The organism is Streptomyces gelaticus (assembly GCF_014649535.1).
In the GTDB taxonomy this organism is placed as follows: domain Bacteria; phylum Actinomycetota; class Actinomycetes; order Streptomycetales; family Streptomycetaceae; genus Streptomyces; species Streptomyces gelaticus.
Genome location: NZ_BMTF01000015.1, coordinates 1 through 56,157 on the forward strand (window position 1 = coordinate 1; position 56,157 = coordinate 56,157).

The window sequence follows — 56,157 nt, forward strand, 5'->3', positions numbered from 1 at the left end:
AATGGTGCTGATGGTGCGACGGGACCCACGGGCCCGACAGGTGCCACTGGTGCGACTGGTGCCAATGGTGCTGATGGCGCGACCGGTGCTACCGGTCCGACGGGTCCGACGGGTGCCACTGGTCTGCAGGGTGCCACGGGTGCGACCGGTGCCAATGGTGCTGATGGTGCGACGGGACCCACGGGCCCGACAGGTGCCACTGGTGCGACTGGTGCCAATGGTGCTGATGGTGCGACGGGACCCACGGGCCCGACAGGTGCCACTGGCGCGACCGGCGCGACCGGCGCGACCGGTGCGACCGGTGCGACCGGTGCCACCGGTCCGACCGGGCCTGTCGGCCCGGCCCAGACTGCTACCAGCACCGCCATGCTCGTGCCCGCCGGGGGCAGCATCCAGGACATCACGGCCACCTGCCCTGCCGGCACCGTGCTGACCGGGGGAGGGGTCGTGAACCAGCTGCAGAACGACGACATCCACTGGACCGCGAGCGCTCCGGACACCTCGACCAACAGCTGGCACGTCTCGGCGTACAACAGTGGCGCCACCCCGCAGACCGTTCAGTCGTACGCGGTCTGCATTCCCGCCACCACTGCGTGATCTGACCGGTTCCGAGGGGGACGGACAGGAACCCGCCCAGGGTTCGGGACATCCCCCGGTCGCTGCCACAGCAGAGAAGGTCTTCTGCTGTGGCAGCTTCATGTTGTCCTTGTCGCGACGGGTGATCGAGTGGCTGACGGGTCTACTGGAGCGGCCGAACTTCCGGCAATCTTGGGTCCGTTCGGCCTGAGGCCGTCCCGTACACCCCTACCTCGCTCGGACTCGACTCGGAGGATGACCGCGCATGCGCTCGATACGTTTCGCCCTGCTGGGGCTGCTGGCCCTGATCGCGGGGCTGCTGACCGCGACTCCCGCCGCCGCGGCCCCGAACTTCAAGGCACCGTTCCCCTGCGGCCAGACCTGGACCTACAGCCACCACTCGGCGGAGGTCAGATCGGCCCTGGACTTCATACGCACCGACGGCGGCGCCACCGCGGGCACCCCCGTCCTCGCCTCGTCCGGCGGAACCGCCCACCGGTACTCCCAGCCCAGCGGAGCGGGCAACTACATCGTCATCGACCACGGCGGCGGCTGGCAGACCTACTACTTCCACCTCTCCTCGTACTCGGTCGCCGACGGCGCCTCCGTGTCGCAGGGGCAGCAGATCGGCGTCACCGGCTCCACCGGCAACAGCAGCGGCGCCCACATCCACTACGAGCAGTTGTACAACGGCGTGGGCCAGACCATCTCCATCAACGGCCAGTCGCTCGCCCCGTACCCCGGCTCGTACTACAGCAAGTATCTGACCAGCGACAACGGCTGCGGTAGCGGCGGGGGCGGCAAGTACTGGGTCGACACCTTCGCCGACGCCACGGGCTACGCGGCGCCGAACACGGGCGATGCGCAGGGCGTGCTGAAGGCCGGTACGAACTACGTCTACTGCAAGGTGTGGGGAGCCCAGGTCGGTTCGGGCTCCAGCTACAACCACTGGTGGCTCAGGACGGACCTGGACACGGTGTACGCGGGCAAGAACGGGCGGGGCGCGTACGTCTCGGCCTACTACCTGTCCCGCTGGGGCAATGACGAGGCCCGGGACAACAACGGGGCGGTCGTCCCGGACTGCTGACCGGCGCCCATGACCCGGTACGAGGGCGTGGCCGCGCCCTCGTACCGGCCGTCGTTACGCTTCCCGCATGGGTGAAGCGGCGGACGGCGGTCCCGGCTGGGCGGCGACGCGGGCCTGGGCCGGGGAGAACCTGGCGCCGGGGGAGCGGATCGAGGGAGTGCGGCGGCTGCTCGGCGGCTGGAGCTCGCAGATGCGACGGCTGGACATCTCCGGTCCACAGGGCGGGCGTTCGCTGGTCCTGCGGTCCTTCGTCAAGCCCTTCTTCGTGCGCCATGCGCCGGGGCTGCTCACCCGCGAGGCGGACGTACTGCGGCTGCTGGCCGGCACGGACGTCCCGGCGGCGCGGTGCGTGGCCGTCGACGCCCGGGGCGAACACTGCGACCACCCTTCGTTGTTGATGACCCTGCTGCCCGGGGAGGTGCGGGTCGACGACGCGGGGGCGGAGCGGCGCATCGGGCTGCTGGCCGGGCAGTTGGCGGGCATCCACCGGGTCGAGGTCGCCGCCCCGGCCCGCCCGCGTGACTACGAGCCGTGGACCGCGCCGGACCGGGTGCGGGTGCCCGACGCCACCGGCCGGCCGCTGCTGTGGCGGCGGGCGGTGGAGCTGATCCGCCGCGAACCTCCCGCGTACGTACCGAAGTTCCTGCACCGGGACTTCCACCCGGGCAATGTGCTCTTCGACGGTGCGGCGGCCGAGCCGCGGGTCAGCGGGGTCGTCGACTGGGTCGAGACCTCCTGGGGCCCGGCCGATCTGGACGTCGCCCACTGCTCGACGGCGCTGGCGCTGCTGCACGGCGTCCCGGCGGGGATGAGCTTCGCCGGGCGGTACGAGGCGGCGGGCGGGCGCTTGGCCGCGAGCGGGGCGGACCACCTGTACTGGCGGCTGCTGGACGCGCTCGCCTACGCCCCGGACGCGGAGAAGCCGGCGGTCCCGTGGCGGGAGCTGGGGCGGACCGATCTGACGCCCGTGGTGCTCACGGAGCGCCTGGAAAATTATGTGGAGAATCTTCTCGAACAGTTCGATTGTTAGGCGCGCCGCCGGTGGCTGTCGGTGGGATGGAACGTTACTGCCGAGGTGTTCCGGCGGAGCGTCGGACGGCACCGCTCGGACCGCCGCTCCGACCCTGGGGCAAAGCGTCAACACAGCGCAAACGCAAGGCAGTCGGAGATTTCCCGAGTTGCTGTTTCGGATGATCCGAACGGAAATGCTCGGCTGATTCTTCGCGCCTTCAACAGGCCCCGGCGTACGCCCGGAACGCCTCGCACGCAAGGTAAAAAACGGCGTGTCCCGAATTAAAGACACAGTCATGTCTGTATAGCTATACGCGTCTTCGCGAGAGGGCAGATCTACGTCCCGTGCGGCGGGAACGCCGCCGTCTTTCTCGCAGGCGAGTGCTGCGCGTGGTGTTCCCGCACCCGTGCCATCAGCGGCTCCGGGGGCCCGGTGCCGACGGAGCCCGCAGCACCCGGGACGACATCGCTCGACACCCGTACATCCACTGGTCAAGGAGAGACGCTGTGCGCTACGGAACTGCGCTGAGGGAAGAAATCCGGTCTCCGGGAACGACTCCTCTCATCGGCATCTACGATATGTACTCGGCCTCCGTCGTGGCCCGGCACTACGACGGATTCTTCGTGTCCGGCTTCGGCTTCGCCGCCTCCCACTACGGGCTCCCCGACATCGGCTTCATCGCCTGGCCGGACATGGTGGCCTTCGTGGAGCGGCTGCGACCGGCCTTCCCCGCCCACCACCTGCTGGTCGACATCGACGACGGCTATGTCGATCCCGAGGTGGCCTGCCACGTGGTGCAGCGACTGGAGCGGATCGGTGCCTCCGGCGTCATCCTGGAGGACCAGAAGCGCCCCCGCAGGTGCGGTCACGCGGACGGCAAGCAGGTGCTGCCGCTGGAGGAGTACCTGGAGAAGCTCGATCTGGTGCTGGAGAGCAGGCGGGACCTGGTGGTCGTCGCCCGCACCGACGCCACGGAGGAGGCCGACATCCTGCGCCGGGCCGAGGCGCTGGCCGAGACGGAGGCCGATGTCGTCCTGGTCGACGGGGTGCGCAGCGTGGAGTGGATCAAGCGCATCCGGAAGGTGGTCGGTGACAAGCCGCTGCTCTTCAACCAGATCGCGGGCGGCAAGTCGCCCAGGCTCTCGCTCTCCGAACTGACCGACCTGGAGTGCCAGGTGGCCATCTACAGCACCCCCTGCCTCTTCGCGGCGCACGCGGCCATCGACAGCGCGCTGACGGATCTCAAGGTGTCCGACGGGCGGCTGCCCGAGTTCGTGCCGTCCGAGGGGATCGGGGTGCAGCGTTCGACGGAGCTGCTGGAGAAGAACATCAGCAGGCACCACCCGGCGCCCGAGCCGGTGGCCGTGACCGTCTGACACGGACCGAGGCCGGGAGCGGGGGAGCGTCCGGCCGTATCCCCACCGACCGAACGCCGGGGCCTCCGTGGAGGAACCCCCACGCTCCATGGCGCCCCGGCGACAGGTGAACCACAGCGAAAGAAGGACACGGACACATGGGACTCACCTCGTCCAGGGCGCGTGCGGCCCTGGCTTCGGCCGTCCTCGGCGCGCTCTGCCAGGGCCAGTGGGCCGCGGGTACCGCCTGGGCCGACGCCCCGGACGGCGGCATGGAGACGCATCACGGCCCCTCCCTGATCACCATCGACAACTCCAACGCCGACTCCTGGCTGGAGGTGGACCGCACGCTCAATGTGCTGGGCCCCCTCAGCAAGGGCACGGCGGGCAGCGACCACGACGGCGGCGGGGGCGCGATCGACCAGAACGTGGTGGGTTCGCAGGACGTTGGCGTTCAGGCCGCCCCGGACGAGAGCGAGGACGAGGAAGAGGAGGTGACGGCCCCCGCCCCGGCCCCCGGTACCGCCACCGCCCCCCGTGCCGCCGAGGCGCCCGAGAGCGCGGCGACCGGCGGGGACGACCACGAGGGTGACGCCGACGCCGAGGCCCCCGACCCGCCCCTGAGCTGACCTCACCTCCGACGTCGGCGCCGAAACGCCGACGCCGACGCCGACGCGTCGCAGGAGCCGTGCGAGGCTTCCTCCCCACCCCTTGTCTGATGAAGCGTCAGACGTGACGATGGCCCCCGCGCCCGTCAAATGACGATGCGTCAGATTCGTTCGCTCGGGGAGGAGGCCGTCCGGTGCCGATATCGCCCACCGGGCCGCTGTCGTACGGGATGCAGCTGCCGATCCAGTCGCAGAGCACCATCTATGCCGAGGGGTGGGAGGCGGCGGCCGGCCCGGCCGACCTCGCCGCGATCGCCCGCACCGCCGACCGTGCCGGCTTCGCCTATCTGGCGAGCTGCGACCATGTCGCGATCCCGCGGCGGCTGGCCGGGGTCATGGGCACCGTCTGGTACGACCCGGTCGCCACCCTCGCCCTGCTCGCCGGGATCACCGAGCGGGTCCTGCTGATGAGCCATGTCGCCGTCGTCGGGCTGCGGCATCCGCTGGCCACCGCCAAGCAGTACGCCACCCTCGACCACCTCAGCGGCGGCCGGCTGATCCTCGGGGTCGGGGCCGGGCACGTGCCGGAGGAGTTCGAGGCGCTCGGGGCGGACTTCGAGGGGCGGGGCAAGGTGCTCGACGAGACCGTCGACGCGCTGAAGGCGGCGCTGGGTCCCGAGGAGTACCCGGAGTTCGCGGGGGAGCGGTTCTCCTTCAGCGGCCTCGGCCAGCTGCCCCGGCCCGCCCAGGGGCGGGTGCCGATCTGGGTGGGCGGCTCCTCGCCGGCCGCTGTGCGCCGGGCGGCCGAGCGGGGCGACGGCTGGCTGCCGCAGGGGGACCCCCGGGAGAAGCTCCCCGCACAGATCGCCCGGCTGAAGCGGCTGCGGGAGGCGGCCGGGGTCGAGGCGCCGATCGTCATCGGTGCGATCACCGAGCCGCTGTACGTCGGTGAGCCGACGTGGTCCGTCGGGCGGCGCACCCTCACCGGGAAGCCGGAGGCCGTCGCCGAGTCGCTGCGCGCGTACCGGGCCATGGGCGTCCACCAGATCCAGGTGCGGTTCCGCAGCCGGAGCCGCAGCGAACTGACCGACCAGATGGCGGTGTTCGCCGCCGAGGTCGCACCCCATCTCGACAGGTAGGAGTCAGGCCATGGGCAAGCTGGACGGGCGGGTCGTACTCATCAGCGGTGCGGCGCGCGGACAGGGTGAGCAGGAGGCGCGGCTCTTCGCCGCGGAGGGCGCGCGGGTGGTGATCGCCGATGTGCTCGACGAGCAGGGCGAGGCGCTGGCCGAGGAGATACGGGAGGAGCTGGGGGCGGACGTCGCCCGGTTCGTTCGCCTCGATGTGAGCCGGGAGGAGGACTGGCGGGCCGCGGTCGCCGCCGCCAAGGACGCCTTCGGGCGGATCGACGGGCTGGTCAACAATGCGGGGATCCTCCGGTTCAACGAGCTGGTGGCCACGCCGCTGGAGGAGTTCCAGCAGGTGGTGCAGGTCAATCAGGTGGGCGCGTTCCTGGGGATCAAGAACGTCGCGCCGGAGATCGAGGCCGCGGGCGGTGGGACCATCGTCAACACCGCCTCGTACACGGGGCTCACGGGCATGGCGTTCGTGGGCGCGTACGCCGCCACCAAGCACGCGGTGCTCGGGCTGACCCGGGTGGCCGCCGTGGAGCTGGCCGCGAAGGGGATACGGGTCAACGCCCTGTGCCCCGGGGCCGTGGACACCGCGATGACCAACCCGGCGGCGCTGGACCCGGCGGCGGACCCGGAGGAGTCGAGGGAGGCGGTGGCCGAGCTGTACCGCAAGCTCGTGCCGCTGGGCCGGATCGGGCAGCCGGAGGAGGTGGCGGCACTGGCGCTCTTCCTGACCTCGCAGGACTCCTCGTACATCACCGGGCAGCCGTTCGTCATCGACGGGGGATGGCTGGCGGGCGTCAGCCTGTTCTGACCCGAGCTGACGACGCGTCAGGTATTGACGGGTGCGGGTGCCGGTGGAACAGTCGGACGCATCACGATCTGACGGAGTGTCAGAAATGATTGAGGACGGTGAACCCCCTTGGAATTCGGGCTCTTTGTACAGGGGTATGTGCCCGCCGCGCGGGCCAAGGTCGACCCCGGGGCAGAGCACAAGGCGCTGATCGAGGAGACCGAGTACGTCATCCAGGCGGACAAGTCCGGCTTCAAGTACGCCTGGGCCTCCGAGCACCACTTCCTGGAGGAGTACTCGCACCTCTCGGCCAACGATGTGTACCTGGGCTACCTCGCCCACGCGACCGACCGCATCCACCTCGGATCCGGCATCTTCAACCCGCTCGCCCCGGTCAACCACCCGGTGAAGGTGGCCGAGAAGGTCGCCATGCTCGACCACCTCTCGGAGGGCCGCTTCGAGTTCGGCTCGGGGCGCGGGGCGGGCAGCCACGAGATCCTCGGGTTCATGCCGGGCATCACCGACATGAACCACACCAAGGAACTCTGGGAAGAGACCATCGCCGAGTTCCCCAAGATGTGGCTCCAGGACGAGTACGCCGGCTTCCAGGGCAAGCACTGGTCGCTGCCGCCGCGCAAGGTCCTGCCCAAGCCGTACGGGAAGTCGCACCCGGCGATGTGGTACGCGGCCGGCTCGCCGTCCTCGTACGCGATGGCGGGCAAGAAGGGGCTCGGCGTACTGGGCTTCAGCGTGCAGAAGGTCTCCGACATGGAGTGGGTCGTCGAGTCCTACAAGACGGCCGTCAAGGAGGCCGAGCCCGTGGGGGACTTCGTCAACGACAACGTCATGGTCACCTCCACGGCCATCTGTGCCGAGACGCACGCCAAGGCCGTCGAGATCGCGGTGGGCGGGGGGCTGAACTACCTTCAGTCGCTGCTCTTCCGCTACCACGACACGTTCCCCCGCCCGGAGGGGATACCGGAGTGGCCCGAGCTGCTCCCGGAGTACACCGAGGAGATCATCGAGCTCCTGATCGCCGAGGAGCTGATGATCTGCGGTGACCCGGACGAGGTGCTGGCGCAGTGCAGGCGGTGGGAACAGGCGGGGGCGGACCAGCTGAGCTTCGGGCTGCCGATCGGGGTGAGCCGTCAGGACACGCTGAACTCGATCAGGCTGATCGGTGAACACGTGATCCCGAAGATCGACACGGACCCGGTCCACCGGACCTCGCGCTTCCGCGACGCGGCGTAGGGCCGGTCCGGCCGACCAGCGGCGTCTTCCCGGACCGCCGCTCCGTGGAGCCGGGGTGCGTACCGCGGCCGTGCGCACCCCGGCTGCACACCCGCCCACCGCAGCAGCATCCACCCACCACAGAAGGGAACCCCGTCATGCTCGACCACCTCATCCGCGGAGCGACCGTCGTGGACGGCACCGGCGGGCCCTCGTACCCCGCCGACATCGGCATCCGTGACGGCCGCATCGCCGTCGTCGCCGAACCGGGCACGCTCACCGAGGAGGCCGTCACCACCGAGGACGCCACCGGCCTGGTCCTCGCGCCCGGGTTCGTCGACCCGCACACGCACTACGACGCCCAGCTCTTCTGGGACCCGTACGCCACCCCGTCCATGAACCACGGCGTCACCACCGTCGCCGGAGGCAACTGCGGGTTCACCCTCGCCCCGCTGCACCCCGGGCGCCCCGAGGACGCCGACTACACCCGCCGCATGATGTCGCGGGTGGAGGGCATGGCCCTCAAGGCGCTGGAGGAGGGCGTCGACTGGACCTGGTCCAGCTTCCGCGAATACCTCGACGCCCTCGAAGGGCGGATCGCCGTCAACGCCGGGTTCATGGTCGGGCACTGCGCCCTGCGCAGGCACGTCATGGGCGCCGACGCGATCGGCGGACAGCCCACCCCCGCGCAGCTCGACGCCATGCTCGCGCTGTTCCACGACGCGATGGACGCCGGGGCCTGGGGGCTGTCCACCACCCAGTCCGCCAGCCACTCCGACGGCGACGGGCAGCCCGTCGCCTCCCGGCACGCGCTCCCGGAGGAGCTCCTCGCCCTCTCCCGGGCCGTCGGCGAACACGAGGGCACCCAGCTCGAAGCGATCGTCGCGGGCTGCCTCGACCAGTTCTCCGACGAGGAGATCGAGCTGCTCGTCGACATGACCGCCGCCGCCGGACGCCCGCTGAACTGGAACGTCCTCACCATCGACGCCGCCGTCCCCGAACGCGTACCGCGTCAGCTCGTGCCCAGCGAACGGGCCCGCCGGGCCGGTGGCCGGATCGTCGCGCTCACCATGCCGATCCTCACCCCGATGAACATGTCGCTCGGCACCTTCTGCGCGCTCAACCTCATACCCGGCTGGGGCGACGTCCTCGCCCTCCCCGTGCCCGAGCGCATCGAACGGCTCCGCGACGCCGGCACCCGCGCCGAGATGCTCCGCCGCGCCGACAGCAAGGAGGCCGGCGTCTTCCGCCGCCTCGCCGACTTCGGCCGGTACGTCATCGGCGACACCTACAGCGAGGCCAACGAAGGGCTGACCGGCCGCGTCGTGCGCGACATCGCCGCCGAGCGCGGCCTGGACCCCTTCCACTGCCTCGTCGAGATCTGCGCCGCCGACGAGCTGCGCACGGTGCTCTGGCCCATGCCCACCGACAACGACCCCGCCTCCTGGGCGCTGCGCCGCGAGACCTGGGAGCACGAGGACGTCATGCTCGGCGGCTCCGACGCGGGTGCCCACCTGGACCGGATGTGCGGCGCCCCCTACACCACCCGGTTCCTCGGCGACTGCCTGCGCGGACGGAAGCTCGTCCCCCTCGAACAGGCGGTGAAGATGCTGACCGACGACCCCGCCCGGCTCTTCGGGCTCCGCGACCGGGGCCGGATCGAGGAGGGCTTCCACGCCGACCTCGTCCTCTTCGACCCGGAGCGCATCGACGCCGGGCCCGCCACCCTCGTCCACGATCTGCCCGGCGACAGCCCCCGGCTCGACTCCCGGGCGATCGGCATCGTGTCGGTCCGGGTCAACGGCGTGGAGACGCTGCGCGACGACAAGGTGACCGGCGCGGTACCCGGCACGGTGCTGCGCTCCGGACGCGACACCCGGACGGTGAGCACCGTATGAGCGAGCAGAAGCGGAGTCTGTTCATCGGCGGGCGGTGGACCGAGCCCGAACACGGCCACTACGAGGTGATCGACCCGGCCACCGAGGAGGTCGTCGGCCTCGCGCCCGAGGCGAGCCGCGGGCAGGTCCACGCGGCGGCGGCCGCGGCCCGGGAGGCCTTCACCGGCTGGTCGCGCACCCGCCCCGAGGAGCGGGCCGAGATCCTCGACAGGGCCGCCGGTCTGATGCTGCGCGATCTCGACGGCCACGCCGCGCTCGCCCGCGCGGAGAGCGGCGCCACCACGGCGACGGCCCGCGGGATGCAGGTCGCCGTCGGCGCCGCACGCTTCCGCCGGTACGCCAGGGGCGCCCTGGAACCGGTCGAGGAGCCGGTCGCACCGCAGATCAACGAGGCCGGGCCGATGGGGCGGGCCGGGGTCTTCGGGGCGCTCGCCGTCCGCCAGCCGGTCGGCGTCGTCACCTGCATCACCTCGTACAACAACCCCTGGGCCAACCCGGCGGGCAAGGTGGCCCCCGCGCTGGCGATGGGCAACACGGTCGTCGTGAAGCCCGCGCCGCAGGACCCGCTCTCCGTCTACCGGATGGCCGAGGCGCTCGAAGCGGCGGGTGTCCCGGCGGGCGTCGTCAATGTCGTCACCGGATCGGGCCCCGAGGCGGGCGAGGCCGCCGTCGACTCACCGGACGTCGACATGGTCAGCTTCACCGGCTCCACGGCCGTCGGGCAGCGCATCGCCGAGGTGTGCGGGCGGGGCATGAAGCGGCAGCTGATGGAGCTGGGCGGCAAGGGGGCCGCCGTCGTCCTCGACGACGCGGACCTCGACTCGGCGGCGGCGGGGATCGGCACCACGTTCTCCTTCTACAGCGGCCAGATCTGTACGGCCCCGACCCGGGTCCTGGTCCAGCGCGGCGTCCATGACACGCTGCTCGGAAAGCTCGCCGCGTACGCGGCCCATCTGAAGGTGGGCGATCCGGCGGCCAGGGGCACGGTCGTCGGCCCGGTCATCTCGGCCGCCCACCGCGACCGCGTCGAGTCGTACATCGAGCTGGGCCGGAAGGAGGGGGCGAGGGTCGTCACGGGCGGCGACCGCCCGGCCGGGCCGGAGCGCGGCTTCTACGTCGCACCGACCCTGCTCGCCGACTGCACCAACGACATGCGCGTGGTGCGCGAGGAGATCTTCGGCCCGGTCGTCGTGGTCGTCCCCTTCGACGACGAGGAGGAGGCCGTCGCGCTCGCCAACGACAGCGACTACGGGCTGATCGACTACGTCTGGTCCTCGGACGTGGCCCGCGCCTTCCGGGTGGCCCGGCGGCTGCGCGCCGGAGGGGTCGGCGTGAACACCGTCGGGCGGAACATGGAGGCCCCGTTCGGCGGGTTCAAGAAGAGCGGTGTCGGGCGCGACGTCGGCTCGTACGCGCTGCACGCGTACAGCGAACTCCAGTCGATCGTCTGGCCCGGCTGAACCGGCAGGCGCCCGTGGGTGTTCGCTGAGCGGACACCCACGGGAAATTTTGAACCGTCACAAAACGGACAGTGCTTCGGTTCCCGTACGGTGCTGCGATCGGGCCTTGGCCTCGCATCGTAAGGAACTTTTCGCGAACCGCCTTCAATTAATCAAGTGCCTTCCGTATTGTTACCTGGAATTCAAGGTCGAGGCGGTGGAGTCTCATCCTCCGGATGTGGAAATCGCAGCGTTTATCGTCCTTTTCATGACTCAGCTGGACGTGCGGCCACAGGCCGGAGATGCGGCACGGGGCTCCGCCCGGGCCGGCAGCGAGGTACGCGGCAAGGGCCTCGGCGGGAACTCCGTCGGCCTGATGGGCAGTGCCGTCATCGGCATCTCCACCGTCGCCCCCGTCTACTGCCTCACCTCCACCCTCGGTTCCACCGCGGGAGAGGTCGGCGTGCAGATGCCCGCCGTCTTCCTGGCCGGCTTCCTGCCGATGCTGCTCGTCGCCTTCGCGTACCGCGAGCTCAACAAGGCCATGCCGGACTGCGGCACCTCCTTCACCTGGACGGTCAAGGCGTTCGGCCCGCGCGTCGGCTGGATGTGCGGCTGGGGCCTGGTCATCGCGACGATCATCGTCCTGTCCAACCTGGCGGGCGTCGCCACCTCGTACTTCTGGCTCCTGGCGGGTGAGATCACCGGCAACGACTCGATCGCCGCCCTGGACGACAGCAAGCCCGTCCACATCGTGACCTGTCTGGCCCTGATCGCGATCGCCACGGCGATCAGCTACCGGGGGATGACGGCCACCAAGGGCGTCCAGTACGCGCTGGTCGGCCTCCAGCTCATCGTCCTCGCGGTCTTCGTGGCGATGGCCGTGCAGAAGGCGGGCAGCGGGGAGTTCGCCTCGTCCCTGGACTTCTCCTGGTCCTGGCTGAACCCGTTCGCGGTGCAGTCCTTCGCCGCGTTCACCGCCGGTCTGTCGCTGTCGATCTTCATGTTCTGGGGCTGGGACGCCTGTCTGACCGCCAACGAGGAGACCACCGGCAGCGAGAAGACCCCCGGCCGGGCCGCGCTCATCGCGATGGTCGTGCTGGTCGGCTCCTACCTGGCCACCGGCGTCGCCGCCCAGATGGCCGTCGGCTCCGGCACCTCCGGCCTGGGCCTGGCCAACCCCGACACCTCCGACAACGTCTTCGCCGCGCTGGCCGGTCCGGTCATGGGTCCCGGCCTCGGCATCCTGCTCTTCGTCGCCGTGCTCGCCTCGGCCGCCGCGAGCCTGCAGACCACCTTCATCCCGGTGGCCCGCACGGTGCTGGCGATGTCCACGTACGAGGCCCTGCCCGCCTCGTACGCCCGGGTCCACCCGCGCTTCCGGACGCCGGGGAGGGCCACGATCACCGCGGGCGTCGCGACCGGTGTCTTCTACACGGTCATGACCCTGGTCAGCGAGCACGTCCTGGTCGACACGATCTACGCACTCGGCCTCATGATCTGCTTCTACTACGCGCTGACGGCGTTCGCCTGCGTCTGGTTCTTCCGCGCCGACCTCACCCGTTCCTTCCGCGACCTGGTCTTCAAGGGCCTGTTCCCGGGCGCCGGCGGCATCCTGCTCACCGCGGTCTTCGGCAAGACCCTCTACGACATGTGGAACCCGGCGTACGGCTCCGGCTCGTCGGTCTTCGGGGTCGGCTCGGTGTTCGTCATCGGCGTCGGGCTGCTGGTCCTCGGTGTGGTGCTGATGCTGGTGATGCAGCGCCGCAGCCCGGCGTTCTTCCGCGGCGAGGTGCTGACCAAGGAGACCCCGGCGCTGATCGTCGAGGACTGAGGCCCGAGGCCCGGCGGCCCGGCGGGGCGTCCGCGGAAAACCCCGTGCGCGGGGGCGCGGCGGCGGGCTAGGGTCCCGGGCATGGACTCCTTCCTTCAGATCTACGGCTGACACGCGGGCGGGGCAGGTACCCCGTCCCGGCAGGTCCGAGTGCGCCCACGGCGATTCCCGCCCGTGGCCGGCGCACCGGACCGCTGTGTCCGAGTGCGCCCACAGTGATTTCCGCCTGTGGCCTGCGCACCGGACCGCTGTGTCCCATTCGCCGTAGACCTGAAAAGAAGTGATCGTCCATGTCACGTCGTCGTGCCCATGTCGCGATGATCGGCATTCCCGCCGTCAGCCATGTCCTGCCGAGCCTTGAGATCATCCGCGAGCTGGTGGCCCGCGGCCACCGGGTGACCTACGCCAACGACCCGGCGGTGGCCGGGCTGATCGAGGCCACCGGCGCCGAGTTCGTCCCCTACAAGTCCGTACTGCCGGTCGCCGACAACGACTGGCCCGAGGACCCCATCGGCGCGATGGGTGTCTTCCTCGACGACGCGGTGCAGGCCCTCCCGCAGCTGCGTGCCGTCTACGACCGCGACCCCGCGGACCTGTATCTCTACGACATCGGCGCCTACCCGGCGCGTGTCCTCGCCGAGACGCAGGGCCGTCCCCTCATGCAGCTCTCCCCGACCTTCGTGGGCTGGGAGGGCTACGACCAGGACGTCGCGGCGCAGCTGTGGCAGCTGCCGGGCGCCGACGCGTACCGGGCGAGGTTCACCCGCTGGCTCGCCGACTGCGGGGCGTCCACCACCGACATGGAGGCCTTCTGCGGACGGCCCGCGCACACCCTGGCGACGATCCCGAAGGCGATGCAGCCGCATGCCGACCGGGTCGACACCGGCACGGTCACCTTCGTCGGCCCGTGCTTCGGCACCCGGGCGGACACGGCGGCCTGGACGCGTCCCGCCGGTGCCGAGAACGTGCTGCTGGTCTCCCTGGGCTCGGCGTTCACCAACCGGCCCGAGTTCTACCGCCAGTGCCTGGCCGCGTACGGCGACCTGCCGGGCTGGCACGTGGTGCTCCAGATCGGGAAGTACACGGACCCGGCGGAACTCGGCGACATCCCGTCCAATGTCGAGGTGCACTCCTGGGTGCCCCAGCTCGCGATCCTGGAGCAGGCCGATGCCTTCGTCACGCACGCGGGCATGGGCGGCAGCAGCGAGGGGCTGTTCACCGGTGTGCCGATGATCGCCGTGCCGCAGGCCGCCGACCAGTTCACCAACGCCGACCGGCTGGTCGAGCTGGGAGTGGCCCGCCGCATCGACACCGATCAGGCCACCGCCGAGGCCCTGCGGACCGCCCTGACCGGACTCGTCACCGACCCGGAGGTGGCCCGCCGGTCCGCGCGGCTGCGCGCCGCCGCGCGGGCCGAGGGCGGCACCACGCGGGCCGCCGACCTCATCGAGGAACTGCTGGACTGACCGGCAGCCCTCCCGCCCCGCCGGGCGCGGGAGCGCCTCAGGTGTGAGCCCTGACGTCGTCCACGACGTGCTTGTCCAGCGCGGCACGCACCAGGGCCGCCGCGAGCACGGCGATCCCGCGCCCGTCCGTCTGCTCGCCCCGGCCGGCCCCTCGCGCCGGCCGGGGCGGCTCGGCCTGCATCGCCTGCTCCGCCGACCTCGCCAGCTCCGCCAGCCGGGCCGGTGAGGCGGGCAGCCCCAGGCGTTCGGCGCCCTGGAACGCCTTTCCGTCCACGAACGGGGCCAGCTCCGGCCACACGGCCTGCGCCTCGCGTACGAAGATGTCCGCGCCGGCCGGGCCGATGCCCGGGGTCCGGCGCAGCCCGGCCCGCAGGGTGTCCAGGTCGCCGTCGGCCTCCTCGCGCAGCCGCCGCAGGTCGCCGCCGTGGTCGTCCAGCAGGAGCTGTGCACCCTGGCCGAGCTGGGTGGCGGTCCGCTCGTCGTAGCGCCGGTAGCCGCCCTCGCCCAGCGCGTCCACCCGCTGCTGCCAGGTCGCCGCGGCCATCAGGCGCGGCGAGCGCATGCCGTGGCCGAACAGCGCCCGCGCCGCCGCCACCGCCACGGAGGCGCGGATGCGGGCGCTCAACAGATCGCTGAGGACGAGGAGTTGGTACAGCGGCTGCGGGGTGTTCCGCAGCCGGATCCCGGCCTCGGCCGCGTACGTGGTTCCGTGGCGGGCGAGCAGGACCTCCACGGTGTCGCGGGCGCTCATGGGGACCCGCTTCCCTCCTCGGCCGCGACCTGGGCCAGGGTGCGGCCGGTGCGGGCCGAACGCGCGAGGTACGGGTCCGGCGCCTCGGGGCCGTCCTGGGTGGCCTGGCCGTCCTTGGCCTTGATCAGCATCCATACCTCTTCACCCGGGGCGTCGCCGCCCTTGAAGCGGGTGAGGGCGAACTCGCCGTGCAGCTTGGTCCCGTCGAGCCAGAACGTCGCGTGGCCGTCCTCCAGGGACTGCTCGAACGGCACCGGCGTGCCCCATCGGTCGTGGCTGAGCGGCCGGTAGGTGCCCTGGTCCCAGACGATCACCGTGCCGCCGCCGGACTCGCCCTCGGCGATGACGCCCTCGAACGTGCGGTACTCCAGCGGGTGGTCCTCGGTCGGGACGGCCAGCCGCCGCTCGCGCGGGTTCTCCGAGGGGCCGCGCGGCACGGCCCACGACTTCAGTACGCCGCCGACCTCCAGCCGGAAGTCGAAGTGCATGCGCCGCGCCTGGTGGATCTGCACGACGAAGCAGGGGGCCGCGCCCGTCCGTGCTCCCTTGCCCGTTGCTGCTGCATCGCCCGTCCGGTCGTCGTCGCCCGTTCCTGCTGCGTTGCCCGTCCGGTCGTCGTTGTCACCGGTCGCATCCATCCGGACACCTCCTACGGCAGCCCCCGCCCGGTGCTCCTTCCACTGTGACGCCCCCGGTCGCGAAGCGCACCGGGACGGGTTCCGGCGCCGAGCTCAATGTTATGTAGACTGACCTACCTAATTAAGGAGGCGGGCAGACATGGACGAGGCGAAGGCCGAGGAGAAGCAGCCGGTGAAGCGGCGGCGGGGGGCGGCGCGCGGGCGGATCCTCGACGCCGCCGCGCGCCGGTTCTACGCGGACGGCGTGGCCGCGACGGGCATCGACACGATCACGGCCGAGGCCAAAGTCGCCAAGATGAGCCTCTACAACAACTTCGACTCCAAGGCCGACCTCGTCCGCGCCTACCTGGAGGCCAGGCACGAGGAGTGGCTCGGTCTCTACCGGCACCGGCTGACCGGAGCGCAGGGCCCGGCCGACGCCGTCCTGGCCGTCTTCGACGCCTACGCCGACCACGCCGATTTCGCCTACGAGCACGGCTTCCGGGGCTGCGGACTGCTCAATGCGGCCGCCGAGCTGCCCACCGGACACGAGGGCCGGGCCGTGGTGCGCCGCCACAAGGAACAGGTCGAGAGCCTGCTCGCCGCCCACCTCCGGGAGCTGCTGCCCGGCCAGGAGGAGCGGGTCCGCGCCCTGGCGGAGCACCTGGCGTTCCTGCTCGAAGGGGCCATCGTGCGCGCCGGCCTCGAAGGCGACGGTGCGCGCATGCGCAGCGCCCGGGACCTGGCGGCATCCCTGGTGGGCGCCCTGTGAACCGGCCCGCCGGGCGCACCGCCGGGCCGGGCCTCGGCGCGCTCGCGGTTCTGCTGGCCTCGGTGCTCTGGGGCACCACGGGCACCGCGGCGACCTTCGCGCCCCAGGTCGGGCCGCTGGCCATCGGTGCCGCCGCGATGGGCCTGGGCGGCCTGCTCCAGGCCCTGGTGGCCGGGCGCGGCATCGCGCGCAGCCGCGCCCGACTGACGGCGCAGTGGCGGATCGTGCTCGTCGGGGGAGCGGGTGTGGCGCTGTATCCGCTCGCGTTCTACACCTCCATGCACCTGGCCGGTGTCGCGGTCGGCACGGTCGTCTCCATCGGCTCGGCCCCGCTGGCATCGGCCCTCATCGAGCGGCTCGCCGACGGCCGGAGCCTGTCCCGCAGATGGCTGACGGGGGCTGCCCTGGGGCTGGCCGGCACGGTGCTGCTGTGCGCGGCCGAGGCCGCGCAGGCGGGCACCGGAGCGGGTACGGGTTCCGCCCGGCAGACCGTCGTGGGCGTGGGTCTCGGGCTGGTCGCGGGCCTGACGTACGCCGTGTACGCGTGGGCGGCGCACCGCCTCATCACTCGCTCCATCGCCTCGCGGGCGGCCATGGGAGCGGTGTTCGGCCTCGGCGGGCTGATGCTCGTACCGGTCCTGCTGGCCACCGGCGCGCCGCTGGTCGCCTCCTGGACCAACGCGGGCGTCGGGCTGTACATGGCGTTGGTGCCGATGTTCACCGGGTACGTCCTGTTCGGCTACGGCCTGTCCCGCATCCCGGTCAGCACCGCGACGACCCTGTCCCTGCTGGAACCCGCCGTGGCGGCCGTCCTCGCCGTCCTGGTCGTCGGCGAGCACCTCCCCGCCCTCGGCTGGACGGGCATCGCCCTCGTCATCGCCTGCCTGGGCGTGCTGACCGCGCCCGCCCGGCCCGTCCGCGTACGTGCACGCGGCACAGTGACCCCGGTCGCCGTCCCCGCCGTGGACGAGCGGGCCTAGCCGTCATTCCGAAGGCTTGTCACGGCGCTTTTCGGACGTTTCGGTAGCTCCGGAACCTTGATGTCAATTCGCGACGAAGCGAGATGAAAATCAGTCATACCCGCAAGATGTGGTGCCGTCATGTGAACGAACTGCGTAGGTTCTGGGCTCGGTTCGGGATGTCCTGTGACGCCCGGCCACAGAGTTCTTCCACTGGAACCGGAGGGGAAATCGCATGGCTGACATCGACCTCGGCGTGGCGTCCGACTGGGACGAGGGGGACACCCACGGCCGCGTCACGCTGCGGCAGAACCAGGTCTACCCGACCTCGCCGAAGAAGGACGTGCTCATCAGTTCCCCGGTGAGCATCGAGCTGTCCGTGAACACGAACCACTCCTCCTCCCAGGAGGCGGACAAGGTCTACTTCACGACCCACCACGGCTCCACGAAGAAGATCATCGCGGTGCTCGACTCCGACGGCAACCTGCACATCGCCGGCCGCCTGATCCCCGAGCAGAAGGACCTCCGCTACTAAGGGACGGCCTGAGGGGTACGGCCGCCACGGGCCGCCGTACCCCGGACGGGGTAGGCCGCTTCCTTCGGGTCACCTCGCTGACCAGATGAAGACGGCGGCGAGGTGGAGTCCGGCAAGACAGATGGTTGCAGTCTTGGCGTATCGAGTGGCCAGGCCACGCCACTGCTTGAGTTTGTCGGTTGGGCAGGCCGCGTGACGAGGTGCCTGTCCCTTCTCCGCCACGGGACTTCCTGACACACTGTTCGCCTTCACCGGCGCCGGAAGTCCTTCGGCCCGGAGGCGGGGGATACGGGGACGGTGGGCCCCGCGGGGGGACGGAGGGCAGCCGTGGCGCTGATGGCGCGGGACCGGGAGATCGTCGAGCGCTACCTGAAGCCGCCGCAGGAGCGGATCCTGGACGACCGCCTCATCCAGGGGATCCAGCTGACCCGCTTCTGGTTCGGGATTTCGATCGCGATGCTCGTGGAGGTCCCCCAGGCGGGGGCCCGCGACATCCCGTTGCTCGACTGGCTGGCCAACTGGGCCGCGTCCGGGGTGGTCAGACTGCTGGCGGCCCCCTTCCTGCTGCTGGTGACGGTGCCCCTGGTCGTCGGGGCGTTCCTCGCCCTCGTGAGCAGCGCGGACCGGCAGCGGATGACGGCGCGGCTGCGCGGGCCGTCCATCGCGGTCGGGATGTTCCTGGGCCACTGGCTGCTGCTCGTGGCCACCGCGATCGGACCGTTCTGGCTCGGTCACCGCACGAGCGTGCTGGTGGGCGGAATCACCTTCCTGGCCGGGCTTCCGCTGCTCCTGCGGGCCATCGGATTCGTGAGCATGTCGGTGCCGTGCATCGCCCGCCACATGTTCCGCACCATGGAGGTCCATCAGGCGCTGCCCGCGCTGCTGACCGTGGTGCTCTCGTGGGAACTGCTGCTCGTGGGAGAGCTGTTCCCGGTCCACGTCGTGGACAACGGCTACGACGCACCGCTGTGGCTGTCGCTGGGCGGCGCCCTCGCCACCAGCGCCGTCGCGGCCTGGGAGATCGGTCGGCTGCGGGCCCGCCACGGCATACGGCTGCGCTCCCTGTCCAGCGCCTGAGCCCGGACCGAACCGTAGGTCCTACCCCTCCAGGAACACCGGGTTGGTGAGCGCGGCGAGTGCCCCGGGCAGCCCTGGCACCGTCGCCGGATGCCGGACCTCGGCCCGTACGTAGGCGGCGTAGGCCGGAGTCGTGCGCCATTGCACCGCCCCCGTGCCCGACTCGGGCAGCCCGGCAGTGAACAGCGTGCCCTGGTCGGTGACGAAGTGCGCGGTGCAGCCGGGCACCCCGGCCACCTCCAGCCGCACGGTGACCGGGGTGTCGTCCCCGTCCACCCGCAGCCGCTCACCGATCCCCGCGTGCAGCCCGCGCCCGCCGAGGACGCCGAAGGAGAGCGTGACGGCGGACGACTCCGCGATGTACGAGTGCCCGGCCCTGATCCCGGCCACGACAGCCTCGCGCGACAGTTCCTCGGCGAGGACGACGGTCTGCGGCAGCCCCACCACGTCCGGCTCCCGGTGCGCGTCGCTGTTGCCCATCGCCGCGACCCACGGCTTCGCCCAACGGACGGCGGCGACCAGGGAGTTGTCCCACTCGGCCAGGGCGATCTCGTCCTCGGGGGAGTACGCGCCGTTCCACACCTCCACCGCGTCCGCCTCGCCGAAGCCGAACTTCCAGTGGCAGCCGATGCAGGTGGCGTGCGGATGGGCGGGCACGACCAGACCGCCGGCCCGGCGCACGGCCTTCGCGTAGTGCCCGAACCGGTTGTCGCGGGCCCGGTAGCGCCAGTCCACGAAGGTGCCCGGGTCGGTGGCCACCGCGAGCACGTGCCCGTTGCGGGTGGTGATCTCCTCGCCGGTGAGGACGAGCAGGTCGTCGCCCCACAGCCCGTCCCACGCCCCGTGTGCGGAGTACGTGTTGTGCTCGCTGCTGTTGATGAAGTCGAGCCCGGCCGCGCGCGCGGCGGCGGCGATTTCGGCCGGGGTGCGCCTGCCGTCCGAGTGCACGGAGTGGAGATGGCAGTCCCCGCGGTACCAGGCCCGCCCGCGCCCCTTCGCCCGCCGGGGCGGATACACCGGCTCCGGCGTGGACCCGGCCGCCCCGAAGCGCAGGGTGATCGTCACCTCGTACGGCAGGCCCTCGGGGGCGACGGTGTAGGGGCCGAGCGCGATGTTCCACGTACCGGCCCGGACCGGACCCGCGATGTAGCCGGGCGTCGCCTCGTCCGCCCGGATGAAGAAGCCGCCGCGCGCCCCGCCGGACCACCCCCGGAACCCGCACCCGCCCAGTGCGGTGCCGCGCTCGTCGAAGATGCCGATGTCGAGGGCGTTGCCCTGTGTCCCGGCCGGTACGGGAGGCTTCCCGTACGTGTACGAGACGGCGATCTCCCTTACTCCGCGCGGTACTTCGACCGGCAGGTACACATAGTCGGGCGACCCGGTCGGCAGGGTGCCGCGCACGGTCCTGGTCCGGTCCGGGCCGTCGGTGCCGTCCTGGCCGCCGTTCGGGGGTGCGGCGTCGGCGAAGCTCACGGTGCCCAACGTTAGAGCGGTGGCGGCCGTCCCGACGAGAAGGCCGCGCCTGGCCATCGGGTGACCGTGAGCGGAGTGCGATCCGGACATGCGAAGGGCTCCCCGGGTGTCGTGGGTGGCGAGGAATGACACGCACCCGAAAGACTGGCGGCCGGCGGTGAACCACGGAAGAACGCCGGGACACCTGAACGGGCCGACCACTCAACTCCCCGTTTTCCCGGCTTACCTGACCTCCCGCATGCTCGGCTTTCCGCACCGCACGGCATACGTTGGGTCCCCAGGGCCTGTCACCGGATCACGACGGAGGTGTCCTCAGATGCGGATCGCCACGACGATCTTCCTCACCGACGAGACGATCACGCCGCTGCGGCTCGCCCGCGAGCTCGAACAGCGCGGCTTCGGCGGGCTCTACCTGCCCGAGCACACCCACATCCCGGCGAGCAGGGACACGCCCAATCCGGCGGGCGGCGAACTCCCGCCCGAGTACGGCCGCACCCTCGACCCCTTCGTCGCCCTCGCCCAGGCAGCCGCCGTCACCGAACGCCTCTCGCTGGGCACCGGTGTCACGCTCGTCGCCCAGCACGACCCGATCGGCCTGGCCAAGCAGATCGCCACCCTCGACCACCTCTCCGGCGGCCGGTTCACCCTGGGCGTCGGCTACGGCTGGAACGTCGAAGAGGCCGCGGACCACGGCGTGGACTGGCCGGCCCGCCGCGAGCTCGTCCGCGACCGGATGGCCCTGATGCGCGCCCTGTGGGCGGACGAACCCACGGCCCACGAGGGCGAGTTCGGCTCGGTCCGGGCCAGCCACGCGTACCCCAAGCCGGTCCAGCGGCCCCGCGGCCCGGTGAACGGCCCCCGCACCCTGATCGGCGGCGCGGCGGGCCCGAAGCTGTTCGCCCACATCGCGCAGTACGCCGACGGCTGGCTCCCCATCGGCGGCCGGGGCCTGACCGAGTCCGTGCCGAAGCTCCGCGCGGCCTGGGAGGAGGCGGGCCGCGACCCGAAGGACCTCCAGGTCGTGCCGTACGCGGTGCTCCCGGACGCGGGCAAGCTGGCACACTACGCGGACCTGGGCATCGAGGAGGTCGTGCTGCAATTGCCTCCGGCGGGCGAGCCGGAGGTGCTGCGGGCGCTCGACGGCTACGCGCAGTACCTCTGAGCAGGGGGGTGCCCGCGGGCCCAGGCGGTTGCGGGTGCAACCATTTGCCCGTAATCGGCATCTTCCTCAGTTGCGGAACAAACGTTGGTGAGCACGGGAGTGGATCAGGATGAACAGGCCGTTGCGGCACATAGCCATATTCTGCGGACTGCTGGTGATGGCGCTGCTGCTGCGGGCGAACTGGCTCCAGTACGTCAAGAGCGAGTCCCTGGCCACACATGAGTTGAACCGCCGGGTGAAGATCACCCAGTTCGCCACCCCGCGCGGCGACATCATCGTGGGCAGCGACGCGATCACCGGATCCAAGGCGGTCGAAGGAACGGACTTCAAGTACAAGCGGACCTTCAAGCAGGGCCCGATGTACGCCCCCGTCACGGGATACGCCTCCCAGGCGCAGGGCATGTCCCTCCTGGAGAAGACGTACGACAGCATCCTCAGCGGCCAGGACGACCGCTTCGCGTTCCGGCACGCCAAGGACATCATCACCGGCGAGCAGCGGCGCGGCGGCGATGTGATCACCACGATCGACCCGAAGGCGCAGAAGGCCGGCTACAAGGGGCTGACCGAGCTCGGCGCGCGGGGCGCCGTCGTCGCGCTGGAGCCGGAGACGGGGAAGGTCCTGGCCCTCGTCTCCACGCCCTCGTACGACCCGTCCGTCTTCGCCGGGAACTCGTTCAAGGAGGGGGACAAGTTCCAGGCGCTCGTCGACGACAAGAGCAAGCCGCTGGCCAACCGTCCGCTGCGGGAGACCTACCCGCCCGGCTCGACGTTCAAGATCCTCACCGCGGCCGCGGCCCTGGAGAACGGCGTGGTCACCGATGTCGACGCGGCGTCCGACGCCGTCTCCCCGTACCCCCTGCCGCTCTCCACGAACAAGATCGGCAGCGAGGCCGGCGACGCGGTGTGCAGCAAGGCGTCCATGAAGACCGCGATGCAGTACTCCTGCAACAACGTCTTCCTCGACGCGGCGTCCAAGGTCGGTGCCGAGAAGATGCGGGAGACCGCGGAGAAGTTCGGCTTCAACGCCGATGTCTACTCCGAGGAGTTCGGCGACATGCTCGCCACCAAGAGCCTCTACCCGAGCGAACTGGACAAGCCCGGGACCGCGCTGACAGGCATGGGGCAGGGCAGCCTCACCAGCACACCGATGCAGATGGCGATGGTGACGGCCGCCCTCGCCAACGACGGCAAGCTGATGCAGCCGTACATCGTCGACGAACTGCGCGGCCCCGACCTGTCGGTCCTGGAGAAGAACGAGCCGAAGCTCAAGAGCCAGGCCGTCTCCGAGGAGACGGCGAAGAAGGTCCAGGAAATGATGGAGTTCACGGCCAAGGAGGGCAGCGCCCAGCGCGCCCTGATCGACGGTGTCACGGTCGGCGGCAAGACCGGCACGGCGCAGCGCGGTGTCAATGTCAACGACAAGGTGCCGTACGGCTGGTTCGTCTCGTACGGCAAGTCGGGCGGCAAGTCGGTCGCGGTCGCGGTGTTCATCGACCCGACCGCCATGGACATCTCCCGGTCGGACATCTCCGGTGGCCGGCTCGGTGCGCCGATCGCGAAGAGCGTGATGAAGGCGGTGCTGGGCAAGTAGCCCGCGAGCACCACCGGAATTCTCGGAGAAGCGGAACCGAAAATCTTCGGGAAGCCCGGGACGTGTGTGCGATGATCGCGTGCGCTCATCTTTACGAGTCGCGCACATCTCGCTCCTGTCCCGGGCTTTCCCGCGTTCGTAGGTCGTTCGTGAAGCCCCGGCAGAAGCGCACACTTCACCGGTCCGGGGGGAACGGAATGCCCAACTGCCCACGCACCGCGGCGAGATCCGGGAGAGCGGCGAGACCGGGGGCGTACGCCGTGCTGTTGCTCGCGCTGTCGGTCCTGCTCCCGCTGCTGATGCCCGCGAGCGCCGCGCAGGCGTACGCCCCGACGACGGCGCGAACCGCTGATGCGGCCGGTGCCACGGCCGAGCCCACAGCCGGCGAGGACTGCGCCGTTCTGCCGCTCTCCGGCTTCGGCGAGGCCGCCTCCGCGGTGGGCAGGCCGACGATCCCGGGCGACGGCACGGCCTGCTTCACGTTCACGGCCGACGCCGCCGGACTCCACAAGGTCGTACTCGTCGGCGGCACCGCCGCCAGCACGTACGCCCATGTCCACGACGGCGAGACGGAGCTCGACTGCTACGACCCCGAGTGGGGTGCCGGCTGGTGCCGGCTGCCCCGCTCGGGCGACTTCACGCTCCGGCTGTACAACAACTGGCCCGAGCCGAGCAGCCCCATCGTCGCCGTCGTCCCCCTCGCCACCACCGAGGGCTGCGCGCCCGAGACCGCCACGTCCTGGGACACCGCACCCGTCGTCGGCTCGGCGGCCGGGCCGACGGCCATCCAGTGCCAGCCGTTCGCCGGCAAGCCGGGTGAGCGGATCACCAACAAGATCAGGACGACCGCGTACGGCCAGAGCCTGGCGTGGATCACCGACGAGACCGGTGCCCGGATCTGCCCGCACTTCAACGAGGACGACAGCGAGGGCTGCGTCCTGCCCGGCGACGGCCCCTACCGGGTGCTCTCGCAGGTCAGCGAGGCCGAGCACGGCTTCCCCGCCGAGTACACCCTCACCGTCCGCCGGATCTCCGACCCGGCCGGCTGCACCCACCCGGCGCTGAACGGATACAACTCCGGCCCCACGGCCGCCGACCCGTCCCACGGATGCCGGACCTTCACCGCCAAGGCCGCCGGACGCTACGACGCGTACGCCGTCCACGACGGCGTACGGTCCGCCCTCGCCGTGTACGACAAGGACGGCAAGACCGCCTGCCGGACCTGGGACGTCTGCTCCCTGCCCGCCGCCGGTGACTACACCGTCTTCACCGACGCCGCCACCCTCGTCATCGACCACACCGCCACCACCGGCTGCGAGCCGGTCGAACTCGGCGTGCACCGATCCGAGTTCACCGTCGGCGGTGAGATCGACTGCCTGTCCCTGCCGCTCCCCGAGGGCGCCCGGCTGGCGGCGCTGGAGCCCGTCTACGGGCCCGCGCCCCACCCGGACGTGACCGTCGTCGACGCCGACGGCATCGAGCGGTGCGACCCGTCCCGCCTCTCCAACGGGACCTGCGGACTCACCGGCAAGGCCCCGTTCCGGGCCCTGGTCTCCACCACCAGCGAGTCGAAGCCGACCGGTCCGTACACCTTCGTTCTGCACCGCACCGACGCGGCGAGCGACTGCCCGGCCATCCCGGCGGGCGACTTCACCGCGACCGGCCCCGCCGCCCGCGTCTCCACCGGTGACGGCGTCTTCTCGGACTGCCTGAGCATCCCGGCCGGCGACCACAGCGCCCAGGAGAACCTCCAGCTCCGGGCGGCATCCGGCACCACGGCCCTCGCCCAGTTCACCGTCCTGGACGTCCAGGGCAAGCAGATCTGCTCGACCCGCCCCTCCGTCTCCACCTGGACGACCTGCGCGCTGACCCCGGGCGTCGCCCACACCGTGCTGGTCACCGGCCGCGACACCCCCGCCGAGTACACCCTGGCCCGCCGCGACGTCACCGCGACCGCCGAGGGCTGCACCCCGAACCCGGCGACGAAGCCCGGCGGCCCGTCCACCGGCGGCACCATGGGCGCCCCCGGCGAGCTGCGCTGCCGCCAGGTGACCACCGCCGACGCCAAGGACACCCTGCACATCGACGTCCGCGACGCGCTCGGCGCCGCGAACATCGTGGTGTACGGCGCCGACGGCACCGCCCTGTGCAACAAGAACCGGGCATGCGCCGTCACCGGCTCCACCCACTACCAGGTCATGGTCACCGTCCCCACGACGCTGAAGGCCCCCGACTCGTACCGCTTCGACGCCCTGCGCATCGCGGGCCCGGACGGACCGGCCGCCGAGTGCGACAAGCCGCAGAGCATCGCGTACGGCTACGGCCCGGTCACCGGCACCCTCGACGAGGAGCACACCGCCGTCTGCGCCGCGCTGCCCACCGCCTACAGCGACCGCTTCAAGATGGAGATCAGCGACACGACGGGTGCCACGGAGACGGCGGTACCCGCGCTCTACGACCCGAGCCTCGACAACGGCTGCGTGTACGGCACCCCCGGCGGCTACCAGTGCTCGGTGATCGAGCAGTACTCCCGCGAGCTCACCCCGAGCATCCTGGTCCTCTCCCTGCCGGAGAAGGCGTCGAAGACCTCCTACAAGGCCGAAGCGGTCTGTTCGGGGCTCTGCGGCATGGAGCGGGTGACCGTCACAAAGCTCGCCCCGACCACCGGCGTCTCCGGTACGAGGACGACGGTCGCGGTCACCGGCAGCGCCCTGCACCAGGACGACCGCGTCGTGCTGCGCAATGCCGGCCGGGAGATCACCGGGACCACCGTCTCCGTCTCGCCGGACCGCCGCACCCTGACCGCCGAACTGGATCTGACCGGTGCGGCCGAGGGCGCCTGGAGCGCGAGCGTCATCACGCACAGGGGAGGCGAGTACTCGCAGGGCAGCTTCACCGTCACCTCGGCCCCGCTCAGGAACGGCACGCTTCCGACGACCGGCGGCCCGGCCCGCGTCGGTGACCACCTCACCGCGTCCCCCGGCACCTGGACCCCCGCCCCGACCTCGTACACCTACCAGTGGAACGCCGACGGGCAGCCGATCACCGGGGCCACCGCCGCCACCTACACCGTCCCGGTGTCGCTGCTCGGCAAGAAGCTCACCGTCACCGTCACGGCCCGCCGCACCGGCACCGCGGACGTCCCGGCCACCTCGGCGGCGCTCACGGTGGCCAAGGGCGCGGCGCCCCGGGTGACGACTTCCCCGAAGATCACCGGCACTGTGAAGGTCGGCGCCAAGCTGACCACCACGAGCGGCAGTTGGACGCCCGCCGCCACCTCCTACGGCTATCAGTGGAAGGCCGACGGCAAGGCGATCACGGGCGCGACGTCGTCCACGTACACCGTCCCGGCCTCGCTGCTCGGCAAGTACATCACCGTCACCGTCACGGCCCACCGGACCGGTCACGCCGACGGTTCCGCGACGCCCGCCTCGGTGAAGGTCGCCGTGGGCAGCGCGCCCAAGGCCACCAAGCAGCCCACGATCTCCGGCACCGCGAAGGTGGGCCGCACCCTCAAGGCCGCCCACGGCACCTGGACGCCCACCCCGACCTCGTACGGTTACCAGTGGTACGCGAACGGCAAGGCGATCTCCGGCGCGACCAAGTCCTCGCTGACGCTGAAGTCCGCCCAGCGCGGCAAGAAGATCACCGTGAAGGTGACCGCCCGCCGCACCGGCCACAGCAGTGGTTCCGCCGTCAGCGCGGCGACCAAGGCGGTCGCCCGCTGACGCAGGTGAGGTGAACGCAAGGGCCGGGCGCCCCGCACCAGACGGTGCGGCGCCCGGCTCTTGCACGTACGGGCGCCCGGAGTTCGCGGCCAATTGCCCGACGTCAGTGGGGCGTCAGTGCGGCATCAGCGGGATTGGTCATCATGGGGCCGCCGCGATCGTCGGCCCCCGTGGGCCGGCGATCGCGGCGGCGTGGTCGCGAGGAAACTTCATGGCACCCCCCGCCACGAATGCTTCGCATGCGCGCCGCCCGGAATGTGACATTCAGAGAGGGAACGTTGAGAGCAAAGATCGCCAAAGTCGCGGCGGCCGCACTGCTGGCCGTCGGCTCCGCCGCCGTGGTCGTCGCCACCGCCTCCGCCTCGGAGGACACCGACATCCCCGTCCCGGCATCGAGCGCTTCAGGGCAACCGGAGGAATCCGCCTCCACCCTGCCCGAGCCGCCCCGTTCCACTCTCGCCCCGGAACCAAGTGGGACAACGGTGCCTCCGGCGCCGGGCAGCACAACGATGCCGCCCCCGGAGCCGGGCCAGACAACGACGCCGCCCCCGGAGCAGGGCAAGGCGACACCCCCGGCGCCGGCCCGGACGTCGGGGCCGCCCGCAGAGCCGCCGTCGGGCAGCTACCACGGAAATGCGACGTACTACCAGCCCGGACTGACGGCGTGCGGCATCGTGACCACGGACAGCGATTTCGCTGTGGCGCTCGACCCCAGCATGTTCGGATCCGGATACCCGTCTCCCTCCTGCGGGAAGAAGGTCGAGATCACGCACAACGGAAAGTCCATAACCGCGACGGTCGTTGACCAGAGCCCGGGTGCCGGCAGGTATGGCCTCGATCTGACGCCCGGCGCATTCAAGGCGCTCGCTTCCCTCGACCAGGGTTCGATCGACGTCGCCTGGCGTTTCGTGGAGTAGTCGGCTCGCCGCCATATTGCTTGAGGGGTGGCAGAGGAAGCAGCGGGGACGTGTTGAAGAAGAGCCCTGCCCCCACCCTCGGCAGCATCGGCCGGACCCCGTCCGGTCGGTGCGCAACTCGTTTGTCGCCGCTGCCCGAGCCGGGCGGCTCGGGCAGCGGCGACACCCGCGTCACAGCATGAGCAGCGCCCGTACGGGGACGAGGGTGTCCGACAAGGGGCGTACGGCCATGCGCATCAGCGCGAGGGCGTTGTCGTCCCCCGCGATGCGGTTGGCACTGAGCTCACCGCAGGTCAGGCACTCATGGATGAGCGTCCATTCCCCGTCCTGCCGGACGGACAGGCTGAGCGCCGTCATCCGCCCGCCGCAGTCGGCGGCCCGGTCTCCCGGTATCCGCAGATCGACGTGCACGCTGGTCAGGCAGTGCGGGCAGTGGTTGCGATGGGCGGTGCCCGGGGCGGTCAGTGGTACGTCGAGCCGGCAGCCGGCGCAACGGAACGCGTCGCCGTGGGCGCCGCCCGGTTTGTGCAGGACGTCCTTCCGTCTCTGCGGGCGGTACGACGACCGCCGGGGTCCACGTCGTGGCATGGTGGGTCCTCCGTCCCTTCCTCGGTCGCTTCCGGTGGGTCACAGATCGCCGAACGCTTCGAGGGGGAAGGGCGGTTGGGCCAGCGGGCGGACCGCCATCCGCATCAGGATCAGCTGGTTGTCGTCCCCGCAGACCGGGTTCGAGGTCAGCTCGTCACAGCGGGTGCAGCGGTGGATGACCATCCAGTCACCGGTACGGAGCACCGCGATGGAGATCGGGGTCATACGCGCCCCGCAGTCGGACGGGCCGCCCTCGACGTGGTCGAGGCAGTGCTTCGAGTGCAGGCAGCTGGGGCAGTGGTTGCGACGGCTGCCATCGGGCGCGAGCGTGGCGATGGTCAGCCCGCACCACACGCAGGTGAAGGTATCGGTCCTCAGATAGGCGCTGGGGCCGTGGTGGGAGGACTTGGACGTGCGGTGCTGGGGGTTGTCGGTGGACACCCGGGTTTCTCCTTGCCGAAGAGGATGAGCAATGCAGCAGGGAAGTACCGAGCGGCCCTCGGGGGCGGCGGCCGGAGAGGCGTGAGGCGGCGGCCGGGAATCACGTACTGACGGGAAGGAAGCGCGTACCGGTCAGGTTGCGCGGGTCAGTGCGATGCCGCGGGCGTGCGCGTGCACGCGGCTCCGATCGCCCCGGCGCGGATGAAGGCGCGGCGAGGGAGGCTCGGAACTGCTGGCCGGGGCATACATCAACTGCTTTCCAGGGCGAACGCCCATAAGTCACCGACGGTCGGCACCGTGGTCGAGGTGCCAGCACCGTAACAACGCACCCCCACCGGATCCAGCGAATATCGGTGCGGACGTGTGCGGGGTGGCCAAGGGCGTGGCGTAGCGGGCCGGGCGGGCCCTGAACGTTGTGGATATGCATCGAATGCCGCCTTTGTACCCGACCGGTCCTACGGTGTCACGCCCTCGACTTGTCCGAAATGACAGGTATGGGGTCCGTCGATACGTTCGCCGCAGGTCGGCCGCCCGGTCGGCGTCTCTGAGACGGAGAGAAGTGACATGTCCTCGCGTACCTTCACGGTGGCCGCCGCCGTAGTCAGCACAGCGGTCCTTGCCACCGGCATCACCTATGCCTCGACCGAAGGATCCACCCAGGCCGAACCGGCCGCCCGGCAGGCCGAGCAGACCGCCCACCGGGCCGCCCCGCCCGCCCGGCAGGCCATCCCCGCACCGGCCCCCGTCGGCAGCGAGAGCGGAACGGAGGCCAAGGGGGACAGGGACGGCGACCGTGAGGGCTCCGACCGCGGAGGGCGCAACGAAGGCGCAGACCGGGGTGGGCGCGACGACGAGGGCGGCGGCGACCGGGGCGGGCGTGACGACGAAGGCGGCGGCCGAGGTGGGCGGGACGACGAAGGTGGCGACCGGGGCGGGCGGGACCGCGGCTACGGCGGGAAGAGAGTGGGGAGGATCTTCTTCAACGAGCGGGAGTACGCCGCCTATCCGGGGGGCTGCGTCCCCGCGGCCAGCGGGCTGGGATCGAGCAGCTTCAGCATCTACAACGACAGCCGGTATGCGGTCGAGGTCTTTCGGGGGTTCGCCTGTGACGGCGGTGCTCCGGTCGCCTCGGTCGGCCCGTATGGCAGCACCTACGGTGTCGTGACCCCTACCGTCCATGGCGGCGGGTTCATCGAGGACGGCGTCGCGGGCAGCTTCCGGGTGATCGGCTACGACGAGGAGTGGTGACGGCCCGGCGCACCGCGAGACACGTGAAGCGGTGGGCCGGGAGCTCTCAGCTCCCGGACAGCAGCGACGGCAGCTTGCGCATGTCGTCGAAGACCACGGTGTCCGGGCCTTCCAGCCAGTGCGCCGGAGTCAGCCCGCCTGCGTAGCCGAAGGCCCGCATCCCGGCCGAACGGGCGGCCTGCACGCCGTACTTGCTGTCCTCGACGACCACGCAGGCGGCGGGGTCGACACCCATCCGCCGGGCCGCGTGAAGGAAGAGATCGGGGGCGGGCTTTCCGTGTGCGACCTCGGTGGCGCTGAAGATGCGTCCCTCGAAGTGCGCGTAGAGCCCGGTGTGGCCGAGGGTGTGGCGCATCTTCTCGTGGCTGCCGCTGGACGCCACGCAGGTGGGGAGCGTGAGGGCGGCCAGCGCTTCGTGGATTCCCTCCACCGTGACGAGTTCGGTCTCGACCGCCTCGCGGTGGAGGTCCTCGAAGCGCCGCTGCCAGGCGGCGGACGCGCCGGGCAGCCGGGCGTCGATCAGCTCCCCGATGGACTTGTTCGACCGCCCCACGAACTGCTCGACGACCTCCTCCGCCGTCAGCGGCCATCCCAGCTCGGCGCCCACCTGGACCTGGATGCGTACGGCGATGCGCTCGCTGTCGACGAGCACGCCGTCGCAGTCGAATATGACGAGTTCGGGAGCAGTGATCATTCGCTCAGGATAGAGAGCGAGGAGCAGGGGATGTCGGCCGATTCTTCGCGGCAGTCACGGCAGTCACGGCAGTTGCCCGGGGTGGGGGAGCGGAAGGCCCGGTCGCAGCGGTCGCAGTTCTGGAGCAGGACCGTGGGGTGCTCCGGGGTCGGCGGGGGCGGGAGGAGAGCGGTGAGCCGGTACCGGAGGAGCTTGGCGGGGCGCTTCAGGGGCTGGGGAAGGTCGTCGGTGAGGGCCTTGCGGAGGACGGCGGCCGTGGCGCCGCGCTCGAACCAGGTGGCGGCAGCTGGGGCGAGGAGAACGATGTCCTTCTCGGTGAGGGTGATCGCGGCCGAGTGCCGGTGGAGGTCGGTGAGCAGCGCGGTGGCGGCGCGGAGGTACTGGGGGAGCGGGTTGCGGGGCTGGGGGAGTGGCGGGGGTGTGGGTGTCGGCGGGGGCGTTGCGGCCACGGGGGTTGGCGGGGCGGCCACGGGGATGGGTGCGGGGGCCTGGCGGCGCAGCTTGGGGGCCGGGTCCGGGGCCGGGCGCCGTTGCGTGGTGCGGGGCGGCTGGTTGTAGGAGCAAGTGCGCGTGACGACGCGGCCGTTGGGCAGCCGCTCGCGGGTACGGCTCAGGTAGCCGTGCGCCTCAAGTTCGCGTAACGCGGCGGCGATACGGGCCTCGCTGTCGGGGAACCGCTCGGCGAGCGTCTTGATCCCGATCCGTGCTCCGGCGGGCAGCGACTGGATGTACGTCGAGAGCCCGATCGCCAGCAGGGAGAGCTCGCGGTGCTGGGCGAGGTGGTTGCCGATGACGGTGAACCGGCTGGTGTGCCGGGTGTTGATGTGTACGACACCGGATGTCGGCGTGGTGCCTCCGCGAACGGGGGACGCGGAGCGCGAGGGCGCGCTAACCTGCTGTGTATCCATCGGGAAGCTCCGAACTTCCTCGGTGGTCAGGCCCTCGTTCGGGATTGTGACTCCCGGCCGGGGGCCGACGCATGTCTGGGGTTGTCGCGGCGAGCATATGCCAGCCAATAGCCCCGAAATCCAGCTCAGTTCGCGAACCTCACCCGTGCGAGTGACGAGCCTCTGCGCGTCGCCGGGGGAGGGGTTGGGTTGGGGAAGTTTCTTCTTCCCAAGGCCTTTAAAAGCCTTTTTACGTCGGGGCCCGCCGCGTCGCGGTCACCCGCGTCGCGGTCACCCGCGTCGCGGCGCACCGGGTCGCGGCTGTCGCGATCCGGTGCGGGACCGGGCGTGGTGGGCGGACCTGGTGCGATCAGCCCTGACGCGCGTACGTGACGAACGCCGACCAGGCGTTGGGGGCGACGTCGAGGTGGGGGCCCTGGACGTTCTTGGAGTCGCGGACGTGGACGGTGGTGGGGCAGGTTGCGACCTCGACGCACTCGCCGCCGGCACCGCTGCTGTAGCTCGACTTGTGCCAGTCGTAGGCGACCTCGATGCAGGCGCCGCCTTCGCCGTCGCTGTAGCTGCTCTTGAACCAGTGCAGTTGCTCGGTGTTCATGAATCTCCCAGCATCTTCTCGATCAGCGTCAGGGACTCCCGGTTGGTGAGCGCCTGCGATCGGATATTCCCATATCGCTCGCTGAAGACCCGGACCTCTTCCGGGGCGGTGATCAGGCGCGGGTACCCGTACGTTTCCGTGTATGCCACCTCCTGGCGCCCCTTGGGGGTAAGCACGATGAAAGAGCTGCCCAGGCTTGGATGTTCCTCGGTGGCTGTCGGCATGATCTGGAGCGAAACCGTGCGCATGCGTCCGACTTGCAGCAGGTGTGCCAGCTGCTCCCTGTGAGCGGCACGCCCGCCGAGGGGGCGTTGCAGAACGACCTCCTCCAGCACGTACGTCATCGTTGGTGGGGGCCAGCGGTCGAAGATCCTCTGGCGGTCCAACCGGTCGGCGACCCGCTTCTCGATTGTCTCCTCGTCCAACAGAGGCCGACGTTGAGTGAAGAGGGCGCGCGCATAGGCCTCTGTCTGGAGCAGTCCCGGAACGGCCTGGTTGCTGTAATCGTGCAGCGCAAGCGCCTCCGCCTCCACCCGCGCGTAGTTCCGGAACCAGTCCGGATGGCGGGTCCGCGCCCGCGTGAGCGCCTCCCGTACCTCGTCGACAGCGGCGCACAGCACCCCGCACGCGCCCAGGAGCGGGTCCACACGGATCAGGAACTCCGGCTGCGGTGTGCGTACCCCTCGCTCCATCGCCGAGATCAGATCTTCCCCGCAGTGGGCCGCGAGGCCCAGGTCCTTCTGGCTCATGCCCGCGCGTTCGCGCAGCACCTTGATCTGTTTGCCCAGCGCTTTGAAGAGGTGCGCCGTTCCATCCGATTCGGCCGGCCGTTCCGGCCTTTCCTCGCGTTCCGCGTTCGCCATCTGCCCCGCACCGCTCTCTGTTCGCCCGGTCACGGCCGACGCCCCGTACAGCCGACCGGGCGTGCCCGTACAGCTACTCGGCGTCGTGGTGTCACTCCTGGTCAGCGTACGAGCAACCGGACACGCTGAGTCACATGAACGCCGAAATCACCCTTGCGGGCTCCGAGTTCGTCCAACGCTTCAGCGCCACCCGTCGGGGCGCGCGGCTCGCCCGTCGGCTCGCCCTGCATCAACTCGACGCGTGGGGTGTGCCGTACGGGAGTGGGTTCTCCGACGACGTCGCGGTGGTCGTGTCCGAGCTGGCGGCCAATGCGGTGCTGCACGGGATGGTGCCAGGGCGGGACTTCGAGCTGCGGCTGATCGCCCTCGCGGACACGCTCCGTATCGAGGTGTCGGACGCGAGAACGGAACGTGAGCCGGAGATCAGGGCCTCCCGCCCCGGCGCGGAGTCCGGGTTCGGCCTGCGCCTGGTCGGGGCGCTGGCGACGTCGTGGGGTGTGAAGGGCCGGGACGTGGGCAAGACGGTCTGGGCCGAGCTGGCAACGACCCGGTGAAGTCGGCCGAGGCGGCCGACGTGGATCACGATGACGGTGACCTGGGCTTCTTTGCGCGACGCCGGGTATCCCTCCCCTAACCCCTAGGGGCGGGGATCCGCGCGCCGATCCGATAGACCCGGAAGGCGGGGCCGCGCAGTCGGCGCTGCGGCGGCCCGTGCCGTCGACGCGCTGCGGGCCGGGGTGTCCACGGCGTGACTGCCGACAGGTGGCCGGTCGGCCGCCGACCCGGAGAGATGAACGACGAGGAGCAGGACTCCAGCAGGACGGCAGAGCGTCGTCCTACTCTGCAGGTTGGATCACGAGCCCATCCCCGCGCCGTACGGGCACGAGTGGGGACGAACAGAGACTGGAGGCAATCCGAGACACTGATTCTGTACAGAGGACTGGCATGGCTCTACGAGGCGCCCGAACGATTTCCGTGCTGACGGTCGGCGCGGTGACGACCGTGATGGCAGCGCTCACCCCCGTGACGGCGTTCGCGGCAGGGGATCCGCTCCAGCAGTACGCGCAGCAGAAACTCCGCTGGGAACGCTGTGACACGGGCCAGCCGGCGGCCCTGGAGTGCGCGAAGGTCAAGGTGCCGCTGGACTACAGCGCCCCCGGGGGCCGGAAGATCGACCTCGCGATATCGCGGATCAAGGCGGGCAGCGCGAAGGAGCGGCACGGCGTGCTGCTGATGAATCCCGGGGGACCGGGCGTTCCGGGGCTGACCATGCCCGCGGAGATGGAGCCGCTGCTGCCGGCGGAGGTACGGGAGCGGTTCGACCTGATCGGCTTCGACCCGCGCGGGGTCGGGCAGAGTGCGCCCATCGGCTGCGGCCTGACGGACGACGAACAGACCTTCCAGCACCCCTACACCGCAGGGACGTTCGCGAAGGACGTGGCCCGGGCCCGGACAGTGGCCGACAAGTGCTGGGCCAAGGCGGGGGACGTGCTGCCGCACATCACCACCCGCAACACGGCACGGGACATGGACGTCGTCCGGGCGGCGCTGGGAGAGAAGAAGATCTCCTACTTCGGGTACTCGTACGGCACCTATCTGGGCTCCGTCTACACGCAGATGTTCCCCCAGCGCTCGGACCGGTTCGTGCTCGACAGCGCGCTCGATCCGGCGCTCGCGTGGCGAGGGATGTTCCGGGGATGGTCGCCAGGGGCCGAACTCGCCTTCACCCGGTGGACCGAGTGGGCCGCCGCACGCAACGCCACGTACGGGCTGGGCTCGACCCCGGCGGAGGTCCGGAAGACGTACTGGGAGCTCATCGCCCGTGCCGACCGCACGCCGGTCCCGACGGAGGGCGGGGCGCTCAGCGGCGGCGCCATCCGTTCCGCGTACAACGCGTTCGTCCACGTCGAGACCGTCACCCCGTGGATCGTCGGGTTGAAGGCTGCGGCCGAGGGCGGACCGACAGCGCCGACCGCGTCGGCGGTGTCGGCCGCATCGGAGGCCCCCGGCTCCGCCCCGGTCCGGTCCGCCGATGCGGGGGCATTCGCTGCGGACGTTCCGGCGGACAACCAGTCCGCCGCCGTGTGGGCCGTCTTCTGCGGCGACACCCGCAGCTGGCCGCGCAACCCCGAGCAGTACCGCCGGGACGTGATCCGGGACCGAGCCAAGTACCCGCTGGCCGGCGACCTGGGGGCCAACATTCAGCCCTGCGCGTTCTGGAAGTCGGCGGCGAGCGAGTCGGCCACCGTGGTGAGCAACGACGTCAACGCGCTGATCGTGCAGAACCAGTGGGACCCGCAGGCGACGCTGGCCATGGCGCAGGGCATGCGTCGGGCGCTGCACGGTGCGCGGATGATCACGGTGGCCGGCGGTGAGGGCCACGGCGTGGTGGTGGCCGGCCCGTCCTGTGCGGACGCCGACGTCACGCGGTACCTGACCACGGGCCGACTGCCCGCGAAGGACCTGACCTGCGGCGGCTAGTTTGTGATCTTCATGGCTATGGCTATGGCTATGGCTATGGCTGCGGCGTGCGCGGGCCGGGTGAGTTCGGCGCCGGGCGGACCAGTGTCGTGAGTGCGGTCGTGGACAGGCCGAACAACCTATGAATGCCGTGGGCCCGTTCTTCGGCGGGCCATGGTCCTTCCGGTCAGGTGCCGCAGCTCCACGCGTCGACCGTCGCGGCAGCCCAAGCCTTGACGCGTTGGGTGAACTCCGAGGAGGGGAACGTCCCGTCGACGGCGACGTCTTGGATCGTGACGGAGAACCGGGATCGCGGCGCGTCCCGGTGCGGCAAGGCAGACTGGTGAATCACCGTCAGGTGTGTGGACTGATGATGAAGCGGTGGCCGCAGGTCACAGCGTAGTTCCTGCCCGTCGGCAGGCGATGTTCGACGGGCTCTTGGACCGGATCGCGGGCCGTTTCACCAGGCTGGAACCCCGGTTGCGGGTACGGCAGTTGGGGCTGCTGGCGGACCTGCCGCGTGTGAACTGCTGGACGATCCGAAGTGGAGGTGGTGGCCGCCCCGGGTGATCGGGGCGGCGCGCCGGTGCCGCACGGCAGCTTCATCGGTCATGCCGGGAGGCCGGCGCGGGCGATGCGGACGCCGATGGCGGTCAGCTGCCACCTCCGCCGCCACCATTATTGTCCTTCCGGCCGCCCACCACTGCGGATACGATCCATGCCACCAGCGCGATGAGGAAGAACACGACAATGATTGTCGGGAGCGCTGAATTCACAATTCGGTCCCCTTATGGGATTCGTGACCGCTTCTGCCCGAAGTGTGCGACAACTGAAGCGAGTTGAAGGTATCGAGAGTTTCCTCGCGGCCTCACACCTGGCAGGTCCCTTTCAGGACCGACCGGATCCTACGCGGCTCCCCTGGCTCCTACCAGGGCGTCGGCGGACGCTTCCGGTTCCGCGTTCTACTGCCAGGTCGCGGTGTCGGGGTCGATGCCGTGGGCACGTGCGTCGGCGTCGATGATTCGACGGAACCATGTGGCAAGGCCGGCGCGGATGCCGTCGTAGTGCGCGGCGAATGCCGGATCGGCCTCATACATGCGGCCGAGACAGACCTGCATCTGCCTGGTGAGGGGAAAGTACGAGGCGAAGACCTCGCGGTGCCGCTCGACGAGCTGATTCGCTTCCGGGCTACCAGGCGTGACGCCGGCGTCCATCGCGTCCTTGAGGGCGCGGTCGAGGGCGGCAACGGCGTCGGCGACGGCCTGCCATTCCTCCGGACCGCGAGAGGCGGAGCGTTCGGCGTACTGCCGCCATTGCGTGGTGTCTCCCCAGCGCTGACGGGCTTGGGCGGGCCCGTCCGGGTCCCACTGGGGGCCGAAGATCGCGGCCTGCTGCTCTGCGGTCAGCAGCAGGCCGCGCTCGTGGGCGTCGATCATCCGGTCCAGTCCGGCGCCGAGCTGCTGGAGGCGGTCGATCCGTTCCGCGACCTGGGTGCGCTGGGCGCGCAATGCGCCGGGTACGTCCACGGTCGAGTCGTCCAGGACGGCCTGAATCCTGTCCAGGCCGAGACCGATCTCGCGGTAGACGACGATGCGGTGCAGGCGTTCCAGGTCGCCGGCGGTGTAGAGCCGGTATCCGGCAGCCGTGCGCAGTGACGGTCGCGCAAGACCGATCTCGTCCCAGTGGTGCAGCGCGCGGACGGTCACGCCCAGGCGAGTCGAGACCTGACCGACGGGCAGGCCATCGGCGTCAGTGGCATCAGGCATGCTCCCGATTGTCGCTGTGATCGACACTCGGTGGAGTGATCCCGATGGCCTCAAGGTTCCGCGCCTCCTGACTGGCCGGATCGAAGGGCTTCGCCGCAGTGACAACGATCCGTGCGTTCTCGGGGGTGATCACCTCCACGTCGCGGGTGTTCCAGGGGGTGTCCCGTGGACCGTCGACCGAGTCCGGGCGCAGTGCACGGCAGGCCTCGACAAGGGAATCGACCTGGCTGAGCACGCACGAGAAACTGAAGCTCATCGCCGGTGCCTGCTCCGGAGCGCCCGCCTCCGCGACGAGGAGTACGTCCTGGAACGCCCACCGGCGCAGATGCACAAGTTCGCCGGGAACGCTGAACAGCTCGAAGAACCCGAGCCCGCGAGTCCAGAAGTCCACCGACGCCGCCAGATCGCTCGTGGGGATCTTCACGAAGGCGGGCATTCCGTAGATGCCGCGGAACAGCTCCGGCGGAACTGCGTCCGGGCCGGGAGCGGGCACGGGACTTGTTTCGAACGCGTTGTAGTAGTCGCTCATGCACCTCACCCTCCGGCCTCACGCAACGTGAGGGTCAAGCCGTGGGTGGTGCCGTTCAAGCCGGCGTCGGCTCGCTACGCGGTGATCCGCACGGGCCACCCCGCCTGGCTGGGCCGCCACACGGCGGTCTCGACCAGCCAGGGTTGTCGGCGAGGCAGCGTGGGCTGAACTGGACACGGCGCCGTGAACATCGGCCGACGTGGCGAGGAATCGGATCGAATCCCGCCTATATATATTTCTGTATAGTTGTTCCCGTGGAATTACCTTGGCGAATCGAGATCGAGCCCGAGGTTCGGCAGTGGCTGGCGCTGCTTGCTGATGCTCAGTACGACAAGGCTGAACGGGCGGCAGACATGCTCGCGGCGAAGCCCACAACTCTGGGCGAGCCCTACGCCTGGCACCTTGGCGGCAAGGTGCGTGAGTTGCGCTTCATCTTGGACGGCAGCGCGGTACGCATCACCTACTGGCTCGCCCCCGAGAAGCGAATCGTGCTGCTGACGGTGTTCCGGAAGACCAAACAACGTGAGACTGCCGAAGTCGAGCGCGCTCAGCTGGCCCAAAAGGTGTGCGAGGCGGATCATGGTGCGGCCGCGCACACATACGACCGGAGCGAGGAGGCATAGTCATGGATCACTCCCAGTGGAAGACACGGCAGACCAGAAAGCTTCTGGGGGAGGTAGTCGAGGAGTCGTCCGCCTATGTCGAGGCCGGGTACGCCTTCGCGCTGGGGCAGGCTGTCCATGACCGACGGACCGAACTCGGGCTGTCGCAGGCCGAGCTTGCCCGTCGCGCAGGGATGACGCAGCCGCAGATCTCCAATATCGAGGGCGGCGACTCCATTCCGACCCTGGCTCTCCTGACGCGCCTGGCCAAGGCTCTGGACGCTTCGCTCACCATTGATCTGGACGGCGACACCTCGGCGTTCTCCTTCACCGCGCACGAAGGCGGCGGGCCGGGTGGGAGCGGAGCGGGCGGGCGCTCCTCGGCAGCCTGACGCAGCTCGGCCCCCGGTAGGCACACGGCTCGGCCAGTTCGCTGGAGCTGCCCGAGCTTCCGGCCAGAGTCCCTGGTCCGGGGCGCGGGCCCCGCTCGTATGCTCGGGTTCATGACCGATCCTCAGCGCGGACGTCCGACGACCAATTCCATGCGGCGTGCCCTCAAGCGGGCCCGTGACGGTGTCGCTCTCGATGTGGCCGAGGCCGCCGTCCTGCTCCAGGCGCGGGGGGAGGATCTGACGGATCTCGCCGCCTCGGCCGCCCGGGTGCGTGACGCCGGTCTCGAATCTGCGGGGCGGCCGGGGGTGATCACGTACTCCCGCAAGGTCTTCATCCCGCTGACCCGGCTCTGCCGTGACAAGTGCCACTACTGCACCTTCGTCACCGTGCCCGGCAAGCTGCGGCGCGAGGGGCATGGGATGTTCCTCTCGCCCGACGAGGTGCTGGACATCGCCCGCAAGGGCGCGGCCATGGGATGCAAGGAGGCGCTCTTCACGCTCGGGGACCGGCCGGAGGACCGGTGGCCCGAGGCGCGGGAGTGGCTGGAGGCCGAGGGGTACGACGACACCCTCGCGTACGTACGCGCCATGGCGATCCGGGTGCTCGAAGAGACCGGGCTCCTCCCGCACCTCAACCCGGGCGTGCTGAGCTGGACCGATCTCCAGCGGCTCAAGCCCGTCGCGCCGTCCATGGGCATGATGCTGGAGACGACGGCCACCCGTCTGTGGTCCGAGCCCGGCGGCCCGCACCACGGGTCCCCGGACAAGGAGCCGGCCGTGCGGCTGCGGGTGCTGGAGGACGCGGGGCGCTCCAACGTCCCGTTCACCACCGGCATCCTGATCGGTATCGGTGAGTCCTACGAGGAGCGCGCCGACTCCCTCTTCGAGCTGCGCAGGACCGCCCGCGCCTACCACGGCATCCAGGAAGTCATCGTCCAGAACTTCCGCGCCAAGCCGGACACCGCGATGCGCGGCATGCCGGACGCCGAGCTGGAGGAGTTGGCCGCCGCCATCGCCGTGGCCCGGCACATCCTCGGCCCGTCCGCCCGCATCCAGGCACCGCCGAACCTCGTCGACGCCGAGTACGCGCTGCTCATCGGCGCCGGGATCGACGACTGGGGCGGCGTCTCGCCGCTCACCCCGGACCATGTGAACCCCGAACGCCCCTGGCCGCACATCGACGAACTCGCCGCGAGGACCGCCGAGTCGGGCTTCACGCTGCGGGAACGGCTCACCATCTACCCGGAGTTCATCAAGCGCGGCGAACCGTGGCTCGACCCCCGTCTCCTTCCGCACGTCCGTGCCCTCGCCGAGCCGGAGACGGGGCTCGCCAAGGAGGGCGCGATCCCGGCGGGGCTGCCCTGGCAGGAGCCCGACGAGGAGTTCGGCGCCACCGGCCGCACCGATCTGCACCGCACCATCGACACCGAGGGCCGCACCGGCGACCGCCGCGAGGACTTCGACGAGGTGTACGGGGACTGGGAGGCGCTGCGCGAGGCCGCCGCGCCCGGCATGGTCCCGTCCCGGATCGACACCGATGTGCGCGAGGCGCTGAGCCGGGCGGCCGACGACCCGACGAAGCTCACCGACGAGCAGGCCCTCGCCCTGCTCCACGCGGACGGCCCGGCCCTCGACGAACTGTGCCGGATCGCGGACACCCTGCGCCGTGACGTGGTCGGCGACGACGTCACGTACATCGTCACCAGGAACATCAACTTCACCAATGTCTGCTACACCGGCTGCCGGTTCTGCGCCTTCGCCCAGCGGCGCACCGACGCCGACGCGTACACCCTCTCCCTGGACCAGGTCGCCGACCGGGCCGCGCAGGCGTGGGACGTCGGCGCGGTCGAGGTCTGCATGCAGGGCGGCATCCACCCGGACCTGCCCGGCACCGCGTACTTCGACATCGCGCGGGCGGTGCGCGAGCGCGTCCCCGGCATCCATGTGCACGCCTTCTCGCCCATGGAGGTCGTCAACGGCGCCACCCGCACCGGCATGTCCATCCGGGACTGGCTGATCGCCGCGAAGGAGGCCGGGCTCGGCTCGATCCCCGGCACGGCGGCCGAGATCCTGGACGACGAGGTCCGCTGGGTCCTCACGAAGGGGAAGCTGCCGACGGCGACCTGGCTGGAGGTCATCAGGACCGCCCACGAGGTGGGCCTGCGCTCGTCCTCGACGATGATGTACGGGCACGTCGACCAGCCGCGCCACTGGCTCGGCCATCTGCGGACGCTGGCCCGGCTCCAGCAGGAGACCGGCGGCTTCACGGAGTTCGTGACGCTGCCGTTCATCCACACCAACGCACCGGTCTACCTCGCGGGCATCGCCCGCCCCGGCCCGACCGACCGCGACAACCGGGCCGTCACCGCCATGGCCCGGCTGCTGCTCCACCCGCACATCACCAACATCCAGACCAGCTGGGTCAAGCTCGGTACGGAGGGTGCGGCCGAAATGCTCCGCTCGGGCGCCAACGACCTGGGCGGCACGCTGATGGAGGAGACCATCTCCCGGATGGCCGGCTCCGGTTACGGCTCGTACCGCTCCGTCCAGGACCTGGTCGCCATCGCGGAACTCGCGGGGCGCCCGGCGAAGCCGCGTACGACGCTGTACGGGGAGGTCCCGGCCGAGCGGGTGGCGGCGGCCGAGGCGTCCGACGGACACCTTCCGGAACTGCTTCCCGTACTGCCGGACTGAGGCGGCTCAGGAGGCGGGGGCGTCCGGTCCGGGAGCGGTGTCCGGGCCGGGCGTGGGCCAGAAGTCCGTCATGTGCGGCGTTCCGTCGAGGGCGGCGTCGACCCGGCCCCGGATGTACGTCCCGGTCATCGGGCAGTCCAGGGGCTTGTCGGTGCGGCAGCCGAGCATGTGGGTGAGGACGGCCACGGCGCGTTCGAGCTTCGCGATCCGGTCCAGCATCGCGTCCCGCTGGGAGGAGATGAGGGCGAGCCGGTCCGCGACGTGCTCGCTGTCGACGATCGCGCTCGTCTCCGCGAGCGTGAGCAGGCCGTCCTCGTGCCACAGCTGTGCGTACGCGAGAGCGGCCAGATCCTCGCGGGTGTAGTGGCGGACCCGGCCCCGGCGCTCGCGGTGCCGGACGAGGCCGCGCTCCTCGTAGAAACGGAGTGCGGCCACCGAGATCCCGAACGCCTCCGCGACCTCGCTGATCGAGTACAGGTCCTTCATGGGCACCTCCGGCCGACGCCCCTCTTGCGCTCAAGTTTACTTGAGCGTGAAGGCTGAAGGGGTAGGTCGTCCACGTCAGGAAGGTCCCCGTGCCCGTGCCCGCCCCTGTCCCCGTGCCCGCCGCCCAGTCGTCCGGTGCGCCTGATCCGGCTCCGCCGCGTCCGGCCCGCAAGGGGCCCGCCACCGCCGTGATGCTGGTCATCGGCTTCGTCCTGCTCAGCCTCAACACCCGGGTGGCGTTCGGTCAGTTGGGGCCGCTCGCCCCGGTGGCCGGGTTCGGGACCGGTGCCCTCACCGTGCTCGGTCTGCTGCCGCCGCTCTGCATGGGCCTGTTCGCCCCGCTCGCGGCCACCGTACGGCGACGGCTCGGCGAGGAGCGCGGCCTGTTCTGGGCGAGCGCGCTCCTGCTCGCCGGGGCCGTGGTGCGCGTGCTCGGTCTGCCCGGCCTGTTCGTCGGAACCGTGCTCGTCAGCATCGCGACGGCCGTCGTGAACGTACTGATCCCGGTGTTCGTGCGCAGCCGGTTCGAACCCCGCAGGGTCGGCGTGATGATGGGGGTCTACGCGCTGTCCATGGGCGCCGGGTCCGCGCTCGTCGCCGCCCTGATGGTGCCGGTCTGGGAGGCGTCCGGGCACTCCTGGCGGACCGCGATCGGGCTGGCCGTCGTCCCCGCGGCCCTGGCGGCGCTCGGCATCGCCCCCCAACTGCGGTACGCAGGGCGGGGCGTGGGGCCGGCCCCGGTGCGCGTGAGCGTCCTCGGGGGCGGTGGCAGGGCCCTTGCGTGGAGTCTGATCGCCTTCTTCGGCCTGCAGACCCTGCTCTTCTACACCACCCTCGCCTGGCTGCCCGCGATCCTCGTGGACGCCGGGGTCGCCGAGGGGACGGCGGGGGGCATGCAGTCCCTGTTCATCCTCGGCGTCGCGATCGGTGGCTTCCTCACCCCGGTCCTGGCCGCCGCCCGCGCCGACCAGCGCCCCCACCTCTTCGCGGTCCTCCTGATCTGCGGGCTCGGGTACGCCGGCCTGCTCGCCGCCCCCGCGAGCGCCCCCGCGATCTGGTCGGTCGTGCTCGGCATCGGCCTCGGGGGCGGTCAGGCGGTGGCCGGAGTCCTGTACGTGAAGCGGGGCCGGGACCACGACCATGTCGCCGCGCTGTCCACGGCGGCGCAGACGGGCGGCTATCTCCTCGCCGCCGCCGGGCCGGTCACCGCGTCCGTACTGCACGCCGTCACGGACACCTGGACCGTGCCCCTGCTCGCCTTCCTGGGCGTGCTGCTGCTGAGCACGGTGGCGAGCCTGCGCGCGGGGCACGACCGGCCGACCGGCCCGGCCCTCGTGGACAGGCGCTGAACACCCGTCCACGAGGGGCCTCCTCGTGTTGCTTGCTTCCGCCTACTTCCGCCAGAACAGGTGGTGCGTCACACCGCTCGCGCTGGGCACGACATCCACGTGGAAGCGGTCGCGCAGCTCGTCGGGCGACTTCCAGAGCCGTGACCCGGACCCGATCTCCACCGGCGAGACCGCCACATGCAGGGTGTCGACGAGGTCGGCGTCGAGGAACTCCCGGATGGTGGTGGCCCCGCCGCCGAGCCGGACGTCCTTGCCCTGCGCCGCTTCCCGGGCCTGTTCGAGGACCGTGGCCGGGTCGGCGTCCACGAAGTGGAACGTGGTGTCGGAGAGCGTGATCGAAGGACGCGTGTGGTGGGTCATCACGAACACCGGGGTGCGGAACGGGGGCTTGTCGCCCCACCAGCCGCGCCAGTCCAGGTTCTCCCAAGGGCCGCGCTGGAACCCGAACTTGCCGCGGCCCATGATCTCGGCGCCGATGTTGCGCGCGTAGTCCCGTGTGAGGTAGTCGTCCAGGCCACGGCTGCCACCGGGGTCGGTGCGCATGGGCCAGCTGGCCGTGGCCCCGGCCCAGGAGAACATCGCGCCGGGATCGGCGTCGCCGAACGGCCGCTCCAGGCTCGGGTTCTCGCCGGCGCCGAAGCCATCGCTCGAAACGTTGAAGTTCTGGACCCTCAACAACTGAGTCACGTGTTCCTCCTGTGCTTGTCGGTACCAGTGGGACTCCCCACGCCGGACAAACTCATCGGTGCGGACGCGACGATATCGGCGCCCGGCCGGCTCCGACGCGGAGCGGGTACGCCGCAGTTCAGTGGAAGCCGAGCATCCCGGGCGAGTCGATATCGACCGTGAGGATGCCGGGCGGGTAGTCGTCCTCGCGCCCGGTCAGGATGATCGACATGCCGCCGCTCTCCTGGTGGGGTGTCGCCACGTACAGCGCGTGGCAGGTGTCGGGCCCTCCCCAGCCGTCACGCACCATGGCCCCGACGGTGGCCGCTGCCGTCTGGTCGAGCGGGTCGACCAGAACGCCGGGGAGCGCCAGCGCCTCACGCGCCAGGTTCTCCGATGCCGCCTCTCCGTACATGAGACACAGCGCGGGGATATGCAGCCGGTCTCCCGGTGTGCGCGCCATGTTGTCGGCGAGAAGGTGCAGGGCACGATGCCCTTGGGTGAGTGCCGTCACCGCGCTCGTGTCGAGGATGATCACGCTGCCCTGTCCCGACCAGCACGCATCTTCTCGGCCGCCATGGCGTAGACATTGGCCAGCACGTCCGGACCGTCCTCGAATTCCTCGTCGGTCAGGGTGCAGCCCATGCGCTCCCGGAGCACCCGTCGGGTGGTGGCCACGCGCTCGGCGATCTGGGCAGCGGTGGGCTGCTGCGAAGCCAGCTGATCGACCAGCTGGCCCAGGCTCAGGCCACGCTCCTTGGCCACCTGGGCGAGGTGGTCGCGCGTCTCTTTGGGGACCTGGATCGTCGTGGTTGCCATAGAGCCACTATAGGGCTGTCATGGCAAGAGGGTGTGTCATGTCGACCGAGGCGCCTTCGGCCGGTCATAAACGACCTGCGGGACGACCGCCCCCATACCCACGCGTACCCGGTTCCGTGACCTCAACGGACGGTTCCTGTTCGATTACAGTGCTGCGCAGTCGCAGGCCGGCCGGATTTCGGGCCGACGGGGGAGGGGCACGGTGAGCACAGGGACCATGGCTGTGTGGGGCCGGGCCGAGCAGCAGGACTTCCGCAGCCGGGTGCGCGGCGCACTTCTGGGTGGGGCCATCGGGGACGCGCTGGGGGCGGGGGTCGACGGGCTCACGCTCGAAGAGATACGGGCGGCCCACGGCTCCGACGGCGTCACCGACCTGGTGCCCGCGTACGGCGGACGCGGCACCGTCACCGCCGTCACCCAGCTCACCCTCTTCACCGTCGACGGGCTGATCCGCGCCCAGGTCCGCCGCGACACCGGGGCCTGGCACCCGCCCACCGACGTGCACCGGGCCCATCTGCGGTGGGCGGTCACCCAGCACGACTGGGGGCCCGACGAACGCCGCGAGGACGACGGCTGGCTCGCCCGGCAGGAGTGGCTGTACGCCCGCCGCGGCCCGGCCCGGGAATGTCTGACCGGATTCGGCGACACCACCATGGGCACCCTCGACCGGCCCAAGAACCCCCAGGCGCGGGACTCGGCGGCCCTCACCCGGTCGGTGCCGTTCGGGCTGCTCGTCGGCTGGGAGCCCCAGCTCGTCCTCCAGCTCGCCGTCGAGTGCGCGGCCCAGACCCACGGCCACCCCGCCGCGCTGCTCTCCGCGGGCGCCCTCGCCGTCGTGGTGCACGGCCTGGCCCGCGGCGAGACCCTGGACGGCGCCGTCCAGCACGCGCTGGGCCTGATCGCCGAGCGCCCGGGGCACGAACCGGTCACCGAGGCGCTGAAGCAGGCCCTCGGCACCGTGCGCCAGGGCATTCCGGGGCCCGCCCTGATCGAGTCGCTGGGGGCCACGGACGCCGCGGAGGAAGTGCTCGCCGTCGCCCTGTACTGCGCGCTGGTCGGCGAGGACATCCGGCACGGGCTGCGGCTGGCCGTCAACCACGGCGGCCCCTCCGCGTCCACCGGGGCCCTGTGCGGGGCGCTGCTCGGCGCGCTGCACGGCGAGACCGCGCTGCCGCCCGCCTGGCTCACCGAACTGGAGGGCAGGGCCACGGTGCTGGAGCTCGCGGACGACTTCGCCATGGAGATGACACAGGGGCCGGCCCTGCACAGCCCGACGGCCGCCGCACCGGGCTGGCTGGCCCGCTACCCGCGCGCCTGAGCCGGGACACGGACGCCGCCGTACCCCGCCGGGCGTCAGTCCTTCGTGTCCTTTGTGCCCTTCATGTCCTTTGTGACCGCCGCGCCCTCCGGACCGGCCTGAGCCGGCACCCTTGCCCCGGCCGCCGCGCCACCGCCGGCACCGTCGTCACCGTCGTCGTCCGAGTTGATCCGCTCGATGATCGCGTCGCGCTCCGCTCTATCGCAGGAGGCGGGGCCGAGGGGCAGCCCTCAGCGCATCAGCTCGCCCGCGTTGACCAGGAGCGACTGTCCGGTGATCGCCCGTGCCCGGTCCGAGGCCAGGAACGCGGCGGCCTCGGCGACATCGCCGTCGGTGGCGGGCTCCGGGAGCGCCATGCGTGCGGTGAGCCTGCCCAGTACCTCGTCCTCGGGCACCCCCTCGCTGTCCGCCGTGAACCGTACGTACGCCTGCACCGGCGGCCCCCACATCCAGCCCGGCAGCACCGTGTTCACCCTGATCCGGTGCGGGCCCAGCTCCTGCGCCAGGGAGTACATCGCCGAGGTGAGCGCCCCCTTCGAGGCCGCGTACGCCGCCTGCCGGACCTGGGACGGCGCGGCCACCGCGGACTGCGTGCCTATGATCACCACCGAGCCGCCGCGTTCCTTGAGGCCGGGCAGGCAGGCACGGGTCATCCGCAGCGTGCCGAGCAGATTGACGTCGATCACCGACTGCCAGGTGCTGAAGTCGGCGTCCTCGATCCCGCCGAAGCAGCTGTCCCAGGCGGCTACATGGACCACCGCGTCGAGCCGCCCGAACCGCTCCAGCGCCAGTGCGGCGAGCGCCCCGCACTGGGTCTCGTCGGTGATGTCGGTGGCCAGGCGGGCCGTGCGCCGGCCGTCGGGGTCGATCTCCGCGGCCGTCCTGGCGAGGTTCTCGGCGGTACGTGCCCCGAGCACGGCATTGCCGCCGTCCCGCACGACCGCCGCCGCGACCTGATGCCCGAGCCCCGCGCCCACTCCGGACACGATGACGGTCTTCCCCGCGAGCAACATCGGTGGCCTCCCGGCTCTGGCAGTTCGTCTGACGGGGCGTCAGAGTAGGACGCCGCTGCGGAGTACGGAAGGGGAACGGCATGAGCGACGAGACGCGGAGCGACACCTACGCCGAACTGGCCGCGCTGGGGCCGTACGGCGTCCATCCCGGCCATGCGCTGATCACCATGGTCGAACCGCATCCGGGCCAGGAGTACGCGTACAACCGCTGGTACGAGGACGACCACTACTACGCGGGCGCGATGGCGATGCCCTGGATGTTCGCCGGGCGGCGCTGGGTGGCCACCAGGGAACTCCAGGAGCTGCGCTACCCGGAGACGTCCGCCGTCGCGCAGCCCGTCACGGCCGGCTGCTATCTGTCGACGTACTGGGTGACGGACGGACGCTACGACGACCACATGAGGTGGACCGTCGGCATCAACAAGAGGCTCAACCGGGACGGCCGGGTTCACCAGGGCCGGACCCATGTGTTCACCGCGTTCCAGGACCACGAGGCGACGGTCTACCGGGACGGCGCCGCGGGGCCCCGGGATTTCCATGCCCTCGACCACCCCTACCGGGGGGTGGTCCTCGAAGTGATCGACGCCGAAGCGGGCCGGGCGCGGGCCGAGTTGCTGGATTGGCTGCGCTCGCGGCATCTGCCGAAGCGGCTCGCCGGCTCCCCGGCGGCGATGGTGACCGTCTTCCGTCCCACTCCGCTGCCCGGGGACCGGATGAGCTATGTGAAGCAGGTCGAGGGTGTCGACACCCGGCTGACCCTGTTGTGGTTTCTCCAGGAGGATCCGGGGGAGTGCTGGGGCGAGCACTTCGGCGGACTCGACGCGGAAGTCGCGGAATCAGGCCTGGGGCGGGTGGAGTTGGTGGCGCCGTTCATTCCGACGGTGCCGGGCACCGATCTGTACGTCGATCGATTGCGCTGAGTGCGGAGCACCCCGGTTGCACTGAGCGCGGGGGTCCCGGTCGCGCGGGCGTCCGGCTGCCCGTCGGGTCGGGGCACCCAGGCCCTGCCGGCGAACTGCCGCCCTCCGGGCGACGACGGCAGTTCGACGACAGGGCCGAGCCCCCTCGGCCAGGACGGCGAACCAGTCGAGAGGGCTGACAGCGACACCGGAACCGGCGCCGCGATGCGAACGGGAGAATCATTTAGCAGGCGTCGACGGCACCCTTGCCGACATCGCGCACAAATGCGTTCCACGCGGCGGGAACGAACGTGATCGAGGGGCCCTCGGGGGCCTTCGAGTCGCGTACGTCAATTGCCTGCATGAGAGGGGACTTGACTTCGACGCAGGCGCCGTTGCCCCCGGAATACGAGGACTTCGTCCACTTGTCCGTAGCACCCTGACGAATGGCCATGTTCACTCCGGTTCAGAGAGTCGCGTGTAATGATGCCAACAGGTTCCGACAGGTTCCGGTTGGTGTGATCGACGCTACTCGCCAAGCCCCAAGGGTGAAGGGGGCGTTCACTCGACCGAGTGGTATATACCAAGTGGTTCTTCCGCTCGGGGTGGGCGGCGGTGTACATTGCCGCCGCTTCTCTCGTAACATCACTTCATTTTCCGCAATCCGGACTTTGCGGGCCGCGTTGTTGCGGTGCCCGGCCGATGCTCAGTCGGTGGTGATTCCGGTGTACTCCTTCACGATTTCGGTGATGAAGTGGCGCGTCTGCTCCACATTCAGCGCCTGTGCCCGCAGGTGCTCGTACATGAAGCTGTAGCGCTGCACATCGTGGGCTTTCTCCAGATAGAGATCGCTGGTGACGCCTTCGATATAGACGACGCTGGAGTCGGCGGCGTCCGGGAATTCGAGAATGGCGTACTGGCCATTGATTCCGGGGTGCGCGCCCATCTCGAACGGCAGCACCTGCACCGTCACATGGGGCAGTTGGGACAGCTCGACCAACTGCTCCAGCTGCTCGATCATCACCTGCTTGCCGCCGACCATCCGGCGCAGCGCGGACTCGTCGATGACCGCCCACAGCCGCAGGGGATGCTCGGGGTCGGTGATCCGGTCCTGGCGGCGGGCCCGGACGCTGACGCGCTTGTCGATCTCGGCCGGCGGGGCCTCCGGAAGCGCTCCGTTGATCAGCGCCTCGGCGTAGCCCCGGGTCTGCAACAGGCCGGGGACCACCTGGGGTTCGTACACCCGCAGTGATTCGGCGTCGGTCTCCAGCCCGATGTAGACGCTGTACGGGATGTCACCGAAGGCGTGCCACCAGCCCTGCTGGCGTGAGTCCTTGGCCATCTGCATGAGTGACTCGACGATCCGGAGGTCCTCCACCTCGTACACCCCGCAGAGATCGCGGACATCGCGCTGGCTGATGGAGCGGCGGCCGTTCTCCAGGCGGCTGATCTTCGACTGCGAGACCAGCAGCCGCTCCGCCACCTCCTCGGCCGTCATGCCCTTGAGTTCGCGCAGTCGGCGCAATTCCTGGCCCAACCGGCGTCGCCTGACGGTGGGATTGACGTTGGACGGCACGGGAACGGCACCTCCGGCTGTGTAGCTGTGCGTATCTACTGCTGAGCAGATTGCCACCACTTCCCCCGGTCGCGCTGGGAAATGGCCACACGCAAGTGCGCGGGGCAGCCATGATTCCGGCTGCCCCGCGCGTGGTGCGGCTCCCGAACCGGGTCCTGGGGACGACGGTACGGCGGTATTCGGTTGGTGCTGCCGCGCAGTCGCGCGGCGTGCTGCGGTGTGGCGGTGCTGTGGTGTGGCGGTGCGTACGGCCCCCGGCTCGGTGTGCCTAACGGGCCGCGGTGTGCGCCATGCTGCCGCGACGTGACTGCGACTGCACTTGCGGTTGCAAGGGAACTCCGGCCGCCTGGTTGCGGCGCGGATGTGCGACCGCCCCGTTCTGGACGTCCATCACGGCGTGCGCCACGAGTCCGCCCATGGGGTCGTGTCTGATCAGGTCCCGGAGCCGGGAGCGTGATGAACGCCCCTCGTTCCCGGGGTACAGGTGCTTGCCGAGTCCGACCGCGTGGGCCAGCGCGGCGAGCGCCGCGGTCCGCGGGTCCGGCGGTACACCGGTGCGGATCGCACTGTCCAGCCTGGCTCTGATGTCCCGGCTGATCGCCGTGTCCGTCGCCTGGTAGCGAGTCGTCGGCAGCACTCCGCACATCTGGCCCGCCACGGCATGCACCATGCCGCACCGCTCCAGATGAGCGAGGTAGATCTGACGCAGCCCCAGCCGGGGCCCGCCGATCCAGTGGACCGCCCGAACCGGGCTGCCGCGTCGCCGCAGCAGTTCCAGTGCGGAGTCCAGAGTCGGATCTCCTGTCGGCCGTGGCATCACCACGGCGATACGATCCCCGTCAGGGGCTATCCGTCCTGCCAGAGCCAGCTCCACTAGCTGAGCTCCGGCGAGGCCGAGGTCGAGCGACTGCGGCTGCGCTGTGGTACCCGTGGTCGGGTCCAGAGCGAGCAGCAGAAGCTCCTCCGGAATTGTTCTGCGGCTCCTGCCCATCCATGCCTCCCCGCGTGGATGAATGACAGGGTGACCCCTCTCACATTGGTCTGTCGAGGGTGCCTGGGTGCTTTGCACGGGAACCAGTAGGTATGTCGTTCTCGTCTAGCAGCCAGGCCGGTGGTTTCACACGGGACACTGGTAGATGGTTCGGACAGCGCGGGGGTGTCCCCCGCGCCGCATGGAGGAGGCATCGGTGGCGGGCGAGTCCCCCGACAAGTCGGAGCAGCAGAAGTCGTCGGGAGCGACTCGGAGCGAAAGCGATCCGCGGCTTGCCGTCTTCCGTGAATCGTCCGCCGATGACGCGGCCGGTACCAAGACGGACACCGCTACGGCGGTCTTCCGCACGATGCCGTCCGAGGACGGCGAAGGCGCCAAGACGGACACGGCCACGGCAGTGTTCCGCGCGATGCCGTCCGAGGGCGGCGATGACAGCGAGAGCGGCGCCGAGGCCGAGGGCGGTGACGACTCGGAGCGTGGTGCCGGTTCGGCGCCGTCGGCGGGCGCGGACGCGGGTGCGGGTGCGGACGTGAGCGTGCAGGGCGACGCGGATGCGGACGCAGATGCGGACGCGGAGACCGGGGCCGAGGTTGAGACCGAGGGCTCTGACGGCGCTGTGGGCACCGTGGGGGCGGCGAAGGTCGAAGGGGCCGGGAAGCGCGCCGAGAGTCCGGAGAAGGCGCCTGAGGCCTCGGAGAGCGCGGATGCGGTTGAGCCCGCGGATGCCGCAGCGGACGAGGAAGAGGCGGCGAAGCCGGCCGAGGGCGCCGGGTCGGCCGAGGGCGCCGGGGAAGGTGACGCGCGGCTGCGTGCGGCCGTTGCCGCCTGGGTGTCGAAGGACGACGACACGGACGAGGACGCGAAGCCCGAGGAAGCGAAGGGCGGCGCCTCGGAGGACGAGACCTCGGAGAACGCGGGCGGCGACGCCGACGCGGCTTCGGATGCGACGGCTGCGACTGCGTCGAACGACGCCGCCGACGCGGACAAGGGCGCGGACGAGCCGTCCAAGGGCAAGCCCTCCGGCGACAAGGCTTCCTCCGACGAGAAGGAGAAGGCCGACGACGCCGAGGACGTCGACGAGGCCAAGGGTGCCGACGACAAGCAGGGCATCGATCAGCCGACCGCCATCTTCAGGGCCCCCGCCGCACCCAAGGTCGACCAGCCGACGACCGCGCTGAAGATCCCCCCGACCGGGCCGGAGGCCGGATCGAAGCCCGAGTCCGCCGCCGAGCGGACCAGCAAGTTCGTCCCCCTGCGCGGGGACGACGTACGGCCGGCGCCCGCGCCCCGTAAGCCCGAGACGCCCGCTGCCCCTGCCGCCCCCGCTGCCCCGGCCGCGCTGTCCACCGCCGAGCGGACCACGCAGCAGCCGATGCCGCCCAAGCCGCCGCTCGACCTGCTGGCCGAGCTGACGAACACGCCTCCGCCGCCGGAGACGCCGGTCCGCACCGCCGTCCGCAGGGTCAAGATCTGGACCCCGCTGGTGCTGCTCCTGCTGATCGTCTTTGCGATCGTGCAGGTGATACGTCCACTGCCCACGCCCACGCTGGCCCTCTCCGTAGACCCCACGTACACGTTCGGCGGCGGGAAGCTGGACATGCCGTGGCCCGGAGAGGGGCAGGGCGCGGTCGAGGTCGAGGGTGTCGGTTCACTCGGCACGTACGGCCCCCAGAAGCCTGCGCCGATCGCGAGCGTCGCGAAGATCATGACCGCGTACGTGATCCTCAAGGACCACCCGATCACCGGCAAGCAGGACGGCGGCCTGATCGAGGTCGACAAGAAGGCGGGAGAGGAAGCCAACCGCCCGGACGAGTCGACCGCGCCCATCAAGGAAGGGCAGAAGTACACGCAGCGTCAGATGCTGCAGTTGCTGATGATCCCGTCCGGGAACAATGTGGCACGGCTGCTCGCTCGCTGGGATGCCAAGACCGAGGAGGCCTTCGTCGAGCGGATGAACGCAGCGGCCAAGGACCTCGGCATGACGAACTCGACGTATACGGACCCGAGCGGTCTGGAGTCCACCACCAGGTCCACGCCTGCCGATCAGCTCAAGCTGGCCAAGGCGGTCATGCAGAACGACGTCTTCCGCGAGATCGTGAACATGCCCCAGGCCAACATTCCGGGCATCGGCAAGACCATCTACAACAACAACGTGATCCTGCTGGAGCCCGGAGTGAGCGGGATCAAGACCGGTTCCTCGACCCCGGCCGGCGGCAACCTGGTCTGGGCGGCCGACACGATCATCGACGGCAAGAGCCGCCGGATCGTCGGCGCGGTGATGGGAGCTCAGCTGGACGGCACCCTGGACGCCAAGCTGCAGCGAGCCATACAGAACAGCCTGAAGCTGATCAAGGCTGCTCAGAAGGGCGTTGTTTCCGCTGCGGTCGTCAAGAAGGGTGATGTCGTCGGGTATGTGGACGACGGCCTCGGTGGCCGGACCCCCGTGGTTTCCACCAAGGACCTCAAGGCGATCGGCTGGGGCGGGCTCACCGTGAACCTGAAGCTCGGAGCGGGCGGCAAGTCGATCCCGCACACCGCGAAGGCGGGCACTGTGGTCGGCGAGGTGACGGTCGGCACGGGTACCGGCAAGGTCTCGGCTCCGGTCACGCTCCAGTCGGAGATGACGGAACCGTCCTTCAGCGACAAGCTGACCCGGATCGGCTGACCCGGCCGACGGGTAACGGCCCGATGGCCGGAACGACCCGATGACGGAAGGGGGCCCCGATCCCGGCGCCCCCTTCCGTACTGCCTACGTGTTAGCGTCCCGGGGCAACTCGATGACGCAGGGACGGCGTCCTCACAGGTGCACGGGGTACTGAGGGCACGGGGCAGGGCGGATTCGGGGAGACGGGGAGAGCCGGAGTGACCACCGGGGAGCCGAGGCCCGGCCATGAAACGGCCGACAGCACAGGCACGAGGGACAGCGACACCGGCGGACGTACGCGGACGGCCGCGCCCGCCCGGCCGGACGCCGAAGCCGGGGACGCCCTCGCGCCGCGTACCGAGTCGCCGCGTACCGACCCGTCATGCAAGGCCCGTACCGGACGGCTGCTGCGGCATCCGGTGACGATCGCGACGGCCGCCGCCGCCGTCACGCACCTGCTCTGGTTCTTCTTCTTCGCGAACAGCGGCGGTGACCTCGCGGCCCAGGACGCCTGGGCCGAATTCGTCGGCCGGCACCCCGGTACGGCGTACAACCTGGCCTGGTACGGGGGCATGCACCCCGTCTCGTACAGCGTCGTCTCGCCGTATGTGATGTCGGTGCTCGGCGTGCGTACGACGATGATGGTCGCCGGGACCGTTTCGGCGGCGCTGACCGCGCTGATCCTGGTCCGGGTCCGGGCCGTCCGCAACCCGCTGGCCTGCTCGCTCGCCGGGGTGTTCGCGTATCTGTGCAACGCGCTGTCGGGGCGGGTGACGTTCGGGCTCGGCATGATGTTCGCGGTGGGTGCGACGGCCGCGGTGTTCTGCTGGCCGTACCGCTGGCGGTACAAGCGGTGGGCGAAGGCGGCCGTCGCCGCACCGCTCGCCGGGCTCGCGACGGCGAGCAGCCCCGTGGCCGGGCTGTTCCTGGGCGTGGTCGCCGCCGCGCTGTTCCTGAACAAGCGGCGCCCCGGCGCGTACGCACTGGGCCTGGCCCCGGTCGCGGTGGTGGCGCTGTCCGCGTGGCTGTTCCCGTTCTCCGGTACGCAGCCGATGTCCATCGCGACGCTCTCGCTGCCGTTCCTCTTCGCGGTCCTCGTCTTCGTCCTCGTACCGCGCGACTGGAAGACGGTCCGCACCGCGGCCGCCGTGTACGGCGTCGGGACGCTGCTGACCTATGTGATCGACTCGCAGATCGGCTCGAACGTCACCAGGATGGCGATGCTGTTCGCCGGCGTGGTGCTCCTCGCCGCGCTGCCGTACACCACGCCGCGCTCCCGGCGCTGGTACGCGCTGGTCGTCGCGTTCGCCGGGCTGAACTTCTGGATCGGCTTCAAGGGCGTCGACGACATCGTCCGCACCGCTCCCACCGCCTCCTGGGCGCGTGAACTGGCCCCGCTGGTCAACGAGCTGCAACAGGTCGGCGCCGAGCGGGGCAGGGTCGAGGTCGTGCCCGCAAGCAGCCACCGGGAGGCCTCCGCGCTCGCGCCGTACGTCAACCTGGCCCGGGGCTGGAACCGGCAGGCGGACATGGAGCGCAACCCGCTCTTCTACGACGACACCCTGGACAGCGCCAACTACCGCCAGTGGCTCGACCGCTGGGCGGTGCACTACGTGGTGCTGCCCAAGGGGACGCCGGACTCCAACGGCGCGGTGCAGGAGGCGCAGCTGGTCGACGAGGGGCTGCCGTATCTGAAGCCGGTGTGGTCCGACGCCAACTGGCGGCTCTTCGAGGTGGCCAGCCCGGTGCCGCTGGCCGATCCACCGGCCACGGTGGACCGGGCGGGCGCGGGCGAGCTGACCATCCATGTGAAGACGCCGGGCCGGATCCTGATCCGTGTCCCGTATTCGCGCTGGCTCGCCGTGGTCGACGAAGAGGGCAAGGCCGTCGAGCGGCCGCAGGAGACCGAGGAGTCCAAGCGGCGCACGGACGAGAGCACCCCGCGGACCTTCGTCAACACCAACGGCTGTCTGCTCAAGGTCGACGAGGACGCGGACGGCGACGAGTGGACGGAACTGCTCGCGCCACGGCCGGGTGTGTACCGGCTGGCCGCCCCCTACCAGCTGTCACCCGGCACACCGTGCCCGGAGGAGCTGCGCTGACGGCCCCCGGCGCGTCGTTCAAGGGCCCGTGGCCCGTACGGGAAACGGGCACTACGGGGCCGGTTTCGCGGTCATAGTGGGGACATGAGCCTGACCACCGGCGGAGAGCCGCCCGGCCCTGTGCGGTTCTACCTGGCGTGCGACCGCGGACACTGCCAGGCGCGGGCCGTGTTCGACCTGGTCGTCGCGGAACCGCCGCCGGACATCGAGACGGATCTGTTCGGTCATCTGCTGCACAGTGCGACGGTTGCCTCCCCGCACATCGAGGAGCTGGGCTGGATCTTCATGCAGCAGGAGGGTTACTGGTGCCCGAACTGCGTCTCCCCGGGCCGGCGCCCGCGGTCGAGGGACGTCACGTCCTCGTGAGCCGAGGTGGTGTTCCGGTACGGACGGTGTCCTGGGCCGAGGTGGTGTTCCGGTACGGACGGTGTCCTGGGCCGAGGTGGTGTTCCGGTACGGGACGGTGTCCTGAGCCGAGGTGGTGTTCCGGTACGGGACGGT

52 protein-coding genes are annotated in these 56,157 nt (G+C 70.6%); 32 read left to right on the forward strand and 20 right to left on the reverse strand.

The window, feature by feature from the left end; all coding sequences use genetic code 11:
- The first annotated feature begins 366 nt into the window (after window positions 1–366).
- The 12 genes from IE107_RS35150 (at window position 367) to IE107_RS21165 (ending at window position 14,431) form a co-directional block, all read left to right on the forward strand.
- On the forward strand, window positions 367–597 hold the full coding sequence (locus tag IE107_RS35150; RefSeq protein ID WP_229867139.1) for a hypothetical protein: 231 nt from the start codon (window positions 367–369) through the stop codon (window positions 595–597).
- Between the two features lie 244 nt (window positions 598–841).
- Window positions 842–1,663 carry a M23 family metallopeptidase gene (locus IE107_RS21115; protein ID WP_189545400.1) on the forward strand — a complete coding sequence of 274 codons (822 nt, stop codon included), beginning with the start codon at window positions 842–844 and terminating at the stop codon, window positions 1,661–1,663.
- A gap of 67 nt (window positions 1,664–1,730) precedes the next feature.
- A complete protein-coding gene (locus tag IE107_RS21120) occupies window positions 1,731–2,693 on the forward strand; it encodes a phosphotransferase family protein (RefSeq protein ID WP_189545401.1) in 963 nt (320 codons plus the stop codon).
- Between the two features lie 488 nt (window positions 2,694–3,181).
- Complete coding sequence (locus IE107_RS21125; protein ID WP_189545402.1) at window positions 3,182–4,051, forward strand: isocitrate lyase/PEP mutase family protein; 870 nt, start codon at window positions 3,182–3,184, stop codon at window positions 4,049–4,051.
- A 137-nt stretch (window positions 4,052–4,188) separates the two neighbouring features.
- Window positions 4,189–4,659, forward strand: coding sequence for a hypothetical protein (locus tag IE107_RS21130; protein ID WP_189545403.1), 471 nt, complete (start codon window positions 4,189–4,191; stop codon window positions 4,657–4,659).
- A gap of 173 nt (window positions 4,660–4,832) precedes the next feature.
- A complete protein-coding gene (locus tag IE107_RS21135) occupies window positions 4,833–5,777 on the forward strand; it encodes an LLM class F420-dependent oxidoreductase (protein ID WP_229867140.1) in 945 nt (314 codons plus the stop codon).
- 10 nt (window positions 5,778–5,787) lie between these two features.
- On the forward strand, window positions 5,788–6,585 hold the full coding sequence (locus IE107_RS21140; protein WP_189545404.1) for an SDR family NAD(P)-dependent oxidoreductase: 798 nt from the start codon (window positions 5,788–5,790) through the stop codon (window positions 6,583–6,585).
- A gap of 108 nt (window positions 6,586–6,693) precedes the next feature.
- Window positions 6,694–7,815 carry an LLM class flavin-dependent oxidoreductase gene (locus IE107_RS21145; RefSeq protein ID WP_189545405.1) on the forward strand — a complete coding sequence of 374 codons (1,122 nt, stop codon included), beginning with the start codon at window positions 6,694–6,696 and terminating at the stop codon, window positions 7,813–7,815.
- A 137-nt stretch (window positions 7,816–7,952) separates the two neighbouring features.
- Window positions 7,953–9,692: an N-acyl-D-amino-acid deacylase family protein gene (locus IE107_RS21150; RefSeq protein ID WP_189545406.1), complete on the forward strand. Its 1,740-nt coding sequence runs from the start codon at window positions 7,953–7,955 to the stop codon at window positions 9,690–9,692.
- Window positions 9,689–11,152 (forward strand): aldehyde dehydrogenase family protein, encoded by a 1,464-nt coding sequence (locus tag IE107_RS21155; protein WP_189545407.1) that lies wholly within the window; start codon window positions 9,689–9,691, stop codon window positions 11,150–11,152. The genes IE107_RS21150 and IE107_RS21155 overlap by 4 nt, the downstream gene beginning before the upstream one ends.
- A 247-nt stretch (window positions 11,153–11,399) precedes the next feature.
- Window positions 11,400–12,965 carry an APC family permease gene (locus IE107_RS21160; protein ID WP_189545408.1) on the forward strand — a complete coding sequence of 522 codons (1,566 nt, stop codon included), beginning with the start codon at window positions 11,400–11,402 and terminating at the stop codon, window positions 12,963–12,965.
- A 290-nt stretch (window positions 12,966–13,255) separates the two neighbouring features.
- Window positions 13,256–14,431, forward strand: a complete 1,176-nt coding sequence (locus tag IE107_RS21165) for a macrolide family glycosyltransferase (protein ID WP_229867141.1) — start codon at window positions 13,256–13,258, stop codon at window positions 14,429–14,431.
- Window positions 14,432–14,468: 37 nt separating this feature from the next.
- On the opposite strand, the gene IE107_RS21170 is transcribed toward IE107_RS21165, so the two are convergent.
- Together IE107_RS21170 and IE107_RS21175 are read right to left on the reverse strand one after the other, a co-directional pair.
- On the reverse strand, window positions 14,469–15,182 hold the full coding sequence (locus IE107_RS21170; RefSeq protein ID WP_189545409.1) for an HhH-GDP family DNA glycosylase: 714 nt from the start codon (window positions 15,180–15,182) through the stop codon (window positions 14,469–14,471).
- A complete protein-coding gene (locus IE107_RS21175; RefSeq protein ID WP_189545410.1) occupies window positions 15,179–15,820 on the reverse strand; it encodes a DNA polymerase ligase N-terminal domain-containing protein in 642 nt (213 codons plus the stop codon). The genes IE107_RS21170 and IE107_RS21175 overlap by 4 nt, the downstream gene beginning before the upstream one ends.
- Before the next feature lie 139 nt (window positions 15,821–15,959).
- On the opposite strand from IE107_RS21175, the gene IE107_RS35155 reads away from it, so the two are divergent.
- The 4 genes from IE107_RS35155 to IE107_RS21190 all read left to right on the forward strand — a co-directional run bounded on the left by IE107_RS35155 (window position 15,960) and on the right by IE107_RS21190 (window position 19,142).
- The gene (locus tag IE107_RS35155) at window positions 15,960–16,571 is read left to right on the forward strand and encodes a TetR/AcrR family transcriptional regulator (RefSeq protein WP_229867142.1); all 612 of its coding nucleotides are present in this window, start codon (window positions 15,960–15,962) and stop codon (window positions 16,569–16,571) included.
- Entirely contained in the window at window positions 16,568–17,551 is a 984-nt protein-coding gene (locus IE107_RS35160) for a DMT family transporter (protein WP_229867143.1), read from the forward strand. The genes IE107_RS35155 and IE107_RS35160 overlap by 4 nt, the downstream gene beginning before the upstream one ends.
- A gap of 214 nt (window positions 17,552–17,765) precedes the next feature.
- A complete protein-coding gene (locus IE107_RS21185; protein WP_189545411.1) occupies window positions 17,766–18,065 on the forward strand; it encodes a DUF6342 family protein in 300 nt (99 codons plus the stop codon).
- A gap of 327 nt (window positions 18,066–18,392) precedes the next feature.
- The gene (locus tag IE107_RS21190; protein ID WP_189545412.1) at window positions 18,393–19,142 is read left to right on the forward strand and encodes a hypothetical protein; all 750 of its coding nucleotides are present in this window, start codon (window positions 18,393–18,395) and stop codon (window positions 19,140–19,142) included.
- A gap of 21 nt (window positions 19,143–19,163) precedes the next feature.
- On the opposite strand, the gene IE107_RS21195 is transcribed toward IE107_RS21190, so the two are convergent.
- Entirely contained in the window at window positions 19,164–20,672 is a 1,509-nt protein-coding gene (locus tag IE107_RS21195) for a CehA/McbA family metallohydrolase (RefSeq protein ID WP_229867144.1), read from the reverse strand.
- 259 nt (window positions 20,673–20,931) lie between these two features.
- Between IE107_RS21195 and IE107_RS21200 the strand changes: the two genes are divergently transcribed.
- The 4 genes from IE107_RS21200 (at window position 20,932) to IE107_RS21215 (ending at window position 28,013) form a co-directional block, all read left to right on the forward strand.
- Window positions 20,932–21,777: an LLM class F420-dependent oxidoreductase gene (locus tag IE107_RS21200; RefSeq protein WP_189545414.1), complete on the forward strand. Its 846-nt coding sequence runs from the start codon at window positions 20,932–20,934 to the stop codon at window positions 21,775–21,777.
- 109 nt (window positions 21,778–21,886) lie between these two features.
- Window positions 21,887–23,368: a peptidoglycan D,D-transpeptidase FtsI family protein gene (locus IE107_RS21205; protein WP_189545415.1), complete on the forward strand. Its 1,482-nt coding sequence runs from the start codon at window positions 21,887–21,889 to the stop codon at window positions 23,366–23,368.
- A 197-nt stretch (window positions 23,369–23,565) separates the two neighbouring features.
- Window positions 23,566–27,096 carry a hypothetical protein gene (locus IE107_RS21210; protein ID WP_189545416.1) on the forward strand — a complete coding sequence of 1,177 codons (3,531 nt, stop codon included), beginning with the start codon at window positions 23,566–23,568 and terminating at the stop codon, window positions 27,094–27,096.
- Between the two features lie 278 nt (window positions 27,097–27,374).
- The gene (locus IE107_RS21215; RefSeq protein ID WP_189545417.1) at window positions 27,375–28,013 is read left to right on the forward strand and encodes an RlpA-like double-psi beta-barrel domain-containing protein; all 639 of its coding nucleotides are present in this window, start codon (window positions 27,375–27,377) and stop codon (window positions 28,011–28,013) included.
- A gap of 171 nt (window positions 28,014–28,184) precedes the next feature.
- On the opposite strand, the gene IE107_RS21220 is transcribed toward IE107_RS21215, so the two are convergent.
- Complete coding sequence (locus tag IE107_RS21220) at window positions 28,185–28,601, reverse strand: RNHCP domain-containing protein (protein ID WP_189545418.1); 417 nt, start codon at window positions 28,599–28,601, stop codon at window positions 28,185–28,187.
- 39 nt (window positions 28,602–28,640) lie between these two features.
- On the reverse strand, window positions 28,641–29,042 hold the full coding sequence (locus IE107_RS21225) for an RNHCP domain-containing protein (RefSeq protein WP_189545419.1): 402 nt from the start codon (window positions 29,040–29,042) through the stop codon (window positions 28,641–28,643).
- 564 nt (window positions 29,043–29,606) lie between these two features.
- On the opposite strand from IE107_RS21225, the gene IE107_RS21230 reads away from it, so the two are divergent.
- A complete protein-coding gene (locus IE107_RS21230; RefSeq protein WP_189545420.1) occupies window positions 29,607–30,290 on the forward strand; it encodes a hypothetical protein in 684 nt (227 codons plus the stop codon).
- 46 nt (window positions 30,291–30,336) lie between these two features.
- On the opposite strand, the gene IE107_RS21235 is transcribed toward IE107_RS21230, so the two are convergent.
- The 4 genes from IE107_RS21235 to IE107_RS21250 form a co-directional block, all read right to left on the reverse strand.
- Window positions 30,337–30,984, reverse strand: a complete 648-nt coding sequence (locus tag IE107_RS21235) for an HAD family hydrolase (RefSeq protein ID WP_189545421.1) — start codon at window positions 30,982–30,984, stop codon at window positions 30,337–30,339.
- Window positions 30,981–31,892, reverse strand: a complete 912-nt coding sequence (locus IE107_RS21240) for a helix-turn-helix domain-containing protein (protein ID WP_189545422.1) — start codon at window positions 31,890–31,892, stop codon at window positions 30,981–30,983. The genes IE107_RS21235 and IE107_RS21240 overlap by 4 nt, the downstream gene beginning before the upstream one ends.
- 349 nt (window positions 31,893–32,241) lie before the next feature.
- Window positions 32,242–32,487, reverse strand: coding sequence for a DUF397 domain-containing protein (locus IE107_RS21245; protein ID WP_189545423.1), 246 nt, complete (start codon window positions 32,485–32,487; stop codon window positions 32,242–32,244).
- Entirely contained in the window at window positions 32,484–33,350 is an 867-nt protein-coding gene (locus IE107_RS21250; protein WP_189545424.1) for a helix-turn-helix domain-containing protein, read from the reverse strand. The genes IE107_RS21245 and IE107_RS21250 overlap by 4 nt, the downstream gene beginning before the upstream one ends.
- A gap of 134 nt (window positions 33,351–33,484) precedes the next feature.
- Here IE107_RS21250 and IE107_RS21255 point away from each other — a divergent pair, with 134 nt between their 5' ends.
- Together IE107_RS21255 and IE107_RS21260 are read left to right on the forward strand one after the other, a co-directional pair.
- The gene (locus tag IE107_RS21255; protein ID WP_189545425.1) at window positions 33,485–33,904 is read left to right on the forward strand and encodes an ATP-binding protein; all 420 of its coding nucleotides are present in this window, start codon (window positions 33,485–33,487) and stop codon (window positions 33,902–33,904) included.
- A gap of 391 nt (window positions 33,905–34,295) precedes the next feature.
- Window positions 34,296–35,831, forward strand: coding sequence for an alpha/beta fold hydrolase (locus IE107_RS21260; RefSeq protein WP_189545426.1), 1,536 nt, complete (start codon window positions 34,296–34,298; stop codon window positions 35,829–35,831).
- A gap of 166 nt (window positions 35,832–35,997) precedes the next feature.
- Here IE107_RS21260 and IE107_RS35170 read toward each other — a convergent pair whose 3' ends face one another.
- The 3 genes from IE107_RS35170 to IE107_RS21270 all read right to left on the reverse strand — a co-directional run bounded on the left by IE107_RS35170 (window position 35,998) and on the right by IE107_RS21270 (window position 38,105).
- A complete protein-coding gene (locus tag IE107_RS35170; protein ID WP_229867145.1) occupies window positions 35,998–36,162 on the reverse strand; it encodes a DUF5946 family protein in 165 nt (54 codons plus the stop codon).
- A 610-nt stretch (window positions 36,163–36,772) separates the two neighbouring features.
- A complete protein-coding gene (locus tag IE107_RS21265) occupies window positions 36,773–37,576 on the reverse strand; it encodes a MerR family transcriptional regulator (protein WP_189545427.1) in 804 nt (267 codons plus the stop codon).
- The gene (locus tag IE107_RS21270; RefSeq protein WP_189545428.1) at window positions 37,569–38,105 is read right to left on the reverse strand and encodes a VOC family protein; all 537 of its coding nucleotides are present in this window, start codon (window positions 38,103–38,105) and stop codon (window positions 37,569–37,571) included. The genes IE107_RS21265 and IE107_RS21270 overlap by 8 nt, the downstream gene beginning before the upstream one ends.
- 254 nt (window positions 38,106–38,359) lie before the next feature.
- Here IE107_RS21270 and IE107_RS21275 point away from each other — a divergent pair, with 254 nt between their 5' ends.
- From IE107_RS21275 to IE107_RS21285, 3 genes are all read left to right on the forward strand, one after another.
- A complete protein-coding gene (locus tag IE107_RS21275) occupies window positions 38,360–38,728 on the forward strand; it encodes a type II toxin-antitoxin system RelE/ParE family toxin (protein WP_189545429.1) in 369 nt (122 codons plus the stop codon).
- 2 nt (window positions 38,729–38,730) lie between these two features.
- Entirely contained in the window at window positions 38,731–39,099 is a 369-nt protein-coding gene (locus IE107_RS21280) for a helix-turn-helix domain-containing protein (RefSeq protein WP_189545430.1), read from the forward strand.
- 111 nt (window positions 39,100–39,210) lie between these two features.
- Complete coding sequence (locus IE107_RS21285; protein ID WP_189545431.1) at window positions 39,211–41,793, forward strand: bifunctional FO biosynthesis protein CofGH; 2,583 nt, start codon at window positions 39,211–39,213, stop codon at window positions 41,791–41,793.
- Window positions 41,794–41,799: 6 nt separating this feature from the next.
- Here the strand turns inward: IE107_RS21285 and IE107_RS21290 are convergent, their stop codons facing one another.
- Window positions 41,800–42,279, reverse strand: a complete 480-nt coding sequence (locus tag IE107_RS21290; RefSeq protein WP_189545432.1) for a MerR family transcriptional regulator — start codon at window positions 42,277–42,279, stop codon at window positions 41,800–41,802.
- Between the two features lie 95 nt (window positions 42,280–42,374).
- On the opposite strand from IE107_RS21290, the gene IE107_RS21295 reads away from it, so the two are divergent.
- Window positions 42,375–43,628: an MFS transporter gene (locus IE107_RS21295; RefSeq protein ID WP_229867146.1), complete on the forward strand. Its 1,254-nt coding sequence runs from the start codon at window positions 42,375–42,377 to the stop codon at window positions 43,626–43,628.
- Window positions 43,629–43,670: 42 nt separating this feature from the next.
- On the opposite strand, the gene IE107_RS21300 is transcribed toward IE107_RS21295, so the two are convergent.
- From IE107_RS21300 to IE107_RS21310, 3 genes are all read right to left on the reverse strand, one after another.
- Window positions 43,671–44,315 (reverse strand): dihydrofolate reductase family protein, encoded by a 645-nt coding sequence (locus IE107_RS21300; protein WP_189545433.1) that lies wholly within the window; start codon window positions 44,313–44,315, stop codon window positions 43,671–43,673.
- 118 nt (window positions 44,316–44,433) lie between these two features.
- On the reverse strand, window positions 44,434–44,832 hold the full coding sequence (locus tag IE107_RS21305; protein ID WP_189545434.1) for a PIN domain-containing protein: 399 nt from the start codon (window positions 44,830–44,832) through the stop codon (window positions 44,434–44,436).
- Window positions 44,829–45,113: a hypothetical protein gene (locus tag IE107_RS21310; protein WP_189545435.1), complete on the reverse strand. Its 285-nt coding sequence runs from the start codon at window positions 45,111–45,113 to the stop codon at window positions 44,829–44,831. Before IE107_RS21310 ends, IE107_RS21305 begins: the two co-directional genes overlap by 4 nt.
- Window positions 45,114–45,315: 202 nt before the next feature.
- On the opposite strand from IE107_RS21310, the gene IE107_RS21315 reads away from it, so the two are divergent.
- On the forward strand, window positions 45,316–46,431 hold the full coding sequence (locus IE107_RS21315) for an ADP-ribosylglycohydrolase family protein (protein WP_189545436.1): 1,116 nt from the start codon (window positions 45,316–45,318) through the stop codon (window positions 46,429–46,431).
- 230 nt (window positions 46,432–46,661) lie between these two features.
- Here the strand turns inward: IE107_RS21315 and IE107_RS21320 are convergent, their stop codons facing one another.
- Complete coding sequence (locus IE107_RS21320) at window positions 46,662–47,444, reverse strand: SDR family oxidoreductase (protein WP_189545437.1); 783 nt, start codon at window positions 47,442–47,444, stop codon at window positions 46,662–46,664.
- 80 nt (window positions 47,445–47,524) lie between these two features.
- Here IE107_RS21320 and IE107_RS21325 point away from each other — a divergent pair, with 80 nt between their 5' ends.
- The gene (locus IE107_RS21325; RefSeq protein WP_189545438.1) at window positions 47,525–48,364 is read left to right on the forward strand and encodes a hypothetical protein; all 840 of its coding nucleotides are present in this window, start codon (window positions 47,525–47,527) and stop codon (window positions 48,362–48,364) included.
- 223 nt (window positions 48,365–48,587) lie between these two features.
- Here IE107_RS21325 and IE107_RS21330 read toward each other — a convergent pair whose 3' ends face one another.
- The 3 genes from IE107_RS21330 to IE107_RS21340 form a co-directional block, all read right to left on the reverse strand.
- A complete protein-coding gene (locus IE107_RS21330; RefSeq protein ID WP_189545439.1) occupies window positions 48,588–48,797 on the reverse strand; it encodes a DUF397 domain-containing protein in 210 nt (69 codons plus the stop codon).
- Between the two features lie 252 nt (window positions 48,798–49,049).
- On the reverse strand, window positions 49,050–49,919 hold the full coding sequence (locus IE107_RS21335) for a helix-turn-helix domain-containing protein (protein ID WP_189545440.1): 870 nt from the start codon (window positions 49,917–49,919) through the stop codon (window positions 49,050–49,052).
- A gap of 268 nt (window positions 49,920–50,187) precedes the next feature.
- Window positions 50,188–50,910, reverse strand: a complete 723-nt coding sequence (locus IE107_RS21340) for a GOLPH3/VPS74 family protein (RefSeq protein ID WP_189545441.1) — start codon at window positions 50,908–50,910, stop codon at window positions 50,188–50,190.
- 181 nt (window positions 50,911–51,091) lie between these two features.
- Here IE107_RS21340 and IE107_RS21345 point away from each other — a divergent pair, with 181 nt between their 5' ends.
- The 3 genes from IE107_RS21345 (at window position 51,092) to IE107_RS21355 (ending at window position 56,022) form a co-directional block, all read left to right on the forward strand.
- Window positions 51,092–53,575: a D-alanyl-D-alanine carboxypeptidase gene (locus IE107_RS21345; RefSeq protein WP_229867147.1), complete on the forward strand. Its 2,484-nt coding sequence runs from the start codon at window positions 51,092–51,094 to the stop codon at window positions 53,573–53,575.
- Window positions 53,576–53,772: 197 nt separating this feature from the next.
- Entirely contained in the window at window positions 53,773–55,656 is a 1,884-nt protein-coding gene (locus IE107_RS21350) for a DUF8823 domain-containing protein (RefSeq protein ID WP_189545442.1), read from the forward strand.
- 84 nt (window positions 55,657–55,740) lie between these two features.
- The gene (locus IE107_RS21355) at window positions 55,741–56,022 is read left to right on the forward strand and encodes a hypothetical protein (RefSeq protein WP_189545443.1); all 282 of its coding nucleotides are present in this window, start codon (window positions 55,741–55,743) and stop codon (window positions 56,020–56,022) included.
- The last annotated feature ends 135 nt before the right edge of the window (window positions 56,023–56,157 follow it).

Excerpts from the sequence above, each read along its gene's own strand:
- IE107_RS21165 (WP_229867141.1), top strand. The coding sequence starts at position 13,256 with ATGTCACGTCGTCGTGCCCATGTCGCGATGATCGGCATTCCCGCCGTC.
- IE107_RS21340 (WP_189545441.1), bottom strand. The coding sequence starts at position 50,910 with ATGGGCAGGAGCCGCAGAACAATTCCGGAGGAGCTTCTGCTGCTCGCT.
- IE107_RS21245 (WP_189545423.1), bottom strand. The coding sequence starts at position 32,487 with ATGAACACCGAGCAACTGCACTGGTTCAAGAGCAGCTACAGCGACGGC.
- IE107_RS21170 (WP_189545409.1), bottom strand. The coding sequence starts at position 15,182 with ATGAGCGCCCGCGACACCGTGGAGGTCCTGCTCGCCCGCCACGGAACC.
- IE107_RS21325 (WP_189545438.1), top strand. The coding sequence starts at position 47,525 with ATGAGCGACGAGACGCGGAGCGACACCTACGCCGAACTGGCCGCGCTG.
- IE107_RS21120 (WP_189545401.1), top strand. The coding sequence starts at position 1,731 with ATGGGTGAAGCGGCGGACGGCGGTCCCGGCTGGGCGGCGACGCGGGCC.
- IE107_RS35155 (WP_229867142.1), top strand. The coding sequence starts at position 15,960 with ATGGACGAGGCGAAGGCCGAGGAGAAGCAGCCGGTGAAGCGGCGGCGG.
- IE107_RS21205 (WP_189545415.1), top strand. The coding sequence starts at position 21,887 with ATGAACAGGCCGTTGCGGCACATAGCCATATTCTGCGGACTGCTGGTG.
- IE107_RS21290 (WP_189545432.1), bottom strand. The coding sequence starts at position 42,279 with ATGAAGGACCTGTACTCGATCAGCGAGGTCGCGGAGGCGTTCGGGATC.
- IE107_RS21255 (WP_189545425.1), top strand. The coding sequence starts at position 33,485 with ATGAACGCCGAAATCACCCTTGCGGGCTCCGAGTTCGTCCAACGCTTC.
- IE107_RS21150 (WP_189545406.1), top strand. The coding sequence starts at position 7,953 with ATGCTCGACCACCTCATCCGCGGAGCGACCGTCGTGGACGGCACCGGC.
- IE107_RS21345 (WP_229867147.1), top strand. The coding sequence starts at position 51,092 with ATGGAGGAGGCATCGGTGGCGGGCGAGTCCCCCGACAAGTCGGAGCAG.
- IE107_RS21185 (WP_189545411.1), top strand. The coding sequence starts at position 17,766 with ATGGCTGACATCGACCTCGGCGTGGCGTCCGACTGGGACGAGGGGGAC.
- IE107_RS21160 (WP_189545408.1), top strand. The coding sequence starts at position 11,400 with ATGACTCAGCTGGACGTGCGGCCACAGGCCGGAGATGCGGCACGGGGC.
- IE107_RS21235 (WP_189545421.1), bottom strand. The coding sequence starts at position 30,984 with ATGATCACTGCTCCCGAACTCGTCATATTCGACTGCGACGGCGTGCTC.
- IE107_RS21210 (WP_189545416.1), top strand. The coding sequence starts at position 23,566 with ATGCCCAACTGCCCACGCACCGCGGCGAGATCCGGGAGAGCGGCGAGA.
- IE107_RS21115 (WP_189545400.1), top strand. The coding sequence starts at position 842 with ATGCGCTCGATACGTTTCGCCCTGCTGGGGCTGCTGGCCCTGATCGCG.
- IE107_RS21265 (WP_189545427.1), bottom strand. The coding sequence starts at position 37,576 with ATGCCTGATGCCACTGACGCCGATGGCCTGCCCGTCGGTCAGGTCTCG.
- IE107_RS21175 (WP_189545410.1), bottom strand. The coding sequence starts at position 15,820 with ATGGATGCGACCGGTGACAACGACGACCGGACGGGCAACGCAGCAGGA.
- IE107_RS21230 (WP_189545420.1), top strand. The coding sequence starts at position 29,607 with ATGTCCTCGCGTACCTTCACGGTGGCCGCCGCCGTAGTCAGCACAGCG.
- IE107_RS21220 (WP_189545418.1), bottom strand. The coding sequence starts at position 28,601 with ATGCCACGACGTGGACCCCGGCGGTCGTCGTACCGCCCGCAGAGACGG.
- IE107_RS21285 (WP_189545431.1), top strand. The coding sequence starts at position 39,211 with ATGACCGATCCTCAGCGCGGACGTCCGACGACCAATTCCATGCGGCGT.
- IE107_RS21130 (WP_189545403.1), top strand. The coding sequence starts at position 4,189 with ATGGGACTCACCTCGTCCAGGGCGCGTGCGGCCCTGGCTTCGGCCGTC.
- IE107_RS21270 (WP_189545428.1), bottom strand. The coding sequence starts at position 38,105 with ATGAGCGACTACTACAACGCGTTCGAAACAAGTCCCGTGCCCGCTCCC.
- IE107_RS21195 (WP_229867144.1), bottom strand. The coding sequence starts at position 20,672 with ATGGCCAGGCGCGGCCTTCTCGTCGGGACGGCCGCCACCGCTCTAACG.
- IE107_RS21250 (WP_189545424.1), bottom strand. The coding sequence starts at position 33,350 with ATGGCGAACGCGGAACGCGAGGAAAGGCCGGAACGGCCGGCCGAATCG.
- IE107_RS35150 (WP_229867139.1), top strand. The coding sequence starts at position 367 with ATGCTCGTGCCCGCCGGGGGCAGCATCCAGGACATCACGGCCACCTGC.
- IE107_RS21240 (WP_189545422.1), bottom strand. The coding sequence starts at position 31,892 with ATGGATACACAGCAGGTTAGCGCGCCCTCGCGCTCCGCGTCCCCCGTT.
- IE107_RS21260 (WP_189545426.1), top strand. The coding sequence starts at position 34,296 with ATGGCTCTACGAGGCGCCCGAACGATTTCCGTGCTGACGGTCGGCGCG.
- IE107_RS21355 (WP_189545443.1), top strand. The coding sequence starts at position 55,741 with ATGAGCCTGACCACCGGCGGAGAGCCGCCCGGCCCTGTGCGGTTCTAC.
- IE107_RS21140 (WP_189545404.1), top strand. The coding sequence starts at position 5,788 with ATGGGCAAGCTGGACGGGCGGGTCGTACTCATCAGCGGTGCGGCGCGC.
- IE107_RS21330 (WP_189545439.1), bottom strand. The coding sequence starts at position 48,797 with ATGGCCATTCGTCAGGGTGCTACGGACAAGTGGACGAAGTCCTCGTAT.
- IE107_RS21280 (WP_189545430.1), top strand. The coding sequence starts at position 38,731 with ATGGATCACTCCCAGTGGAAGACACGGCAGACCAGAAAGCTTCTGGGG.
- IE107_RS21320 (WP_189545437.1), bottom strand. The coding sequence starts at position 47,444 with ATGTTGCTCGCGGGGAAGACCGTCATCGTGTCCGGAGTGGGCGCGGGG.
- IE107_RS21310 (WP_189545435.1), bottom strand. The coding sequence starts at position 45,113 with ATGGCAACCACGACGATCCAGGTCCCCAAAGAGACGCGCGACCACCTC.
- IE107_RS21155 (WP_189545407.1), top strand. The coding sequence starts at position 9,689 with ATGAGCGAGCAGAAGCGGAGTCTGTTCATCGGCGGGCGGTGGACCGAG.
- IE107_RS21200 (WP_189545414.1), top strand. The coding sequence starts at position 20,932 with ATGCGGATCGCCACGACGATCTTCCTCACCGACGAGACGATCACGCCG.